This window comes from Pseudomonas sp. LBUM1674 (genome assembly GCF_059695635.1).
On sequence record NZ_CP166779.1, the window covers coordinates 5,849,308 to 5,905,861 of the forward strand.

57 protein-coding genes and 1 tRNA gene (2 of these 58 running past the window's edge) are annotated in these 56,554 nt (G+C 59.3%); 12 read left to right on the forward strand and 46 right to left on the reverse strand.

The annotated features are described in order from the left end of the window. On the forward strand, positions 1–1,766 hold the 3' portion of the coding sequence (locus ACA067_RS26805) for a membrane-targeted effector domain-containing toxin (RefSeq protein ID WP_497459254.1). Its footprint begins 1,204 nt before the window's first position; only the last 1,766 of its 2,970 coding nucleotides appear in the window; its start codon lies off the left edge, out of view; it ends in the stop codon at positions 1,764–1,766. Between the two features lie 39 nt (positions 1,767–1,805). Here the strand turns inward: ACA067_RS26805 and ACA067_RS26810 are convergent, their stop codons facing one another. The 6 genes from ACA067_RS26810 to ACA067_RS26835 all read right to left on the reverse strand — a co-directional run bounded on the left by ACA067_RS26810 (position 1,806) and on the right by ACA067_RS26835 (position 7,803). Continuing rightward, positions 1,806–2,324, reverse strand: a complete 519-nt coding sequence (locus ACA067_RS26810; protein WP_497459255.1) for a helix-turn-helix transcriptional regulator — start codon at positions 2,322–2,324, stop codon at positions 1,806–1,808. A gap of 4 nt (positions 2,325–2,328) precedes the next feature. Further along, positions 2,329–2,607, reverse strand: coding sequence for a hypothetical protein (locus tag ACA067_RS26815; RefSeq protein ID WP_497459256.1), 279 nt, complete (start codon positions 2,605–2,607; stop codon positions 2,329–2,331). 307 nt (positions 2,608–2,914) lie between these two features. Then, complete coding sequence (gene guaA / locus ACA067_RS26820; RefSeq protein WP_064679546.1) at positions 2,915–4,492, reverse strand: glutamine-hydrolyzing GMP synthase; 1,578 nt, start codon at positions 4,490–4,492, stop codon at positions 2,915–2,917. A 99-nt stretch (positions 4,493–4,591) separates the two neighbouring features. After that, positions 4,592–6,061: an IMP dehydrogenase gene (gene guaB / locus ACA067_RS26825; protein WP_497459257.1), complete on the reverse strand. Its 1,470-nt coding sequence runs from the start codon at positions 6,059–6,061 to the stop codon at positions 4,592–4,594. Positions 6,062–6,302: 241 nt separating this feature from the next. Further along, positions 6,303–6,851 (reverse strand): sugar ABC transporter ATPase, encoded by a 549-nt coding sequence (locus tag ACA067_RS26830; protein WP_497459258.1) that lies wholly within the window; start codon positions 6,849–6,851, stop codon positions 6,303–6,305. Positions 6,852–7,035: 184 nt separating this feature from the next. Beyond that, on the reverse strand, positions 7,036–7,803 hold the full coding sequence (locus ACA067_RS26835; protein ID WP_497459259.1) for a sulfite exporter TauE/SafE family protein: 768 nt from the start codon (positions 7,801–7,803) through the stop codon (positions 7,036–7,038). 100 nt (positions 7,804–7,903) lie between these two features. Between ACA067_RS26835 and ACA067_RS26840 the strand changes: the two genes are divergently transcribed. From ACA067_RS26840 to ACA067_RS26850, 3 genes are all read left to right on the forward strand, one after another. Next, positions 7,904–8,800 carry a LysR family transcriptional regulator gene (locus ACA067_RS26840; RefSeq protein ID WP_497459260.1) on the forward strand — a complete coding sequence of 299 codons (897 nt, stop codon included), beginning with the start codon at positions 7,904–7,906 and terminating at the stop codon, positions 8,798–8,800. A gap of 119 nt (positions 8,801–8,919) precedes the next feature. Next, entirely contained in the window at positions 8,920–10,299 is a 1,380-nt protein-coding gene (gene xseA / locus ACA067_RS26845) for an exodeoxyribonuclease VII large subunit (protein ID WP_497462852.1), read from the forward strand. 3 nt (positions 10,300–10,302) lie between these two features. Then, a complete protein-coding gene (locus ACA067_RS26850) occupies positions 10,303–11,124 on the forward strand; it encodes a peptidoglycan DD-metalloendopeptidase family protein (protein WP_497459261.1) in 822 nt (273 codons plus the stop codon). A gap of 152 nt (positions 11,125–11,276) precedes the next feature. Here the strand turns inward: ACA067_RS26850 and ACA067_RS26855 are convergent, their stop codons facing one another. Further along, on the reverse strand, positions 11,277–11,633 hold the full coding sequence (locus ACA067_RS26855; RefSeq protein WP_497459262.1) for a hypothetical protein: 357 nt from the start codon (positions 11,631–11,633) through the stop codon (positions 11,277–11,279). A gap of 395 nt (positions 11,634–12,028) precedes the next feature. On the opposite strand from ACA067_RS26855, the gene leuA reads away from it, so the two are divergent. After that, positions 12,029–13,708, forward strand: coding sequence for a 2-isopropylmalate synthase (gene leuA / locus ACA067_RS26860; protein WP_497459263.1), 1,680 nt, complete (start codon positions 12,029–12,031; stop codon positions 13,706–13,708). A gap of 220 nt (positions 13,709–13,928) precedes the next feature. Here the strand turns inward: leuA and ACA067_RS26865 are convergent, their stop codons facing one another. The 21 genes from ACA067_RS26865 to trmJ form a co-directional block, all read right to left on the reverse strand. Beyond that, a complete protein-coding gene (locus tag ACA067_RS26865) occupies positions 13,929–14,720 on the reverse strand; it encodes an amidohydrolase (protein WP_497459264.1) in 792 nt (263 codons plus the stop codon). Then, on the reverse strand, positions 14,708–15,856 hold the full coding sequence (locus ACA067_RS26870) for a pyridoxal phosphate-dependent aminotransferase (RefSeq protein WP_497459265.1): 1,149 nt from the start codon (positions 15,854–15,856) through the stop codon (positions 14,708–14,710). Before ACA067_RS26870 ends, ACA067_RS26865 begins: the two co-directional genes overlap by 13 nt. 234 nt (positions 15,857–16,090) lie before the next feature. After that, positions 16,091–17,560 carry a ribosome biogenesis GTPase Der gene (der, locus tag ACA067_RS26875; protein WP_046046039.1) on the reverse strand — a complete coding sequence of 490 codons (1,470 nt, stop codon included), beginning with the start codon at positions 17,558–17,560 and terminating at the stop codon, positions 16,091–16,093. 212 nt (positions 17,561–17,772) lie between these two features. Then, positions 17,773–18,924: an outer membrane protein assembly factor BamB gene (gene bamB / locus ACA067_RS26880; protein WP_497459266.1), complete on the reverse strand. Its 1,152-nt coding sequence runs from the start codon at positions 18,922–18,924 to the stop codon at positions 17,773–17,775. Continuing rightward, the gene (locus ACA067_RS26885) at positions 18,917–19,558 is read right to left on the reverse strand and encodes a tetratricopeptide repeat protein (RefSeq protein ID WP_497459267.1); all 642 of its coding nucleotides are present in this window, start codon (positions 19,556–19,558) and stop codon (positions 18,917–18,919) included. Before ACA067_RS26885 ends, bamB begins: the two co-directional genes overlap by 8 nt. A gap of 40 nt (positions 19,559–19,598) precedes the next feature. Continuing rightward, on the reverse strand, positions 19,599–20,888 hold the full coding sequence (gene hisS, locus ACA067_RS26890) for a histidine--tRNA ligase (RefSeq protein ID WP_497459268.1): 1,290 nt from the start codon (positions 20,886–20,888) through the stop codon (positions 19,599–19,601). A gap of 37 nt (positions 20,889–20,925) precedes the next feature. Further along, the gene (gene ispG, locus ACA067_RS26895) at positions 20,926–22,035 is read right to left on the reverse strand and encodes a flavodoxin-dependent (E)-4-hydroxy-3-methylbut-2-enyl-diphosphate synthase (protein ID WP_010457850.1); all 1,110 of its coding nucleotides are present in this window, start codon (positions 22,033–22,035) and stop codon (positions 20,926–20,928) included. 2 nt (positions 22,036–22,037) lie between these two features. Then, positions 22,038–23,036, reverse strand: coding sequence for a RodZ domain-containing protein (locus ACA067_RS26900; protein ID WP_497459269.1), 999 nt, complete (start codon positions 23,034–23,036; stop codon positions 22,038–22,040). After that, positions 23,036–23,794 carry a type IV pilus biogenesis/stability protein PilW gene (gene pilW, locus ACA067_RS26905; RefSeq protein WP_497459270.1) on the reverse strand — a complete coding sequence of 253 codons (759 nt, stop codon included), beginning with the start codon at positions 23,792–23,794 and terminating at the stop codon, positions 23,036–23,038. The genes ACA067_RS26900 and pilW overlap by 1 nt, the downstream gene beginning before the upstream one ends. A 12-nt stretch (positions 23,795–23,806) precedes the next feature. Continuing rightward, complete coding sequence (gene rlmN, locus ACA067_RS26910) at positions 23,807–24,955, reverse strand: dual-specificity RNA methyltransferase RlmN (RefSeq protein ID WP_074873948.1); 1,149 nt, start codon at positions 24,953–24,955, stop codon at positions 23,807–23,809. 28 nt (positions 24,956–24,983) lie between these two features. After that, the gene (gene ndk / locus ACA067_RS26915; RefSeq protein ID WP_007964426.1) at positions 24,984–25,409 is read right to left on the reverse strand and encodes a nucleoside-diphosphate kinase; all 426 of its coding nucleotides are present in this window, start codon (positions 25,407–25,409) and stop codon (positions 24,984–24,986) included. 92 nt (positions 25,410–25,501) lie between these two features. After that, positions 25,502–25,702, reverse strand: a complete 201-nt coding sequence (iscX, locus tag ACA067_RS26920; RefSeq protein ID WP_008070969.1) for a Fe-S cluster assembly protein IscX — start codon at positions 25,700–25,702, stop codon at positions 25,502–25,504. 15 nt (positions 25,703–25,717) lie between these two features. Next, entirely contained in the window at positions 25,718–26,059 is a 342-nt protein-coding gene (gene fdx, locus ACA067_RS26925) for an ISC system 2Fe-2S type ferredoxin (RefSeq protein WP_449644200.1), read from the reverse strand. A gap of 2 nt (positions 26,060–26,061) precedes the next feature. Further along, complete coding sequence (gene hscA / locus ACA067_RS26930) at positions 26,062–27,924, reverse strand: Fe-S protein assembly chaperone HscA (RefSeq protein WP_497459271.1); 1,863 nt, start codon at positions 27,922–27,924, stop codon at positions 26,062–26,064. Positions 27,925–27,975: 51 nt separating this feature from the next. Beyond that, complete coding sequence (gene hscB, locus ACA067_RS26935; RefSeq protein ID WP_150798970.1) at positions 27,976–28,497, reverse strand: co-chaperone HscB; 522 nt, start codon at positions 28,495–28,497, stop codon at positions 27,976–27,978. Positions 28,498–28,505: 8 nt separating this feature from the next. Next, a complete protein-coding gene (gene iscA / locus ACA067_RS26940) occupies positions 28,506–28,829 on the reverse strand; it encodes an iron-sulfur cluster assembly protein IscA (RefSeq protein ID WP_007903589.1) in 324 nt (107 codons plus the stop codon). A gap of 34 nt (positions 28,830–28,863) precedes the next feature. Then, on the reverse strand, positions 28,864–29,250 hold the full coding sequence (gene iscU / locus ACA067_RS26945) for a Fe-S cluster assembly scaffold IscU (RefSeq protein ID WP_028620148.1): 387 nt from the start codon (positions 29,248–29,250) through the stop codon (positions 28,864–28,866). A gap of 84 nt (positions 29,251–29,334) precedes the next feature. Then, a complete protein-coding gene (locus tag ACA067_RS26950) occupies positions 29,335–30,549 on the reverse strand; it encodes an IscS subfamily cysteine desulfurase (RefSeq protein ID WP_497459272.1) in 1,215 nt (404 codons plus the stop codon). Positions 30,550–30,599: 50 nt separating this feature from the next. Continuing rightward, positions 30,600–31,091 carry a Fe-S cluster assembly transcriptional regulator IscR gene (gene iscR / locus ACA067_RS26955; RefSeq protein WP_150748552.1) on the reverse strand — a complete coding sequence of 164 codons (492 nt, stop codon included), beginning with the start codon at positions 31,089–31,091 and terminating at the stop codon, positions 30,600–30,602. Between the two features lie 263 nt (positions 31,092–31,354). After that, positions 31,355–32,131 carry a serine O-acetyltransferase gene (cysE, locus tag ACA067_RS26960; RefSeq protein ID WP_497459273.1) on the reverse strand — a complete coding sequence of 259 codons (777 nt, stop codon included), beginning with the start codon at positions 32,129–32,131 and terminating at the stop codon, positions 31,355–31,357. A gap of 2 nt (positions 32,132–32,133) precedes the next feature. After that, positions 32,134–32,904, reverse strand: coding sequence for a tRNA (cytosine(32)/uridine(32)-2'-O)-methyltransferase TrmJ (gene trmJ / locus ACA067_RS26965; protein ID WP_497459274.1), 771 nt, complete (start codon positions 32,902–32,904; stop codon positions 32,134–32,136). A 145-nt stretch (positions 32,905–33,049) separates the two neighbouring features. On the opposite strand from trmJ, the gene suhB reads away from it, so the two are divergent. Then, a complete protein-coding gene (gene suhB, locus ACA067_RS26970) occupies positions 33,050–33,868 on the forward strand; it encodes a type III secretion system regulator SuhB (RefSeq protein ID WP_497459275.1) in 819 nt (272 codons plus the stop codon). 257 nt (positions 33,869–34,125) lie between these two features. Here the strand turns inward: suhB and ACA067_RS26975 are convergent, their stop codons facing one another. From ACA067_RS26975 to queA, 6 genes are all read right to left on the reverse strand, one after another. Then, positions 34,126–34,674 (reverse strand): glycine zipper 2TM domain-containing protein, encoded by a 549-nt coding sequence (locus ACA067_RS26975; RefSeq protein WP_187677955.1) that lies wholly within the window; start codon positions 34,672–34,674, stop codon positions 34,126–34,128. A 119-nt stretch (positions 34,675–34,793) separates the two neighbouring features. Next, positions 34,794–35,708: a protein translocase subunit SecF gene (gene secF, locus ACA067_RS26980; protein WP_497459276.1), complete on the reverse strand. Its 915-nt coding sequence runs from the start codon at positions 35,706–35,708 to the stop codon at positions 34,794–34,796. A gap of 9 nt (positions 35,709–35,717) precedes the next feature. Continuing rightward, a complete protein-coding gene (gene secD, locus ACA067_RS26985; RefSeq protein ID WP_497459277.1) occupies positions 35,718–37,586 on the reverse strand; it encodes a protein translocase subunit SecD in 1,869 nt (622 codons plus the stop codon). A 63-nt stretch (positions 37,587–37,649) separates the two neighbouring features. Further along, complete coding sequence (gene yajC / locus ACA067_RS26990; protein WP_008147715.1) at positions 37,650–37,985, reverse strand: preprotein translocase subunit YajC; 336 nt, start codon at positions 37,983–37,985, stop codon at positions 37,650–37,652. Between the two features lie 43 nt (positions 37,986–38,028). Further along, positions 38,029–39,144, reverse strand: a complete 1,116-nt coding sequence (gene tgt, locus ACA067_RS26995; RefSeq protein ID WP_497462853.1) for a tRNA guanosine(34) transglycosylase Tgt — start codon at positions 39,142–39,144, stop codon at positions 38,029–38,031. Between the two features lie 5 nt (positions 39,145–39,149). Next, the gene (gene queA / locus ACA067_RS27000) at positions 39,150–40,199 is read right to left on the reverse strand and encodes a tRNA preQ1(34) S-adenosylmethionine ribosyltransferase-isomerase QueA (RefSeq protein WP_497459278.1); all 1,050 of its coding nucleotides are present in this window, start codon (positions 40,197–40,199) and stop codon (positions 39,150–39,152) included. 108 nt (positions 40,200–40,307) lie between these two features. On the opposite strand from queA, the gene ACA067_RS27005 reads away from it, so the two are divergent. The 6 genes from ACA067_RS27005 to ACA067_RS27030 all read left to right on the forward strand — a co-directional run bounded on the left by ACA067_RS27005 (position 40,308) and on the right by ACA067_RS27030 (position 43,974). Continuing rightward, positions 40,308–40,392, forward strand: a tRNA-Leu gene (locus tag ACA067_RS27005). A 636-nt stretch (positions 40,393–41,028) separates the two neighbouring features. Next, entirely contained in the window at positions 41,029–41,388 is a 360-nt protein-coding gene (locus tag ACA067_RS27010) for a hypothetical protein (RefSeq protein ID WP_497459279.1), read from the forward strand. A 516-nt stretch (positions 41,389–41,904) separates the two neighbouring features. After that, positions 41,905–42,156, forward strand: coding sequence for a hypothetical protein (locus ACA067_RS27015; RefSeq protein WP_497459280.1), 252 nt, complete (start codon positions 41,905–41,907; stop codon positions 42,154–42,156). A gap of 12 nt (positions 42,157–42,168) precedes the next feature. Then, the gene (locus ACA067_RS27020; protein ID WP_497459281.1) at positions 42,169–42,465 is read left to right on the forward strand and encodes a hypothetical protein; all 297 of its coding nucleotides are present in this window, start codon (positions 42,169–42,171) and stop codon (positions 42,463–42,465) included. 74 nt (positions 42,466–42,539) lie between these two features. Continuing rightward, positions 42,540–42,773, forward strand: a complete 234-nt coding sequence (locus ACA067_RS27025) for a hypothetical protein (protein ID WP_497459282.1) — start codon at positions 42,540–42,542, stop codon at positions 42,771–42,773. 103 nt (positions 42,774–42,876) lie between these two features. Continuing rightward, entirely contained in the window at positions 42,877–43,974 is a 1,098-nt protein-coding gene (locus ACA067_RS27030) for a DUF5677 domain-containing protein (protein ID WP_497459283.1), read from the forward strand. Positions 43,975–44,017: 43 nt separating this feature from the next. Here ACA067_RS27030 and ACA067_RS27035 read toward each other — a convergent pair whose 3' ends face one another. The 12 genes in view from ACA067_RS27035 to ACA067_RS27090 are tightly spaced (at most 23 nt apart) and all read right to left on the reverse strand, a layout consistent with a single transcriptional unit that may run on beyond the window. Beyond that, positions 44,018–44,995, reverse strand: a complete 978-nt coding sequence (locus ACA067_RS27035; RefSeq protein WP_497459284.1) for a hypothetical protein — start codon at positions 44,993–44,995, stop codon at positions 44,018–44,020. Further along, a complete protein-coding gene (locus ACA067_RS27040) occupies positions 44,968–45,678 on the reverse strand; it encodes a hypothetical protein (RefSeq protein WP_497459285.1) in 711 nt (236 codons plus the stop codon). Before ACA067_RS27040 ends, ACA067_RS27035 begins: the two co-directional genes overlap by 28 nt. After that, a complete protein-coding gene (locus tag ACA067_RS27045) occupies positions 45,675–46,223 on the reverse strand; it encodes a baseplate complex protein (protein ID WP_497459286.1) in 549 nt (182 codons plus the stop codon). Before ACA067_RS27045 ends, ACA067_RS27040 begins: the two co-directional genes overlap by 4 nt. Then, positions 46,220–47,143: a hypothetical protein gene (locus tag ACA067_RS27050; protein WP_497459287.1), complete on the reverse strand. Its 924-nt coding sequence runs from the start codon at positions 47,141–47,143 to the stop codon at positions 46,220–46,222. The genes ACA067_RS27045 and ACA067_RS27050 overlap by 4 nt, the downstream gene beginning before the upstream one ends. Then, on the reverse strand, positions 47,140–47,850 hold the full coding sequence (locus ACA067_RS27055) for a DUF4376 domain-containing protein (RefSeq protein ID WP_497459288.1): 711 nt from the start codon (positions 47,848–47,850) through the stop codon (positions 47,140–47,142). The genes ACA067_RS27050 and ACA067_RS27055 overlap by 4 nt, the downstream gene beginning before the upstream one ends. 9 nt (positions 47,851–47,859) lie before the next feature. Continuing rightward, positions 47,860–49,449 carry a phage tail-collar fiber domain-containing protein gene (locus tag ACA067_RS27060; RefSeq protein ID WP_497459289.1) on the reverse strand — a complete coding sequence of 530 codons (1,590 nt, stop codon included), beginning with the start codon at positions 49,447–49,449 and terminating at the stop codon, positions 47,860–47,862. 23 nt (positions 49,450–49,472) lie between these two features. Then, complete coding sequence (locus ACA067_RS27065) at positions 49,473–52,304, reverse strand: phage tail protein (RefSeq protein ID WP_497459290.1); 2,832 nt, start codon at positions 52,302–52,304, stop codon at positions 49,473–49,475. Further along, positions 52,297–52,818: a hypothetical protein gene (locus ACA067_RS27070; RefSeq protein WP_497459291.1), complete on the reverse strand. Its 522-nt coding sequence runs from the start codon at positions 52,816–52,818 to the stop codon at positions 52,297–52,299. The genes ACA067_RS27065 and ACA067_RS27070 overlap by 8 nt, the downstream gene beginning before the upstream one ends. Beyond that, positions 52,815–53,438 carry a phage tail protein gene (locus ACA067_RS27075; protein ID WP_497459292.1) on the reverse strand — a complete coding sequence of 208 codons (624 nt, stop codon included), beginning with the start codon at positions 53,436–53,438 and terminating at the stop codon, positions 52,815–52,817. The genes ACA067_RS27070 and ACA067_RS27075 overlap by 4 nt, the downstream gene beginning before the upstream one ends. Next, positions 53,431–54,606 (reverse strand): baseplate J/gp47 family protein, encoded by a 1,176-nt coding sequence (locus tag ACA067_RS27080; RefSeq protein ID WP_497459293.1) that lies wholly within the window; start codon positions 54,604–54,606, stop codon positions 53,431–53,433. The genes ACA067_RS27075 and ACA067_RS27080 overlap by 8 nt, the downstream gene beginning before the upstream one ends. Then, complete coding sequence (locus tag ACA067_RS27085) at positions 54,603–54,920, reverse strand: DUF2590 family protein (protein WP_497459294.1); 318 nt, start codon at positions 54,918–54,920, stop codon at positions 54,603–54,605. The genes ACA067_RS27080 and ACA067_RS27085 overlap by 4 nt, the downstream gene beginning before the upstream one ends. Further along, a protein-coding gene (locus tag ACA067_RS27090; protein WP_497459295.1) for a phage tail tape measure protein crosses the window boundary here: on the reverse strand, positions 54,917–56,554 show its 3' portion. The gene runs 324 nt beyond the window's last position; the window shows 1,638 of its 1,962 coding nt (coding positions 325–1,962); its start codon lies beyond the right edge, outside the window; the stop codon is at positions 54,917–54,919. The genes ACA067_RS27085 and ACA067_RS27090 overlap by 4 nt, the downstream gene beginning before the upstream one ends.

The window sequence follows — 56,554 nt, forward strand, 5'->3', positions numbered from 1 at the left end:
ACCAGGCAATCAACGGCAGCACCAAAGCGCAACGTAAGGCCGGAGTCGTGGGAGCCATCAGCAGCGGCATAGAAACCCTGTTCAACTTGCCATTCCTGCGTGGCGCGTCAGAACTCGCTGAAGCCGCTGAAGCCAGCGAAACCTTTACCCTCGAAGAAGACATCGGCGAACCTGTGCTCGAAGAGCCTTCCAGCGTTCCACCGATTGCACAATTCACCCCCGGCCCTGCCTACGCAAAGGAAGGCGTCGATCTGCTTTCAGAGTTCGAAACCAATGAAGTGCTGGACGGCTTATCGCCCGTCGCGACCGAGGGCAAATTTCAAGGCATTTACCAGCCCTCCATCGGTGGCAACTATGTGCTGATCAACGACAGTTACTACCAGGTGCGATACGTCAACGAGTTGAAAACCTGGGTCATCATCGACCCGGCGAACCCTTACTCCTTCTATCGCAACCTGCCGATCCGCCCGGACGAGGCTGGCGACTGGCAGCCCATCAACCGACCCGGTCTGTTTGGCGGCGGCAAGTTCGACGGCCTGTGGCCATGGGGCCGCGCCCGTGACCCGCTGCCTGATATGGACAGCCCGCCAACTGCCTACGACATGCCCCAGGCGTTGCGCGAAGACCTCAAAGACATCGCCGGGGGAACCGCTGTCAAGTACGATCTCAAAGACTACATGAGCAGCCTGCCCGAGCCTGACGGCACCAACCCCGTCGCCGACTTCAAGGCCATGAGGCACACCCTGTATCGGGACGCCACCACTCTTTTCGAATCACCCTCTTTGCCCGCCAGGCCAGAAATCCCTTCTCTTCCAACCAGCCTGCCCCCCAAGGACATCATCAAGAAATTGCTGGATGCCGCACCGGGCCTGGTGGTGGGCGAGAGTCACTCCAGTGTGGCGAGCAAACAGTTTCTGATTGAAAACATGCAGGTGCTGAGCAAGCAAAAAGTCAAAACCCTGTACATGGAGCACTTGCTGACTGACTTTCATCAAACCGACCTGGACGTATTCAACCGGACCGGCAAGTTGTCCGAGAACCTCGAAAACTACCTGAAAAACCTCGACCGGGGGCACCAGACCGACGTCAGCGGCCAGTTCAACTTTCTGGAACTGGTCAAGGCTGCGCGCAAAAGCCATATCCGCATCCAGGCCATTGACTGCATGGCCAGTTACCGGAGCAGCGGGATGGAAAATGTGAGCCTCAATTTCCGCCAAAAAATGATGAATTACTTCGCACATGAAGTGATCACTGCCGATCAGTCCCTCCGCGGTGCCCACCGCTGGGTGGCGCTTGTGGGTGACAGCCATGCGGCAACCTGGGAAGGCGTACCCGGTGTCAGCGAACTGGAAGGGGGAATCAGCTTGCGCATCGAGAGCACCCCGGCAGGTACGGCGAGAGGCATCGAGGTCGATCCGGGGCGCATTCCAACAGATGAATTCGGCAGACCCCTTCCCTCTGTCAAAAGCGATTTGCGCCTGCAGCTGGACACATCGCCGAGCGTGGCGCTGGCCGAGACACTCGAAGACGCTTTGCGTAATCCGGGTGATAGCACGGTGATGAATGTGGATGGCAAAGCCACGCTCATACATCGCAGCAGCGATGGATCAATCGTTCGCACGCCGATCCAGCGCGACCAGGGTTCGTTTTACATCGTTCGAAGCAACTGGCCCACCATCAGCGGCCGACGCTACGCCAGCATCGCGGAGTTCGCGGCGGCATTGCGGCACGTGGGGCTGCGATCGGTGCAGGTGGCGGGATCCTGATACGCAAAGGCCCCGTGAACTCGCGTTCAACGGGGCCTGTCAAACCAGTGCCTGCCACTCGGCGCCCAGGGCGACGACCCGGCGCGATTCCTTGACGAGATTGACGCTTTGCGCGATACGGGCGACCTCGATTACCGGTTGTTCGAGGTTGTAGCCGCCCTTGGCATCCAGCCAGCTCAGTACCTCAGCCAGGTGCCAGACCGATGTCTTGCCTTCATGCACGGCCAACGGGAAGCTGCTGCCATGGGTAAGCATCAGTTTGCGCATGTTCTGCCGCGAAACGCCGACGATGTCGGCAATGTCCGTCAGACCGACGAAGTCCGGTGCTACCTCCACCAGACGAGCATCAGGGATGATGCGCTTGACGTCCATCAGCGCACTCAACAATGCCGCATCGGCAGTCTCGGCCTCGCGGGTGAACTCCAATGCCAGCCGGCCGGGCAGTCCGACTCCGACCAACGCATCATCGCATCCTTCGGCGTATAGGCGCTCGACCAAAACGTCAGGATCGCTATCGCCCTGCGCCAGCTGATACTTGAGGGTGAATATGTAGTCCATTGAATTACTCCTTGAGTCGAGGTCCCGGCTTCCCGTCACTCACCTGCTGCGTCGTACAGTTATCGACCACTCGCCGCAGTGCCCTCGCGTGGTTGAAAGGATTCCTCGGCGTGCTGCACACACTGGTGATACAGAATTCGCCACAGCGACAGAGGTCATGCCTGAAAGGGCAGTAGATCTTTCCCCTGGCGTGACTACCGCCGACTTCTATCCGCCAGCCTCGCTCTTCGGCGTGACGCAGGGCCATTTCGATTTCTTTCTTTGGGTGAGATGCACGAGCCATCCGTAGCCTCCAGTCTCCTCAGGATTCCAACAGTTGTCAACTGACAACCATCAGGAGAATTTTACCAACACCACTTAACTGCGAAGACAGCCGAGGCAGGTCTGGAAAATTATCTCGAAGAGAGTACAGATGAGGCTGAGAATGCGGCCGGCTCATGTCTTTCCGGGTATTGCCAAGGTTGTTTCTCCTGACACATAACCCGTTCTATCCCGTGCGTTTTTGCCTGACCGGAAAAAACAAAACCCCGGCCTGAGCCGGGGTTTGATTTATCGGTTAACGCCCTGTTTAGCGGAGCGTCAGCGCGGGATCACTCCCACTCGATCGTCGCTGGCGGCTTGCTCGACACGTCGTAGGTGACGCGAGAGATGCCTTCGATTTCGTTGATGATCCGGCCGCTGACGGTTTCCAGCAGTTCGTAAGGCAGGTGTGCCCAACGCGCGGTCATGAAGTCGATGGTTTCCACGGCACGCAGGGCCACGACCCAGGCGTAGCGACGGCCATCACCGACCACGCCAACCGATTTCACCGGCTGGAACACCACGAATGCCTGGCTGACCTTGTGGTACCAGTCGGCCTTGCGCAGTTCTTCGATGAAAATGTGGTCGGCGCGACGCAGCAGGTCGGCGTATTCCTTCTTCACTTCACCGAGGATCCGCACACCCAGGCCCGGGCCCGGGAACGGGTGACGGTAGACCATGTCGTACGGCAGGCCGAGTTCCAGGCCCAGACGACGGACTTCGTCCTTGAACAGCTCGCGCAGGGGTTCAACCAGCTTGAGGTTCATTTCTTCCGGCAGGCCACCCACGTTGTGGTGCGACTTGATCACGTGGGCCTTGCCGCTCTTGGCGCCAGCCGACTCGATCACGTCCGGGTAGATGGTGCCTTGGGCGAGGTACTTGATGTTGTCCAGTTTGTTGGACTGGGCATCGAATACGTCGATGAAGGTACGGCCGATGATTTTGCGTTTCTTCTCTGGGTCGCTTTCGCCAGCCAGGTTGTTCAGGAACTGATCTTCAGCGTTGGCGCGGATCACCTTGACGCCCATGTTCTCGGCGAACATGGCCATCACTTGCTCGCCTTCGTGCAGACGCAGCAGGCCATTGTCGACGAAGACGCAGGTCAGCTGGTCGCCGATGGCTTTGTGCAGCAGCGCGGCAACCACCGAGGAGTCAACGCCGCCGGACAGGCCGAGCAAGACGTTGTCGGTACCCACCTGGGCGCGAATATTGGCGATCGCGTCTTCAGCAATCTTCGACGGCGTCCACAGGGCTTCACAGCCGCAGATGTCGAGGATGAAACGCGAGAGGATGCGACCGCCCTGCTTGGTATGGGTCACTTCCGGGTGGAACTGCACGCCGTAGTAGCCGCGGGCATCGTTGAACATGCCGGCAATCGGGCAGCTCGGGGTGCTGGCCAGGATGTGGAAGTCTTCCGGCATCTTGGTGACCTTGTCACCGTGGCTCATCCACACGTCGAGGCCGAACAGGCCGTCGGCGTCGATATGGTCTTCAATACCGTCGAGCAGGCGGCTTTTGCCGACCACGTCGACACGGGCGTAACCGAACTCACGCAGTTCGGAACCTTCAACCTTGCCACCCAGCTGTTCGGCCATGGTCTGCATGCCGTAGCAGATACCGAAGACCGGTACGCCCAGGTCAAACACCGCTTGCGGGCAGCGCGGGCTGTCGGCGACGTGCACGGACTCGGGGCCGCCGGCGAGAATGACGCCTTTTGGAGCGAATTCGCGAATCGCTTCGTCATCCATGTCGAACGGATGCAGTTCGCAGTACACGCCGATTTCACGCACGCGGCGGGCGATCAGCTGGGTGTACTGGGAACCGAAGTCGAGGATCAGGATGCGGTGGGCGTGAATGTCGAGGGCCATGATTCAGTCTCGTCTTAATAATTCAGAAACAGTCGTGATTCAGAAACAACTCGGGGCTGAATAGAACAGCCCCGGTTGCTTAACGATTTGCTTGAAGCCTCAACCTACGCGGTAGTTTGGCGCTTCTTTGGTGATCTGTACGTCGTGGACGTGGGACTCGGCCATGCCGGCACCGGTGATCCGCACGAACTCGGGCTTGGTGCGCATTTCTTCAATGTCGGCGCTACCGGTGTAGCCCATCGAGGATCGCAGGCCGCCCATCAGTTGATGGATGATGGCGCTCAGGGTGCCCTTGTACGGAACACGCCCTTCGATGCCTTCCGGAACCAGCTTCTCTGCGCCTGCCGAGGAGTCCTGGAAGTAACGGTCGGAGGAACCCTGGGCCTGGGACATGGCGCCCAGCGAACCCATGCCACGATAAGCCTTGTACGAACGACCCTGGAACAGTTCGATCTCGCCTGGCGCTTCTTCAGTACCGGCGAACATCGAGCCCATCATCACGCAGGAGGCGCCGGCCACGATGGCCTTGGACAGGTCACCGGAGAAACGGATGCCGCCGTCGGCGATCAACGGCACACCAGTGCCTTCAAGGGCAGCGGCAACATTGGCGATGGCGCTGATTTGCGGCACGCCGACACCGGCGACGATACGGGTGGTGCAGATCGAGCCCGGGCCGATACCGACCTTGACTGCATCAGCGCCAGCTTCGGCCAGGGCCTTGGCGGCAGCGCCGGTGGCGATGTTGCCTCCGATGACCTGCACTTCAGGGAAGTTCTGTTTGACCCAGCGCACGCGGTCGATCACGCCTTTGGAGTGGCCGTGAGCAGTGTCGACTACGACTACGTCAACACCAGCGTGGACCAGGGCAGCTACGCGGTCACCGGTGTCTTTACCGGTACCGACTGCCGCGCCAACGCGCAGACGACCTTGATCGTCCTTGCTGGCCAGCGGGTAGGCCTTGGCTTTTTCGATGTCGTTGACGGTCATCATGCCTTTGAGGGCAAATTTGTCGTCGACGATCAGCACGCGTTCGATGCGGTGCTTGTGCAGCAACTCGCGAACGTCGTTCTTGTCGGCGCCTTCCTTGACCGTGACCAGGCGCTCTTTAGGCGTCATCACTTCACGGACAGTGGCTTCCAGACGGTTTTCGAAACGCACGTCACGGGAAGTGACGATGCCGACCAGGTCGCCATTGTGCAACACCGGAACGCCGGAGATGTTGTGCTGGCGGGTCAGTTCGAACAGCTCACGCACCGTGGCGTCAGCCTCGATGGTGATCGGGTCCTTGACCACGCCGGCTTCATAACGCTTGACCTTGCGCACTTCGGCAGCTTGCTGCTCGATGGTCATGTTCTTGTGGATGATGCCGATGCCACCTTCCTGAGCCATGGCAATTGCCAGACGGGCTTCGGTAACGGTGTCCATTGCGGCAGAAACCAGAGGAATATTCAGCTCGATGCCACGGGTAAGGCGGGTCTTGAGACTGACTTCGTTAGGAAGCACCTCGGAATAACCGGGCACTAGGAGAATGTCGTCGAATGTCAGAGCTTCTTGGCTGATACGCAGCATCGCGGGGGCTCCCGAGCGGGAAAATGGAAGCGCGCCATTATAGTCAGACACCCCCTCGGGTTCAATGTAAAACTCTGTCTATTATTGGCATTACTGATATACGGGGATTGCTGCAGGGATTCGCAGGGTCCGCGGCTTTTGTAGGAGCTGCCGAAGGCTGCGATCTTTTGATCTTGATTCTCGAGGCAATCAGGATCGCTGAAGATCAAAAGATCGCAGCCTTCGGCAGCTCCTACGGGTATCAGAGTTCGACTTTCACCAGGCTGACAGGCTGGTCGAGCCAATCGGCAAACTCATCGATAAAACTCTGCTTGAACCCGGCCTCGGCCCAGTTGTTGAAAATGAAGCCCAGATTGGAGAAGCCGCACTCCTGCAGAAACAGAAACCCGTTGATGTCATCTTCATGCCCGCACTCGGGGCAGGTGAAGTTATCGGTGCGCCCCGGCATCCAGTCTTCCAGGCTTTCGAACAACGCTTCGCCGACTTCCTTGCGGCACTCGGCGCAGCCGGCTTCTTCGAGAAATCCCTTGGCTGGCGTATAGATGCAGCGTTTGGTGATGATCTCCAGGCCATTGATCGGTTCACCGAATGGCAGGGCTTGCGGATGCAGGACCACGGCGCGGGCGCCGTCGGCAATGGCGTGGGCCATGCGGTTGCCCGTACGGCCACAGGTGGTCAGTTCTTCCTTGATGATGTTCTTGCGCACCAGCCAACGCACAACCGCCCGGGCCCGGGGTTCGTGTACCGGCAGCGTGGAGATTTTCGGGACGATGATGCTTTGAGAGTTCATGGTGCAAGCCTACTGCGTCAAATGATGTTTCTGCGGTGTTCGTACTGACGCTATCGCGGGCAAGCCTGCTCCCACAGTGACCGGGGTGAGCATGGTTTTCATGTACACCATCAATCCTTGTGGGAGGGGGCTTGCCCGCGATAGCGTCAGGACGGCCGGCAGCTTAATCCCTGACGAAATCCGGTCAAGTACTCAAATACCGCCCGATCAAGGCAACCCCGCTGGCCAGCACCAACCACGTCACCAGCCGCACGAACGCCTCCCGGGACAGTTTCATGGTCAACCGTCGACCGATCCACAGCCCCAATGCCATGGCCGGCAATAAACACAGCGCCAATACCAACAAGGGTAGCTCGGCATACACACCCGCGACAGCAAACAGGCTCAACCGCACAACGGTGCTGCAACTGATCAACGCACTCTGCGTGGCCCGGGCCGCGTCCTTGGGCAACCGGCTGTTCAAATAGATCGCATACAAAAAGCCGCCACTACCAAACAATGCCCCGAACATCCCGCCCACCGTGCCCATCGGCACGGCCCAGGCGGCGGACAGTTGCGTCGGACGGGTTTTGACCCACAGGCTGTAAATCGCATAGACGCTGATAAACAGCCCCATCAACAGCAGCAACACATCGGAATGCAGGTTCAGCAGAAAAATCACCCCCAAGGTGCAGCCCACCGCCATACAGGGCAACAAGCGCAGCAACTCGGGCCTGGCCACATCCCGCCGCGAGGGCAGCAGATTGCCAAACGCCGCGACGAAATCCAGCAGCACCAGCAGCGGCACGATTTTCGACAACGGCATGAACAGAATCAGTATCGGCCCTGCTACCAATGCAGTGCCAAACCCGGCGATGCCGAACACGATATAGGCCAGGGCAATGCCCAGTCCGATCACCAGCCAATCTGTCGTGCCGAAGGGCCATTGGTGCAACAGCTCGAACACATTCATTTACAGGGTTTCCTTGAATATCTGTGATGACTTTAGCCAGCGCCAAGTGTTGCGACTAATATCTTCGAGGCCGCCCACCCATCTCGAAAAGGCATACCTCGTGCTTTCAACCCGCCAATTGCGTTACTTCGTGGAAATCGCCGAGTGCGGCAGTTTCAGCGCTGCGGCCGAACGATTATTTATCGCGCAGTCAGCCCTGAGCCGGCAGATCAAGGACATGGAAACCCGCCTGCAAACGCCGCTGTTCGAACGTACAGCGCGTCAGCCCCGACTGACAGCCGCCGGCGAAGCCTTATTGCCCCGCGCCAGAAACCTGTTGAATGAACTGACCAAGGCCAGCGAGATGGCGACTCAGGTCGGTAACGGTCAGATTGGCACCTTGCGCCTGAGCCACTCGAGCACCGTACCGATGAGCGGACGGCTGTTACAGAGCATCAGCACTTATCTGGACCAGCACGAGGGTGTGTCGATGGATATCGTCAAACTGTCCTCCGAAGCGCAGCTTGAAGAACTGATCGAAGGTCGACTGGAGGTCGGCGTGTTGCGCTTGCCGGTATTGCGTCAGCGTGAAGGGGTGCAGGTGGTTCCTTTATATAGCGAGCAGTTGTTGCTGGCGGTTCCACCGAATCACCGCCTGGCTGTGGATAAGTTCACTCAAGGCATCGACCTGGCGCAGTTGAAGGATGAAGCGTTTATCTCCATTCCTCATCCTCAACGCGGTGGGCTCAGCTATCTATCTGCCGAGTTGTGCATGCGCCAGGGTTTCTTTCCGAAAGCGGCTCGGGTGGTGTCGCGCAAAACCACGCAACTGCAATTGATCCAGGCCGGGTTCGGCATCGCCCTGCTGCCAGCGTCGATGCAGGACATCGCCCCGCCCGACGTTCATTTCCTGCCGCTGGCCGATCCTGATTGCCACAGCACCGTCGCCCTCGCCTACCGGCAACACCCGACTGCGCTGGTCCAACAATTCATTCAACACTTCACTCGATCCCTGTAGGAGCTGCCGCAGGCTGCGATCTTTTGATCTTGAAAAATCAAAGTCAAAAGATCGCAGCCTGCGGCAGCTCCTACAGGGGATCGTGCATTGCGCAGGAGATTGCCTTTATCATGCGCCCCATGATTAAAGATCCCTTTGCAAGACTCGGCCTTGACCGGGAAGTCCTGACTGTCAGCCAGCTCAACGGCCGCGCGCGGGTGTTGCTCGAAGACGTGTTCAGCAATATCTGGGTCGAAGGCGAAATCTCCAACCTCGCCCGTCCGGCTTCCGGCCACGTGTATTTCACCCTCAAGGACAGCGGCGCCCAGGTCCGTTGCGCACTGTTCCGGCAGAACGCGGCGCGGGTGCGCCAGGCGTTGAAGGATGGCCTGGCGGTCAAGGTGCGCGGCAAGGTCTCGCTGTTCGAGGGCCGCGGCGACTATCAGCTGATCCTCGATACCGTGGAGCCGGCCGGCGACGGTGCCCTGCGCCTGGCCTTCGATGCGCTGAAGGAAAAGCTCAGCGCCGAAGGCCTGTTCAGTGCCGAGCGCAAAGTGCCGCTGCCGGCGCATCCGCAACGCATCGGCATCATCAGTTCACCCACCGGCGCGGTGATCCGCGACATCATCAGCGTGTTCCGCCGCCGTGCACCGCAGGTGCAGTTGACGCTGATTCCTACTGCCGTGCAGGGGCGCGAAGCCACCGCGCAAATTGTCCGCGCGCTGAAGCTGGCGGACGCCCGGGGCTTCGACGCGCTGATCCTGGCCCGTGGCGGCGGTTCGCTGGAAGACCTCTGGTGTTTCAACGAAGAAGCCGTTGCCCGGGCTGTGGACGCTTGTGTGACGCCGATTGTCAGCGCCGTCGGCCATGAAACCGACGTGTCGATCAGCGACTTTGTGGCCGACGTTCGTGCCCCGACGCCTTCCGCCGCTGCCGAACTGCTCGCGCCGGACTCCAGCGACCTGGTGCGTCGGGTCGAGAGCCTGCATCGACGGCTGGTGATGCGTATTCGTGACCGTTTGATGCGCGATCGACTGCGCCTGGAAGGCATGTCCCGCCGCCTGCGTCATCCCGGCGAACGCCTGCGTCAGCAGGCGCAACGCCTGGATGACCTGGACATGCGCATGCGCCGCGCGTTCGAACGCAGTCTCAATACCCGTCGCGAACGTTTGATTCGCCTGGAAACCCGCCTGGCCGGGCAACATCCCGGTCGACAGCTGGCGATGCTCCGTCAGCGCATCGACAGCTTCGCCGAGCGCCTGCCCCGGGCCATGCGCGAAGGCCTCAAGAACCGCCGCCTGCAACTGCAAAGCCAGATGCAGACGCTGCATGTGGTCAGCCCCCTGGCGACCCTCAGCCGTGGCTACAGCATTCTGCTGGACGAACGCGGCAACGCGATCCGCAACGCCGCGCAAACCCATACCGGCCAGCGCCTGAAAGCCAGACTGGGCGAAGGCGAGTTGCAAGTGCGGGTCGAAGACAATCACCTGACGCCTGTCACCCTCTCTTTACTGGATTGATCCATGCCGCGTTTTCTTGCATCTCTGCTGTTGCTCTGCCTGACCTTCAACGCCCACGCCGACAGTTACATCACCCGCCTGCTGAACAAACCGGTGCCGGGGGGCGTGGCGGTAGTCGACCTGGGCGCCTCTGCCCAGGCGCCGAAAGCCAGTTATCAGGGCAAACCGGTGCTGGTGGTCAAGGAACAGAACAACTGGCTGGCCATTGTCGGGGTGCCGTTGACGGTTAAACCGGGCACGCAGCAAGTCAGCAGCGGTGGTCGCAATCTGAGTTTCACCGTTGGTAGCAAGAATTATCCGGAACAGCGCATCACCCTGAAGAACAAGCAGCAGGTCAATCCGGACCCGGAAAATCTCAAGCGCATCGAGGGCGAGTTGGCCGAGCAGATCCAGGCCTACCGCAGTTTCAGTCCGAATACGCCGAGCAACCTGTTACTGGACAAACCGGTCAACGGACCGTTGTCGAGCAAGTTTGGCGTGCGCCGCTTCTTTAATGGTGAGGAGCGTAATCCCCATGCGGGCCTGGACTTCGCGGTGCCGGCGGGCACGCCGATCAAGACTCCGGCGGCGGGCAAGGTGATTCTGGTCGGCAACTATTTCTTTAATGGCAACACGGTGTTTGTCGATCACGGGCAGGGTTTTATCAGCATGTTCTGCCACATGTCGAAGATTGATGTGAAGGTTGGGCAGCAGCTGGCCCGTAGTGGGGTGGTCGGGAAAGTCGGAGCCACCGGGCGGGCGACCGGGCCGCATATGCATTGGAATGTCAGCCTGAATGATGCGCGGGTGGATCCGGCGATCTTTATAGGTGCGTTTCAACCCTGAATATTGAGTGAAGCGACTGGCCCCATCGTCGGAACGCCGCCCGGAGCAAGCTCGCTCCCACATTTGATCTTCTGTGAACATAAATTTTGTGAACGCCAGAGATCAACTGTGGGAGCGAGCTTGCTCGCGATGGGGGCATCACAGGCGACCGCTTACTCTGCCTCCAGGTCCTCAATCCCATGAATTTCCCTGTGCGCCAGACACTCTTTGATCCAGGCCCGGGTTTCCTCCGAGAAGCCCGCCAGTTCTTCAGATGTGATCAACTCATGGGTACACAGCCCCAGCAAGTGACCAGGCGCCTCATTACGTGAGTGCGTGAAAACGTCAAACGCCCAATACAACTCCTGCTGACCGGCCTTCAACCTCTCCTCACTGGCTTCAATACGCTCATAAGGCGCCAGGCTTTTATCCAGCACCGTACGCTCGACCTCGTCCATGATCCGGATACACATCCGCTCATGGGCCACCGGACGTAATGCGCTATATAGCTTCCAATCCGATTCGTTCATTGTCGACTCCCGCTTCCCAAGTCGCCTGGTTCAGGCTTTAAGCATAGCTGCGCCGACCGAGACCAAGGCTACAACTTTCAATTGCGCATCGCTCGAACCTCGCGCAAACATAAAAACAATCAGCGCCAATCACCGCAATAAAATCTCGATAAACCCGCCGTTACGAGTATTCCTCTCAATTTTTTTCGACCGCTTGCCATCCTTTCTTCTCGCGGTTAGGGTTGAAGACATGAAAACCTCTCACACCCTCATTCAGCGTCGCCAGCACCGCAGCCTGTGCCTCGTCAGTGCACGACTGCCGGGCTGAATCGCGGTGCCTCGCCCCACGCTCTCCCAAGAACATTTTGATCCACCGGCAGGCCGCCTCTTTTCGGCCCACACAATAAGGATTTCCCATGAGCATGCTCAAAGACCCGTCCTCGAAATACCGCGCGTTCCCGACCATCGACATCCCGGACCGCACCTGGCCGTCGAAGACCATCACCGCCGCGCCGATCTGGTGCAGTTCCGACCTGCGTGACGGTAACCAGTCGCTGATCGAGCCAATGGACGCGACCAAGAAGCTGCGTTTCTGGAAAACCCTGGTGTCGGTGGGCGTGAAAGAAATCGAAGCCTCGTTCCCGGCGGCTTCGCAAACCGACTTCGACTTCGTACGGACCCTGATCGAAGGCGGCCACATCCCGGACGACACCACCATCCAGGTGCTGACCCAGGGCCGTGAAGACTTGATCGAGCGCACCTTCGAATCCCTGCGCGGGACGAAGAAAGCCATCGTTCACCTGTACAACGCGACCTCCCCTTCCTTCCGCCGCATCGTCTTCAACCAGGACAAGGACGGGATCAAGGAAATCGCGGTGAGCGCGGCCAAGCTGTTCGTCAAATACGCCGCCCAGCAGCCAGACACCGAATGGACCTTCGAGTACTCGCCGGAAACCTTCAGCGCGACCGAACTGGAGTTCGCCAAGGAAGTCTGCGACGCGGTGATCGAGGTCTGGAACCCGACGCCCGAGCACAAGATGATCCTCAACCTGCCGGCCACCGTCGAATGCGCCACCCCGAACATCTATGCCGACCAGATCGAATGGTTTGGCCGCCACATTAACCGTCGTGACAGCGTGATCATCAGCCTGCACACCCACAACGACCGTGGCACCGGCGTGGCCGCCACCGAGCTGGGTCTGATGGCCGGCGCCGACCGTGTCGAAGGCTGCCTGTTCGGCAACGGCGAGCGCACCGGCAACGTCGACCTGGTGACCGTGGCCTTGAACCTCTACACCCAGGGCGTCCACCCTGAGTTGGACTTTTCGGATATCGACGGCGTGCGCAAAGTTGTCGAAGAATGCAACCAGATCCAAGTGCACCCACGTCACCCGTATGTCGGCGACCTGGTTCACACCGCGTTCTCCGGCTCGCACCAGGATGCGATCCGCAAGGGCTTTGCCCAGCAGAAACCGGACGCCCTGTGGGAAGTGCCCTACTTGCCGATCGACCCGGCCGACATCGGCCGCAGCTACGAGGCGGTGATCCGCGTCAACAGCCAGTCAGGCAAGGGCGGTATCGCTTACCTGCTGGAACAGGAATACGGCATCAGCCTGCCACGCCGCATGCAGATCGAGTTCAGCCAGGTCGTGCAGCGTGAAACCGACCGTCTGGGCCTGGAAATGACCGCCAAGCAGATTCACTCGCTGTTGATCAGCGAATACCTGCAAGCCAACACCCCATACGCGCTGGTCAGCCATCGCCTGCAGGAAGAAAATGGCCACAGCGCCGTCGAAGTGGAAGTCGCCAGCAAAGGCCAGGGCGAAACCAACCTGCACTGGCGCGGCAAGGGCAACGGTGCCCTGGAAGCGCTGGTGGCCGGCCTGCCGATCCCGGTGGAGATCATGGACTACAACGAACACGCCATCGGCGCGGGCACCAATGCCAAGGCCGCGGCCTACATTGAACTGCGGGTGAATGGTGAGCGTGCGGTGCATGGTGTGGGGATTGATGAAAACATCACCACTGCCAGCTTCAAGGCGCTGTTCAGTGCGCTGAACCGCTCGTTGAGCCAGCCGGAAGCGAAAGCGGCTTAAGCCTTCGCTGAAAATGCAAAAGGCCCTTTGGTGAAAACCTTGGGGCCTTTTTGTTTGCCTGAAAATGATGCAGTGGCTGTCATGGCCTCATCGTCGGAACGCCGCCCGGAGCAAGCTCGCTCCCACAGTAGATCTTGGGTGTACACAAAATCTGTGTTCACACCAATCAACTGTGGGAGCGAGCTTGCTCGCGAAGGGGCCGGCTCAGGCAGCAAATATTTCAGGTGAATTCGAAGGTATCGGCATCCAGATTCGCCGGAAACCGCGTGCGATAAGCCTGAAGGTCCGCAGCATTGAGAACCACCTGAAACACCCCATCCGCCTCCCCCGCACTCAGCAACGTCTCACCCTGGAAATCCAGCACCTGACTGTCTCCGGTATACGCAAAGCCCTTACCGTCAGTCCCGATGCGATTCACCGCCGCCACATAGCACAGGTTTTCGATCGCCCGTGCCGGCAGCAACCGGTTCCAGTGCTGACGCCGCGCACCCGGCCAGTTGGCGGTGTACAGCAACAGGTCGGTGTCCTGGGCATCACGGCTCCACACCGGGAAACGCAGGTCGTAACATATCAGCGGCCGCACCCGCCAACCCTTGAGCTCGAACTGCACCTGGCGCTCGCCCGGGGTGAAGTGATTGTGCTCGCCTGCCATGCGAAACAGGTGGCGCTTGTCGTAATGCAACACCTCCCCATCCGGCCGCGCCCACAACAGGCGATTGCGATGGCTGCCGTCGGCGGCCTGAACGATGAGGCTGCCGGTAATCACCGCGTCGAATTTCGCCGCCTGGACGCGCAACCATTTGCTGGTCGGACCGTTCTCTGGCTCGGCCAATGTTTCCGACTCCATGGAGAAACCGGTGGTGAACATCTCCGGCAGGATGATCAGGTCAGCACCGCGAGCCTGTTCCAGCAATTGCGCGAAATGCTCCAGGTTGGCCTGGCGGTCGTGCCAGGCCAGGGTGGTCTGGATCAATGCGATGTTCAGATTGGGCAGTGCACTCAGATCACGCATAATTTTTCCGCTGCTTCACGCAGGGTCTCCTCGCGTTTGGCGAAGCACAGGCGCACCAGGCGCTGGCCGACCGGCGGCGTTTGGTAAAACACCGAGATCGGGATGCTCGCCACGCCATGCTCGCGGGTCATCCACAGCGCCATCTCGACGTCATTGAGGTCCGGGCGGATCTGCGAATAATCGACCAGCTGGAAGTATGTGCCGGCCACTCGGGAGAAGCTGAAGCGCGATGGCGTCAGCAGATCGCAGAACAGATCCCGCTTGGCCTGATAGAAGGCCGGCAGTTCTTGCACATGTTCCGGGTGTTCGGCCATGTAATCGGCCAAGGCGTACTGCAACGGCGTCACGCCGCAGAAACTGACGTACTGGTGCACCTTGCGCAGCTCGGCGGTGAGGGCCGGTGGTGCGACCACATAACCGGTTTTCCAGCCGGTGACGTGATAGGTCTTGCCGAAGGAACTGACCACGAATGCACGCTGATACAACTCCTCGTGGGCCAGCACGCTGGCGTGCGCCACGCCGTCGAACACCAGGTGTTCATAGACTTCGTCGCTGACCACATAGATGTCACGGTCGCGGATCAAGGTCGCCAGCTGATCCAGCTCGGCATGGCTGATCAGTGCACCGCTGGGGTTGTGCGGGGTATTGAGGATGATCATCCGCGTGCGCGGAGTCAGCGCTTCAGCAAGTGCCTGGAAGTCGATGGCGAAATCATCCAGGCCCAGTTGCACATGCACGCAACGACCACCGGCCAGCGCCACCGAAGGCTCATAGCTGTCGTAGGCTGGATCGAACACGATCACTTCGTCGCCGCTGTGGATAACCGCCTGAATGGCACAGAAAATCGCCTGGGTCGCGCCGGGAGTGACCGTCACTTCATCGTCGGCATCGACGTCGACGCCATAGCTGCGGGCGATCTTCGCCGCAATCTGCTGACGCAACACCGGCAGGCCGGTCATGGGCGAATACTGGTTGTGGCCACTGGCGATATGCCGAGCGACCGCATCGCGCAGGGCCTGCGGGCCATCGAAATCGGGGAAACCCTGGGACAGGTTCAGCGCCCCGGTTTGTGCCGCGAGCTGAGACATCTGCGTGAAGATAGTGATGCCGACATTCGGCAGCTTGCTGGTGATCATCGGTGAGTCCCTGCTCTACACCCGGCTCTACGACGGCGCGGGAGAGCCCGAGGATAGCCCATCCGGCGCCCATAAAAAAAGGGCGCCTGCTGGCGCCCTTCTCTATATCGATCGTTCCCGCGCTCTGCGTGGGAATGCATCCCGTGACGCTCCGCGTCACAGGCGAGGTGGACGCGGAGCGTCCATGGCGGCATTCCCACGCAGAGCGTGGGAACGATCATCGGCAGCGGTGAATCAGCGCTTGTCGCGGCGCTTTTTGTCGGCCTTTTTGTGGTGCGACATCATGCGGCGCTTCTTGTTGACCTGACGGTCAGTGAGTGAGTTCTTGTTACCTTCGTACGGGTTCTCGCCACCCTTGAACTCGATGCGGATCGGCGTACCGACCAGCTTCAAGACACGACGGTAAGTGTTTTCCAGGTAACGGACGTACGACTTCGGCACCTTCTCGATCTGGTTACCGTGAATCACGATGATCGGCGGGTTCGCGCCACCCAAGTGGGCATAACGCAGCTTGATCCGGCGGTTGTTGACCATCGGTGGCGCGTGCTCACCCACCGCATCTTCCAGAATCGTGGTCAGGCGGTTGGTTGGCCAGCGGGTGACCGCAGACTTGAACGAGTTCTGTACGGAGGCGTAGAGGTTGCCCACGCCCGTGCCGTGCAGAGCCGAGATGAAGTGAATGTCGGCGTAGTCAACGAAGAACAGTCGACGTTGCAGCTCGACCTTCACGAAGTCGCGCTCGCTCGGCGTCATGCCGTCCCACTTGTTGATCGCGATCACCAGCGCACGACCCGACTCAATGGCGAAGCCCAGCAGGTTGAGGTCGTGATCCACCACGCCTTCGCGGGCGTCCATCACAAAGATCACCACGTTGGCGTCTTTGATCGCCTGCAGGGTCTTGACCACGGAGAATTTTTCGACTTCTTCATGGATCTTGCCGCGCTTGCGCACACCGGCGGTGTCGATCAGCGTGTACTTCTCGTCGTTACGCTCGAACGGGATGTAGATACTGTCGCGGGTGGTGCCGGGCTCGTCATAGACGATTACCCGGTCTTCACCGAGCATGCGGTTGACCAGGGTCGACTTGCCGACGTTCGGACGGCCGATGATCGCGATCTTGATCCCGTCTTTTTCGCTAGGGCCAGGAATGCGCTTGGCTTCCTCGCCTTCGGCAACGATCTCTTCCTCGCCTTCTTCCAGCTCGTCATCGTCTTTCGGGAAGTCGCTGAGGGCGATTTCCAGCATCTGGGTGATGCCACGACCATGAGCACCGGCGATCGGGATCGCGTGGCCCATGCCCAACGGAGCGAACTCGGCGCGGGCCATTTCAGGGTCGATGTTGTCGACCTTGTTGGCAACCACGTAAGAACGCTTGTTTCGTTTGCGCAAATGCTCGGCGATCATCTGGTCGGCGGCGGTGAAACCGGCCTTGGCATCTACCAGGAATAGAACGACATCCGCTTCTTCAATGGCCAGCAGCGACTGCTCGGCCATTTTTTCGTCCATACCGTGCTCGTCACCGGAGATACCGCCGGTGTCGACCAGAATGTAGGAACGCCCTTGCCACTTGGCCTCACCGTATTGGCGATCACGGGTCAGACCGGACAAGTCGCCGACGATGGCGTCGCGAGTCCTGGTCAGGCGGTTGAACAAGGTGGACTTGCCGACGTTCGGTCGGCCCACCAGGGCGATTACGGGAACCATGCGGCTCTCCACTTCGTTATTTCAGAAAATACAAAAGCCGCTGCGAGGCAGCGGCTGGTGCTCGGGGCATCACTGTGGGAGCGGGCTTGCTCGCGAAAAACCATAACAGCACCGCGTATATTCAGGCTGAACGCGTCATCGTTGACGCCCTTCGCGAGCAAGCCCGCTCCCACAAGTGAAGCAGCCTGGGGTGTTAACCCCAAGCATAGTTGTTACTTAATGGTCAGGGCTTCCAGTTTGCCACTGTTGCCATATACATAAATCGTATCACCCACCACCAGCGGACGAGCGCGCAGGCCGTCGCTGTCGATGCGTTCGCGGCCGACGAAACGACCGTCCACCTGACTCAGCAGGTGCAGGTAACCTTCCAGGTCACCGACTGCCACATAGCTGGAGTACACCTCTGGCGCCGACAGTTGACGGCGAGCCAGCGAATCGTTGCTCCACAAGGCTGTGGTGGAACGTTCGTCGACGCCTTCAACCGTGCCCGAAGACAGGCTCACATAGACGCTGCCAAACCCCTGGGCGACACCGGCATAGCTGGAAGCATCACGCTGCCAGAGTTGACGACCGCTATCCAGGTCCAGTGCCGCAACGCGACCCTGGTAACTGGCGACATACAGCGTACTGCCGGACAACAGCAGGCCACCGTCGATATCGACCACACGCTCCAGTTCCGAACGACCTTGTGGGATCGCTACACGCTGTTCCCACACCGGCACACCGTTGGAAATGTCCAGAGCGACCACTTTACCAGTCGACAGGCCAGCCACCGCGAGGCGGTTGGTGACGATCGGCGCACTGGTGCCGCGCAGGGTCAGGACCGCTGGCGTGCTGTCATACAACCAGCGTTGGGTACCGGTAGCGGCATCCAGACCGATCAGACGGTCGTCCTGAGTCTGGACCACCACCACGTCACCGTTGTTGGCCGGCGGCGCGAGCACTTCACTGGACACGCGTGCGCGCCATTTCTCTTCGCCGCTGCTGGCGTCCAGGGCAACGATTTCACCCTTGAGCGTGCCGATCGTGAGCAACCCGTAAGCCACGCCAACGGCGCCGGAAACAGGCAGATCCAGATCTTTCTCCCATTTGACGTCGCCATTGCTGCGATCCAGCGCCATCACCTCTCCGGTGACGTCGGCAGCATAGATAGTATCGCCATCGATCGCCGGAACCAGCATGTTGTAGGTTTCGCCCTGACCGTCACCGATCGAACGACTCCACTGCTTTTGCAGAACCACTTCTTCCTTGAAGTCAGTCAACTCGGCCGGCGGCAGTTCTTTCTTGCTGTTGCTGCTGCAACCCGCGGCCAGTACGGCCAGAGCCAGCAATGCTGCATGTTTCCAACGAATCACGTCACGCATCCCCTTTGGCCAGGTCGTCCAGCTTGATTTGTAGGCCGCCGACTGCCGCTTCATCCGACAGTGCCGCCTTGGCTTTCTGATACGCCGCGTTCGCTTCGTCGGTACGACCCAACTGCACCAGCAGGTCGCCCTTGAGTTCCTCGCGAGTGGCCAGGAAAGCGGTATCGGCATCGCCTTCGAGCAGTTTCAGGGCTTCATCGGCCTTGTCCTGCGCGGCCAGTACCTGCGCCAGGCGCTGACGGGCGATTTCGCCCAGCGCCGGGTTGGCCGGTTTGGCGACGATGGCTTTGAGCTCGCTGGCCGCGTCGTCCAGCTTGCCGCTGTCGACCGCGACTTTCGCCACGAACAGGCTGCCGTACTGCGCGTAGGCGGAGCCGCCGAATTCGCTGTTGAGCTTGCCGGCCAGGTCCGAAACACGGGCGGCATCAGGCTTGCCGCTTGGCGTCAGCGTGGTTTCCAGCAACTGCTGATAGAGAATCGAGGCGCCTTGCGACTGATTGCTCTGATATTTCTGCCAGGCCTGCCAGCCGAACACGATGACCAGCGCCAACAGGCCGCCAGTGACCAGGGGCTTGCCGTTGCGTGTCCACCAGTCCTTCAAATCCGCCAGCTGTTCGTCTTCGGTACTCGACACCCCAATACTCCTTAATCGCTAAATCGGCTGTTTGACAGCTTCAACCCTGCACGATGCAGGTGGCCAGGTGTGCGGCAAGCGCATCCCAGGCAACGCTTTGTTGTTCGCCCTGGCCACGCAGGGGTTTGAAACCTACCACTTGCTGGGCCATCTCATCGTCACCGAGGATCAGCGCGTACAGCGCACCGCTCTTGTCGGCTTTCTTGAACTGGCTTTTGAAGCTGCCGGCGCCGGCATTGACTTGCAGGCGCAGGTTGGGCAATTGGTCACGCACCCGCTCGGCCAGGGCCAGACCGGCCAATTCGGCTGCTTCGCCGAAAGCGCAGAGGTAGACGTCGACCTGACGGGAAATCTCTTCCGGGATCTGCTCCAGGGTTTCCAGCATCAGCACCAGGCGCTCGATGCCCATGGCGAAACCGACGCCCGGGGTCGGCTTGCCACCCATCTGCTCGACCAGGCCGTCGTAACGACCACCGGCACACACGGTGCCCTGGGCGCCCAGCTTGTCGGTGACCCATTCGAAAACGGTCTTGCTGTAGTAATCGAGCCCGCGAACCAGCTTCGGGTTGATCACGTAAGGAATGCCGACCGCATCCAGGCGGGCCTTGAGGCCCTCGAAGTGCAGGCGGGATTCGTCGTCGAGGTAGTCGGCCATTTTCGGCGCATCGACCAGGATCGCCTGGGTATCGGCGTTCTTGGTGTCCAGGACCCGCAACGGGTTGGTCTTCAAGCGGCGCTGGCTGTCTTCGTCCAGCTTGTCCAGGTGCGTGGACAGAAACGCGACCAGCGCTTCGCGATAGCGCCCGCGGGATTCGCTGGTGCCCAGGCTGTTGAGTTCGAGCTTGACCGCATCACGGATACCCAGCTCGCCCCACAGGCGCCAGGTCAGCACGATCAGCTCGGCGTCGATGTCCGGACCGTCGAGGTTGAACACCTCCAGGCCGATCTGGTGGAACTGGCGATAACGCCCCTTCTGCGGACGTTCGTGGCGGAACATCGGGCCGATGTACCAGAGTTTCTGCACCTGGCCACCGCCGGTAATGCCATGTTCCAGCACCGCACGCACACAGGCCGCCGTGCCTTCGGGGCGCAGGGTCAGGGAGTCGCCGTTGCGGTCGTCGAAGGTGTACATCTCTTTTTCGACGATGTCGGTCACTTCGCCGATGGAGCGCTTGAACAGCTCCGTGAACTCGACGATCGGCATGCGGATCTGCTTGTAACCGTAGTTATCCAGCAGACGCGAGACGGTGCCCTCGAAATGACGCCACAGGGGAGTCTGTTCGGGCAGGATATCGTTCATGCCACGTATGGCTTGCAAAGACTTGCTCACTTTAAATCCTTAAATTCGTTCGGCTCTTCAGTCAGGCTCAGCCACGCGCAATGACGGCAGCGTCGGCTTCGACCTTTTCGGCCGCTTTCTGGCGGATCAAGCGTTCAAGCTCATCCACCAGATTGTCATTCGTCAGTTTCTGCGACGGCTTGCCGTCGATGTAAATCAGGTTGGGCGTGCCGCCGGTCAAGCCGATATGGGCTTCCTTGGCTTCACCTGGCCCGTTGACCACGCAGCCGATGACCGCGACATCCAGCGGCACCAGCAGGTCTTCGAGGCGCCCTTCCAGCTCGTTCATGGTCTTGACCACATCGAAGTTCTGCCGCGAGCAGCTCGGGCAGGCGATGAAGTTGATGCCACGGGAACGCAGGTGCAGGGATTTGAGAATGTCGTAGCCGACTTTCACTTCCTCGACCGGGTCGGCCGCCAACGAGATGCGGATAGTATCGCCAATCCCTTCGGCGAGCAGCATACCGAGGCCCACGGCGGATTTCACCGTGCCTGAACGCAAACCACCGGCTTCGGTGATCCCCAGGTGCAGCGGCTGGACGATTTCCTTGGCCAGCAAGCGGTAGGCAGCAACGGCCATGAACACGTCGGACGCCTTCACGCTGACCTTGAAGTCCTGGAAGTTCAGGCGCTCGAGGTGCTCGACGTGGCGCAAGGCGGACTCGACCAGCGCGGCCGGGGTCGGCTCGCCGTATTTCTTTTGCAGGTCTTTTTCCAGGGAACCGGCGTTGACGCCGATACGGATCGGAATCCCGCGATCACGGGCGGCATCGACCACGGCGCGCACACGGTCTTCGCGACCGATGTTGCCCGGGTTGATCCGCAGGCAGTCAACGCCCAGCTCGGCTACGCGCAACGCGATCTTGTAGTCGAAGTGGATGTCGGCCACCAAGGGTACTTTGACCAGCTGCTTGATCTTGCCGAACGCTTCGGCGGCGTCCATATCCGGTACGGAAATCCGCACGATATCGACACCCGCGGCTTCCAGGCGATTGATCTGGGCCACGGTGGCGGCCACGTCATTGGTGTCGCTGTTGGTCATGCTCTGTACAGCAATGGGCGCATCGCCGCCCACAGGCACGTTACCGACCCAGATCTTGCGGGATTCGCGACGTTTGATTGGAGATTCGCCGTGCATGACTATTGACCCAACTTCAGGCGAGCAGTCTCGCCACTGGTGAACGGAGCGACATCAACCACCTGCCCGTTGTAGCTGACCTGTGCGCCACGGGCATAGCCCAGACGCACGGAGAACGGCGGTTTGCCACTGACGGAAACGTTTTCGCCTTTGCGCTTGAGACCACTCAACAGCACCTTGCCGGTACCGTCGGTGACTTGCGCCCAGCAATCGGCAGTGAATCGCAGTTGAACCTGGCCTTGGCCGGCAACCGCAGACGCCGCGGCTGGCGCCGGAACGGTCGGCGCCACCGGAGCAGTCACCACGGGTGCCGGTACCGCGGGAACAGCCGGCGCGGGCGCTGCCGGAGTGCTGACAACCGGCGCGCTGCTGATCGCCGGTGCAGCGGGCATGGTTGTTTCAGCTTCGGTCGAGTCGTCAGCCGAGGTCTCGGCCAGCGGCAAGGCGAGCGCGGTGGCGCCTTCGGCCTGGCCTTGCGCGACGGCCTGGTCTTCCGGCTCGTCCAGCGGATGGATCTGGGTCGTACCATCGGCGCCTTCGACTTCAACGTGTTCCGGGCTCAGGCTGATCGGGTCCTTGGAGCGCGACGAAGTCTGATCCTGCCACCAGATAAAACCGCCACCAATCACCGCGACCAGCAACAGCAGGCTGACAATCCGCAAAATGGTATGGGAAACCCGAACCGGCTCTTCGATACGACCCAGGCTATGGACGCTGCTGCCTTGGGAGTCGGTGCCGGTTGACACGTCGAACTGCTGCACCAGCACGGATTGATCCATGCCCAGCAATTTGGCGTAGGCGCGGATATAACCGCGGGCAAAGGTATGCCCCGGCAGCTTGTCGAAAGCGCCGGCTTCCAGATTGCTCAGGGAATTGACGGTGAGGTTGAGCTTGAGGGCCACTTCGGCCAGCGACCAGCCATTGCTTTCGCGAGCCTGGCGCAAAGTCTCACCGGGATTAACGCGATTCGCTGCTACAACTTCGGGATGCGCCGCTTTCATCATTGCTCCGACAGGTATTGCTGATATTCCGGCGTACCGGGATAGAGTCGTTTTAGTTGCAGGCCAAAACTGGCAGCCTTGTCGCGATCTTCAAACACTTTTGCCAGCCGGACGCCGAGCAATAGGCTACGTGCATTTTGCTCGGTGAGCTGGCTGAAACGGTCGTAATAGTCACGCGCGGGCACATAATGCCTGTCTTCGTAAGACAACTCAGCCATTTCCAGCAAGGCACGTGGCTGTTGACGATTCAAGCGCAGGGCTTTTTCCAGTTGTTGCTGGGCCAGGTCACGCTGGCCAAGCCTGGAAGCGGTCATGCCCAGGTTCTCGAATACTCGCGAACGCTCAGGATACAGGGTATCGGCGGCGGCCTGCTCGAAGCGCTCGTAAGCCTCTTTGTAACGTTTCTGTTCGAAAAGAAAACTGCCGTAGTTATTGAGGATTCGCGCATCGTCGGAACGGAAAGACAGCGCCTTGCGAAAATGCTGGTCGGCCAGTTCCGGCTCCATTTCGGCCTGGAACACCAGACCCAGCGCCGCATTGGCGTCGGGATCCGAGCTATCGAGCTCCAACGCCTTCTTCAACGGCACCTTGGCGCGTTCGGTCATGCCCTGTTGCAGGTAGCCGAGCCCCAATTGCACATAGGCGACCCGCGCTTCATCACGGCCCTTGCTGGTCTTCATCGGGTTGAAATCGCCCGACAGGACACAACCAGTACACAGACTGGCCAGCAGCAACAGCAGCGCTAAGCGCAGGGACATAGAGATCCTCTCTTAATTATTGTTCGCAGCGTTCTGTGCAATATCGTTTTCGGCACTCAACTCGCGCACGGCGATATAACGTTCGCTACGACGGGTGCGATCCAGCACCTGCCCTACCAATTGGCCACACGCGGCATCGATGTCTTCACCGCGGGTGGTGCGTACGGTGACATTGAAGCCGGCATGGTGAAGCTGATCCTGGAAACGACGAATCGCGTTGTTGCTCGGACGCTCGTAACCGGAATGCGGGAACGGGTTGAACGGAATCAGGTTGATCTTGCACGGGATGTTCTTGAGCAACTCGATCATTTCGACCGCGTGCTCGACCTTGTCGTTGATGTCCTTGAGCAAGGTGTACTCAATGGTCAGCACGCGCTTCTCGCCCAGGGACGACATGTAGCGCTGGCACGACTCGAGCAGCATCTTAAGCGGATACTTCTTGTTGATCGGTACCAATTGGTTACGCAATGCGTCGTTCGGTGCGTGCAGGGACAACGCCAGGGAGACGTCGATGTGCTTGGACAGCTCATCGATCATCGGCACCACGCCCGAAGTGGACAGGGTCACGCGGCGCTTGGAGATGCCATAGCCCAGGTCATCCATCATCAGGTGCATGGCGGCCACGACGTTGTCGAAGTTCAGCAGCGGCTCACCCATGCCCATCATCACCACGTTGGTGATGGCACGGTCGGCGGTCGCCGGGATGCTGCCGAACGATTTATTGGCAATCCACACCTGGCCAATGACTTCGGCGGCGGTGAGGTTGCTGTTGAAACCTTGCTTGCCGGTGGAGCAGAAACTGCAATCCAGGGCACAGCCTGCCTGGGACGAAACGCACAGAGTGCCGCGTTTGCCCTGGGGAATGTACACGGTCTCGACGCAGCTGCCGGACGCCACACGCACCACCCACTTACGGGTGCCATCGGTGGAGATATCCTCGCTGACCACTTCGGGGCCGCGGACTTCAGCAATGGCTTTGAGCTTATCGCGCAAAGCCTTGCTGACGTTCGTCATGGCGTCGAAATCATCGACGCCAAGGTGGTGAATCCATTTCATTACCTGACCGGCACGGAAACGCTTCTCCCCGATCGAGTCGAAGAATTTTTCCATTTCCTGTTGAGTCAGACCCAGCAGGTTGGTTTTTACAGTCGATGTAGTCATGGATTCACCTTCACTCTTAAGCCAATGCTTAGCGAGTGGTTACTTCAGTAGCTGCGAAGAAGTACGAGATTTCGCGGGCAGCAGCGGCTTCGGAGTCCGAACCGTGTACAGCGTTGGCGTCGATGGATTCAGCGAAGTCAGCACGGATGGTGCCGGCAGCTGCTTCTTTAGGGTTGGTAGCGCCCATCAGCTCACGGTTCAGAGCGATGGCGTTTTCGCCTTCCAGAACCTGAACGACAACCGGACCGGAGATCATGAAAGCAACCAGGTCGCCGAAGAAACCGCGTTCTTTGTGCTCAGCGTAGAAGCCTTCGGCTTCGGCTTTGGACAGTTGCTTCAGTTTCGAAGCTACAACGCGCAGGCCTGCTTTTTCGAAACGAGTGGTGATCTCGCCGATAACGTTTTTAGCAACAGCGTCAGGCTTGATGATGGAGAAAGTACGTTGAACAGCCATGGTGTAACTCCAGAAACGGTAATTTGTGAAAAATTAAACCCGCGAATTATACGCGGGTTCTTGGGTATTGCCTAACTGCGTACGGTGCAGAGTTAATCTGCTTCTTCGATCCAGGCGGCCTGAATGGCTTCAAGCACCTTCTCGCCACCGCGGGTCGGATCATCGCTGAACTCCGGCAATGCCAGCACCCATTGGTGCAGATCGACGAAGTTCACGTAGCGCGGGTCCACTTCCGGCTTGGATTCAGCCAGCTGGATCGCGATTTCCAGCACATCAACCCATTTCAGACTCATGTCGGTTCCCTTGAATCAGTGCGGCGCTTCGGCTGCATGGTTGACCGAGTATTTCGGAATTTCGACGGTCAGGTCTTCAGTCCCGACGATCGCCTGACAGCCTAGACGCGATTGCGCTTCCAGACCCCAGGCCCGATCAAGAAAGTCTTCTTCCAGCTCATCCGCCTCATCCAGCGAGTCGAAACCTTCGCGGATGATGCAGTGGCAGGTGGTGCAGGCGCAGACGCCGCCACAAGCGCTTTCCATCTCGATATGGTGTTCATGAGCCAATTCGAGGATGGACGTACCGGTCTCAGCCTCCACGACCATGCCGTCCGGGCAAAACCTTTCGTGTGGCAGAAAAATGACCTGCGGCATCGTTATTCCTCAATCTCATTCAGGTTGCGCCCCGCCAGCGCGGCTTTCACCGTCGAGTCCAGGCGGCGGGCAGCAAAGGCGTCGGTCACTTGCGACAGACGTTTGGTCTGTTGCTCGATGGCGTAACCATCGGTGCCTTTCATCAATTCGGTCAGTTCCTGCATCTGCAATTCGATGACCATGCGCTCTTCGGCGTCGAGCAAACGCTCGCCATCGACATCGAGGGCGCCCTGCACCGCTTCGATCAGGCGTTGGGCATCGACCTGCTGCTCACGCAACACTCGAGCGACCTTGTCGTCGTTGGCGTGCTGGAACGAGTCCTTGAGCATCTTGGCAATTTCGCCGTCGGTCAGGCCGTAGGACGGCTTGACCTGGATGCTGGCCTCGACACCCGAACCCAGCTCACGGGCAGCCACGCTGAGCAGACCGTCGGCATCGACCTGGAAGGTCACGCGAATCTTCGCCGCACCGGCCACCATCGCCGGAATACCGCGCAATTCGAAGCGTGCCAGGGAGCGGCAGTCGCTGATCAGCTCGCGCTCGCCCTGCAACACATGGATCGCCATGGCCGACTGGCCGTCTTTATAAGTGGTGAAGTCCTGGGCGCGGGCAACGGGGATGGTGGTGTTGCGCGGAATCACCTTCTCCATCAGGCCACCCATGGTTTCCAGCCCCAGGGACAACGGAATCACGTCAAGCAGCAGCAGTTCGTCACCGTCACGCTTGTTGCCGGCCAGGGTATCGGCCTGGATCGCGGCACCAATGGCCACCACTTGATCCGGATCGATTTCGGTCAGCGGTTCGCGACCGAAGGCTTCAGCGACAGCCTCGCGAACGCGAGGCACGCGGGTCGAGCCGCCGACCATGACCACCGCATGCACTTCATCCAGCTCGATGCCGGAATCGCGCACGGCGCGGCGGCAGGCTTTCAGGCTGCGAGCCACCATCGGCTCGATCAGCGTATTGAAGGCTTCACGGGTCAGCTCGGCTTGCCAGTCGCCATAAGCGACTTCAACGGTCGCGGCGTTGGTCAGGGCTTCTTTGGCCGCACAGGCGGTTTGCAACAGATTGCGTTGCACACCCGGATCCAGGTCATCCGACAGGCCCGCGCCCTCGATGATCCAGCGAGCGATCGCGTGGTCGAAGTCATCGCCGCCCAGGGCGCTGTCGCCACCGGTAGCCAGCACTTCGAAGACACCGCCGGTCAGGCGCAGAATCGAAATATCGAAGGTACCGCCGCCCAGGTCATAAATCGCCACCAGACCTTCGGCGTGCTGGTCCAGACCATAAGCCACAGCGGCAGCAGTCGGCTCATTGAGCAGACGCAGCACATTCAGTCCGGCCAGCTTGGCCGCATCCTTGGTGGCTTGACGCTGGGCATCGTCGAAATAGGCCGGAACGGTGATCACCGCCCCCACCAGTTCGCCGCCCAACGCAGCCTCGGCGCGCTGACGCAGCACCTTGAGGATATCGGCGGAGACTTCGACCGGGCTTTTCGGGCCTTGCACAGTGTCGATGAACGGCATGTGCGACTCACCGCCGACAAAGCGGTACGGCAATTGGTCACCCAGCTGCTTGACGTCGGACAGACCACGACCCATCAAGCGCTTGACCGACAGCACGGTGTTCAAGGGATCGGTGGCGGCGGCCAGCCTGGCTGACTCGCCGACTTCGACGCGGTCGGCGTGGTAGCGCACGGCAGACGGCAGGATGACCCGCCCTTCTGCGTCGGCCAGAGGCTCGGAAAGACCACTGCGCAATGCAGCGACCAGCGAATTGGTAGTGCCCAAGTCGATCCCCACAGCCAGACGACGCTGGTGCGGTTGAGGACTTTGGCCGGGTTCGGCGATCTGCAGTAGGGCCATCGTTATCAGGACTTATCTGTATATCAGGCGTGCGACCGGAGCGGCACTGGGTTAATCGTCGAGGCGCTCTTCTAACTGGCGCACTTCGTAGGTGAGCTTGTCGAGGAACTGCATGCGCCGCATCAGGCGTTCGGCCTGTTCACGTTGCGCTGCATCATTCCAACAGGCTGCGAAACTTTGGTTCAGTTCATCCTGAGCGGTTTTCAGGCGACGCTTGAACGCTGCAATCCCGGCCATGTCGGCACTGTCCTGCAGGTCTTCGAGCTCTTCACGCAGCTCCATTTGCTGCAAAAGGAACGCCGGATCATGCACCGTGACCTCCAGCGGCAGCTCGCGACCACCCATGGCGAGCAGGTAACGCGCGCGCTTGGGGGGACTCTTGAGCGTCTGGTAGGCCTCGTTGAGGCTCGCGGATTGCTCTAGCGCCAGCCGTTGCTCACGCTCGGAAGCGTCGGCAAAGCGGTCCGGATGAACACCGCGCGCCAACTCACGGTAGCGCGTGGCCAGCTGATCGAGGTCCAGATTGAAACTCGGTTGCAGCTCAAATAAAGCGAAATGACAAGGAGTACCCACTAGAAGCCTCAGATATTGAAGCTTTCGCCGCAGCCACATTCACCGCGCACGTTGGGGTTGTTGAACTTGAAGCCTTCGTTCAACCCTTCCTTGACGAAATCGAGCTCGGTGCCGTCCAGGTAGGCCAGGCTTTTCGGGTCGATGATCACTTTCTCGCCGTGACTTTCGAACACCTGGTCCTCTGCGACCACCTCGTCGACGAACTCCAGCACGTAGGCAAGGCCGGAACAGCCTGTGGTGCGAACACCCAGACGAATCCCTTCACCTTTGCCGCGCCCATTGAGGGAGCGTCGCACGTGTTGAGCTGCCGCTTCTGTCATGCTGATAGCCATCGGTGACTCCTTACTCGTCGCCAAAACTTGAAAGTCAGATCAAGCCTTTCTTCTGCTTGTAGTCGCGAACGGCCGCTTTGATAGCGTCTTCAGCAAGTACGGAGCAGTGAATTTTCACCGGCGGCAAGGCCAGTTCTTCGGCCAGCTGAGTGTTCTTGATGGTCTCTGCTTCATCCAGAGTCTTGCCTTTCATCCACTCGGTCGCCAGGGAGCTGGAGGCGATCGCCGAACCGCAACCGTAGGTCTTGAACTTGGCGTCTTCGATGATGCCAGCTTCGTTGACCTTGATTTGCAGACGCATCACGTCGCCGCACGCCGGGGCGCCGACCATGCCGGTGCCGACATCAGGGTCTTCCGCGTCCATCTTGCCGACGTTGCGCGGGTTTTCGTAGTGGTCGATGACCTTTTCGCTGTAAGCCATGATTCTTAATCCTCACTCATCAGAGAGTCGCTCTTGAGGCCCTGCGCCCGAAGGTTGGCAGGGCTGTTTTGCGGCGACTTGAAATCAGTGTGCCGCCCACTCGATTTTCGAAATGTCGACACCGTCTTTGTACATGTCCCACAGCGGCGACAAGGTGCGCAGCTTGGTAACGGCCTCGCAGACTTTCTGCGCGGCGTAGTCGATTTCTTCTTCGGTGGTGAAACGACCGAAGGTGAAGCGAATCGAGCTGTGTGCCAGTTCGTCGTTGCGGCCCAGGGCGCGCAGTACGTACGAAGGCTCAAGGGAAGCCGAGGTGCAGGCCGAACCGGACGAAACCGCCAGGTCCTTGAGCGCCATGATCAGCGATTCGCCTTCGACGTAGTTGAAGCTCAGGTTCAGGTTGTGCGGTACGCGGGCGGTCATGCTGCCGTTGATGTACAGCTCTTCCAGGCCTTCGACCTGTTTGAAGAAGCGGTCGCTCAGGGCTTTGATCCGCACGTTCTCGGCAGCCATGTCTTCCTTGGCCACACGGAAGGCTTCACCCATGCCGACGATCTGATGGGTCGCCAGGGTGCCGGAACGCATGCCACGTTCGTGACCGCCGCCGTGCATGGTCGCTTCGATGCGAACACGCGGCTTGCGGCTGACGTAGAGTGCGCCGATGCCTTTGGGACCGTAGGTCTTGTGGGCAGAGAACGACATCATGTCGACTTTCAGTTTCGACAGGTCGATCTCGACCTTGCCGGTGGACTGGGCCGCGTCGACGTGGAACAGGATGCCCCTGGAGCGGGTCAGTTCGCCGATGGCGGCGATGTCGTTGACGGTGCCGATTTCGTTGTTCACGTGCATGACCGAAACCAGGATGGTGTCGTCACGCAGGGCCGCTTCAACCATCTCAGGCGTGACCAGGCCATCAGTGCGAGGCTCGATGTAAGTCACTTCGAAACCTTCACGCTCCAGTTGGCGCATGGTGTCCAGGACAGCCTTGTGCTCGATCTTGGTGGTGATCAGGTGCTTGCCTTTGGTGGCATAGAAATGTGCCGCGCCCTTGATTGCCAGGTTGTCGGATTCGGTGGCACCGGAGGTCCAGACGATTTCACGCGGGTCGGCGTTGACCAGGTCAGCGACCTGGCGACGAGCGTTTTCGACGGACTCTTCAGCTTTCCAGCCGAACACGTGGGAACGGGACGCCGGGTTACCGAAGTTTCCGTCGACCAGCAGGCATTCACTCATCTTTTGCGCGACACGCGGATCAACCGGGGTGGTCGCAGAGTAATCAAGGTAAATCGGCAATTTCATGGACTATCTCCTAAATCAGGCTGGCTGGCGTACCGCTAGCTCTTTGGCTGTCATTCGACGGCGGACGCTTCAATCTTGTCCAGGCGTGGCGCCTTGCTGTTGCAACGGCGCTGATCCTGACGCTGGGCTACTTCTTGTACCTCACGGCGAGTGACAAGGTCAGCCAAGCTGATACCGCTCAGAAATTCGTGAATCTGCAGGCTCAGATCGCACCACAAATGGTGGGTCAGGCAGGTGTCGCCGTGATGGCAATCGCCCTGGCCCTGGCACTTGGTGGCATCGACCGATTCGTTCACCGCATCGATCACCTGGGCGACCTGGATGCCCTGCATGTCGCGCGACAGCTGGTAGCCGCCGCCCGGACCGCGGACACTGGACACCAGGTTGCTGCGACGCAGCTTGGCGAACAGCTGTTCGAGGTAGGACAGGGAGATGCCTTGGCGCTCGGAGATATCGGCCAGGGACACCGGCCCGTGCTGCGCGTGTAACGCCAGGTCGAGCATGGCGGTCACGGCGTATCGGCCTTTTGTAGTCAGTCGCATGGACAATTACCACGGAGTTCGGAATGGGGCGAGTATGCAATTCCCGAGTATTTAAGTCAACTATAAGACCTAGTACTTTAGTCAGGATTACCCGCAAAAGAGCGGCCGCATCATAGCAAAGGCTGGCGGCGTACAGCCAGTATTACCGAGTTATCGTTCATCGCGGGCAAGCCCGCTCCCACAGGGATCTGCGTTTGCCTTCGATGGCGGGCTTGGCGCAATTCATGTGGGAGCGGGCTTGCCCGCGATGAAGCCGACTCGGTTTAACTGGCCTGACTCTGATCCTTGTCCTTCACACACGCAAAATCTTCCTCGCGCAGTTCAGGCAGGTCCTTGGCGCAGTAATTACTGCCCAGGTCCTTCAGCGCGCCGCACATACCCTCCAGACGGCCATCGACTGCCTGCAGGTGATCGAGCAACTGATTGATGGCACGCGCCACCGGGTCAGGCATGTCTTCGCCAACGCCGTAGGCATCGAAGCCGATCTTTTCAGCCATGGCCTTGCGCTTGGCGTCTGTCTCTTCATCGGATTTGACGATGATCCGCCCTGGAATGCCGACCACTGTCGCGCCCGCCGGCACAGCCTTGGTCACCACCGCGTTGGAGCCGACCTTGGCGCCAGCACCGACAGTGAATGGACCGAGCACCTTGGCACCCGCACCGACCACCACACCATCTTCCAGGGTCGGGTGACGCTTGCCTTTATTCCAGCTGGTACCGCCGAGCGTCACACCCTGATAAAGGGTGACGTCATCGCCGATCTCGGCCGTTTCACCGATGACAATGCCCATGCCATGGTCAATAAAGAAACGACGACCCACCTTGGCCCCCGGATGAATCTCGATCCCGGTCAACCAGCGACCGAAGTTCGACACCAGCCGCGCCAGCCATTTGAGCTCTGCGCGCCACAAGGCCGCCGACAGCCGATGGATCCAGATGGCGTGCATGCCCGGGTAGCAGGTCAAGACTTCAAATGCGTTACGCGCCGCCGGGTCACGATGGAAAACACTCTGGATATCTTCACGCAAACGCTCGAACATCATTAATCCTTCCGCTTTAGAAGCTCGCCACGGGCCGCTTTCTGGGTTTCCGTGAGGATGCCACGCAATATATTCATTTCCGCCCGGCTGACCGAGCTTCGACCGTACAACCGGCGCAGGCGCGCCATCAAGTGCCGTGGTTTTTCCGGATCGAGGAATTCAATGGCCACCAGGGTGTGTTCCAGGTGCTCATAGAACCGCTCCAGCTCATCCATGGTCGCCAGCTCACCACTCTTGGTGGACGCCACTTCATCCTTCTCGACCTTGCTCGGCTGACCTTGGGCCGCCAACCAGGACATGCGCACTTCATAGCTCAGCACCTGCACCGCTGCCCCAAGGTTCAGCGAACTGAACTCGGGGTCTGATGGGATGTGCACGTGATAATGACATCGCTGCAGCTCGTCATTGGTCAGGCCGGAATCTTCACGACCGAACACCAGGGCAATTTCGGCGCCTTGCGCCGCCTCCTCGACCACCCTCACCCCGCATTCGCGCGGATCGAGCAACGGCCAGGGAATGCGCCGGTCACGGGCGCTGGTGCCGAGCACCAGATTGCAGCCAACCAGGGCATCTTCCAGGGTGGCGACGACTTGCGCGTTTTCAAGGATATCCCCGGCACCGGATGCACGCGCATCCGCTTCGTGGTGCGGGAACAACCGCGGTTCGACCAGTACCAGCCGCGACAGGCCCATGTTCTTCATGGCACGCGCAGCACCGCCGATATTCCCGGGGTGGCTGGTATTGACCAGGACGACACGAATGTTTTGCAGCAAGGGAGGCACTCTCGAACACATCAAAGGGGAGCAAATCTTACAGTTCCTCCTACCGTTAAGCTATGAAAGCGCACACTGTCCTTCACCTGTAGAAACTTTCTGATAGAATGCCCGGCTTTCTTTAACAACCTTAGGTGACACATCCATGCAGCCCATGCTGAATATCGCGCTGCGCGCCGCCCGCAGCGCCAGTGAATTGATCTTCCGCTCCATCGAGCGCCTGGATACCATCAAGGTCGACGAAAAAGACGCCAAGGATTACGTGTCCGAGGTGGATCGCGCCGCCGAACAGAAAATCATCGACGCGCTGCGCAAGGCCTACCCGAATCACTCGATCAGGGGTGAAGAAACCGGTATGCACGCCGGTAGCGGGATCGAAGGCGAAGAATACCTGTGGATCATCGATCCGCTGGACGGCACCACCAACTTCCTGCGCGGCATTCCTCACTTCGCGGTCAGCATCGCCTGCAAATACCGCGGTCGCCTGGAACACGCAGTGGTCCTGGACCCGGTTCGCCAGGAAGAATTCACCGCCAGCCGTGGTCGTGGCGCCCAACTGAACGGTCGTCGCCTGCGCGTCAGCGGTCGCACCAGCCTGGACGGCGCCCTGCTGGGTACCGGCTTCCCGTTCCGCGATGACCAGATGGACAACCTCGACAACTACCTGGGCATGTTCCGCGCCCTGGTCGGCCAGACCGCCGGCATCCGCCGCGCCGGCTCGGCGAGCCTGGACCTGGCCTATGTGGCTGCCGGCCGTTTCGACGCCTTCTGGGAGTCGGGCCTGTCCGAGTGGGACATGGCGGCAGGCGCCCTGCTGATCCAGGAAGCAGGCGGCTTGGTGAGCGACTTCACCGGCGGTCACGACTTCCTCGATAAAGGCCATATCGTTGCCGGTAACACCAAGTGCTTCAAGGCAGTGCTGACGGCCATCCAGCCGCACCTGCCGGCTTCGCTGAAGCGCTAAGCGAGCCGCCACAAAAAAGCACCCTTCGGGGTGCTTTTTTTATGCCTGGAATTCCATTCTTCAAATCACCACATAACCCTGTGGGAGCGGGCTTGCCCGCGAAAGCGGAGTGTCAGCCACCTAATATGGCGCGGGTGACGCCGCCTTCGCGGGCAAGCCCGCTCCCACAGGGTCTTGATGTGACTTCAAACCCGCATTCCAGGCACAAAAAAAAGCACCCCGCAGGGTGCTTCTTTTTCAATCTGAAGTTCAGCTATTTACTGAGCCGGCTCATTCTGCGACAGCACCAGCTTGCCTTCCTTGTCGACCGGAATCTGATTACCCGGATCGCGATCCATCCGCACTTTACCTTCCTTGCCATCCAGCGAATAACGCACGTCGTATCCTACAACCTTGTCACTTATGTCATTCACCGTGTTACAGCGGGTCTGGGTCGTGGTGTAGGTATCGCGATTCTGCATACCTTCCTGCACCTTGTTACCCGCATAACCACCGCCGACCGCACCGGCCACCGTGGCAATCTTCTTGCCCGTACCGCCGCCGACCTGGTTACCGAGCAAACCACCCGCAACGGCACCGATGGCGGTACCGAGAATCTGGTGTTGATCTTTGACCGGCGCCTGCCGGGTCACTGCTACGTCCTTGCACACTTCACGTGGCGTCTTGATTTGTGTCTTGACCGGTTCAACGGCTAGAACTTGCGCATACTCAGGGCCGCTTTTAACCAGGCTGTAGGTGGCAACAGCACCCCCGGCAGTCACACCGACAGCACCCAATACCGCACCAACCAGCAACGACTTGTTCACATGAACCTCCTGACCATCACATGCGGGACACGCCCGCGCTTCTCCCAGCCTTGGAGCATAAAAAAAGGCGCGAGTTCAACTCGCGCCTTTTTGGATGACACCGCTGGAGGAATGTTCCTTCAAGGACGGTCGTCGACTTCCTTGTCAGTCACCACAGGAGGAATCAGGTCTTCGGTACTGAGGTTCAGCCAGATCAACACCACGTTGGCGATGTAGATCGACGAATAGGTACCCGCCATCACACCGACGAACAGCGCGATGGAGAAGCCCCACAGGTTGTCGCCGCCGAAGATCAACAGCGCGCCGATCGCCAGCAAGGTGGAGATCGAAGTCGCCATGGTCCGCAGCAGGGTTTGGGTGGTCGAGATGTTGATGTTCTCGATCAGCGAAGCCTTGCGCAGCACACGGAAGTTCTCGCGAACCCGGTCGAATACCACAATGGTGTCGTTCAGCGAGTAACCGATGATCGCCAGCACCGCCGCCAGCACCGTCAGGTCGAAGGTGATCTGGAAGAACGAGAGGATCCCCAGGGTCACCACCACGTCGTGGATCAGCGAAACGATGGCGCCGACCGCGAACTTCCACTGAAAGCGGAACGCCAGGTAGATCATGATGCCGCCCAGCGCCATCAGCATGCCCAGGCCGCCCTGGTCGCGCAGCTCTTCACCGACCTGCGGACCGACGAACTCGACGCGCTTGACCACGGCCGGGTTGTCGCCGCCGGCCTTCTGCAAGGCTTCAGCCACCTGGTGACCCAGTTGCGGGTCTTCGCCAGGCATGCGCACCAGCAGATCGGTGGTCGCGCCAAAGCTTTGCACGATGGCGTCGCTGTAACCCGACGCCGTCAGCTGCTCACGCACCTTGGTGACGTCGGCCGGACGCTCGTAGGTCAGCTCGATGAGCGTACCGCCGGTAAAGTCCAGCCCGTAGTTCAGGCCCTTGCTGAACCAGCTGAACAACGCCAGAACCGTAAGGAGCAATGTGACGCCGAACGCAACGTTGCGAACGCCCATGAAGTTGATTGTACGTAACATGGCAGCCCCTTAAATCCACAACTTCTTGAAGTCACGACCACCGAAGATCAGGTTGACCATCGCGCGGGTCACCATGATGGCCGTGAACATCGAGGTAAAGATCCCGAGGGACATGGTCACTGCGAAGCCCTTCACCGGGCCGGTGCCCATGGCAAAGAGAATCCCGCCGACCAGCAACGTGGTCAGGTTGGAGTCGAGAATCGCGGTGAAAGCCCGGCCGAAGCCTTCGTTGATTGCCCGTTGCACGGTCATGCCCGCCGCGATCTCTTCACGTATCCGCGAGAAGATCAGCACGTTGGCATCGACCGCCATACCCATGGTCAAGACGATACCGGCAATACCCGGCAGGGTCAGCGTGGCACCCAGCAGCGACATCAAGGCCAGCAACAGCACCATGTTCACCGCCAGCGCGACGGTGGCGATGATGCCGAAGAAGCGGTAGATGGCAATGATGAACAGCGAGACGAACAGCATGCCCCACAGCGATGCATCGACACCCTTGACGATGTTGTCGGCACCCAGGCTCGGACCAATGGTGCGCTCTTCAGCGAAGTACATCGGCGCCGCCAGACCACCGGCACGCAGCAGCAGTGCCAGCTCGGACGACTCACCCTGGCCGTTCAGGCCGGTGATGCGGAATTGAGCACCCAGCGGCGACTGGATGGTCGCCAGGCTGATGATCTTCTTCTCTTCCTTGAAGGTTTGAACCGGTACGTCTTTCTCGACGCCGTTGACCACTTGCTTGACGTAAGTGGTGACCGGGCGCTGCTCGATGAAGATCACCGCCATGCTGCGACCGACGCTGCTGCGAGTCGCACGACTCATCAGCTCACCACCGTGGCCATCCAGACGGATGTTCACTTCCGGCGAGCCACGCTCGTCGAAGCCAGCCTTCGCGTCGGTGACCTGGTCACCGGTGATGATCAGGCCACGCTCGATCTGTGCCGACGGACGATTGCCTTCACGGAACTCGAAGGATTCGGAAGTGGCTTTCGAAGCACCCGGCTCGGCGGCCAGGCGGAACTCGAGGTTGGCCGTCTTGCCGAGGATACGCTTGGCTTCAGCAGTGTCCTGCACGCCCGGCAGCTCAACCACGATGCGGTTGGCGCCCTGGCGCTGAACGATCGGTTCGGCCACACCCAGCTCGTTGACGCGGTTACGTACCGTGGTCAAGTTCTGCTTGATGGAGTATTCGCGGATTTCCGCCAGCTTGGCCGGGGTCATCGCCAGACGCAGCACCGGCTGGCCATTGAGGTCGGCCGGAACAATGTCGAAATCGTTGAAGTTCTTGCGAATCAGGGTACGGGCTTGCTCGCGGGCTGCTTCATCGGTGAAGCCCAGCTGAATGGCACCCTCGACTTGCGGCAGGCTGCGATAGCGCAGCTTCTCTTTACGCAACAGGCTCTTGACGTCGCCTTCGTAGACTTTCAGGCGCGCGTCGAGGGCTTTGTCCATGTCCACTTCCAGCAGGAAGTGCACACCACCGGACAAGTCCAGACCCAGCTTCATCGGGTGCGCGCCCAAGCTGCGCAGCCATTGCGGGGTGGTTTGCGCCAGGTTCAGTGCAACGACGTAGTCATCACCCAATGCCTTGCGCACAACGTCCTTGGCCGGCAGCTGGTCTTCAGCCTTGGTCAGGCGCAGCAGACCGCCCTTGCCGCTCTCTGCCAGCGTGGCCGCCTTGACGTTGATCCCGGATTCCTTGAGCGCTGCGCTCACGCGATCCAGATCAGCCTGAGTGACCTGCAGCGAAGTGCTTGCACCGCTGATCTGAATGGCCGGGTCATCAGGATATAAATTGGGAGCGGAATACACCAGACCGACCGCCAGCACCGCCAGGATCAGAATGTATTTCCACAGAGGGTATTTGTTCAGCATCACGCCGCCCGCTTATGACGCGGGGCGCCTTGCGCGCCCCGTCGATTGAGTAGAAGTTGAAACTTAGATCGCTTTGAGCGTGCCTTTTGGCAGCGTGGCGGCGATGGCGCCCTTCTGGAACTTCATTTCGATGGTGTCGGACACTTCCAGAACCACGAAATCGTCGGCCACTTTGGTGATCTTGCCGGCGATACCACCGGTGGTCACCACTTCGTCGCCTTTTTGCAGGCTGCTCAGCAGGTTTTTCTGCTCTTTGGCGCGCTTGGCCTGTGGACGCCAGATCATCAGGTAGAAGATGACCAGGAAACCGACCAGGAAAATCCACTCAAAGCCGCCGCCCATCGGGCCTGCAGCAGGTGCAGCAGCATCAGCCATGGCGTTAGAGATAAAAAAGCTCATTTAGCACTCCAGTTGCAAATGTTGAATCTTGGGGTCAGAAAACTCAGTCCAAAGGCGGAACGGGAAGTCCGCGTTTGGCGTAGAAGGCATCGACAAAGGCGGCCAATGTACCCTGTTGAATAGCCTCGCGCAAACCAGCCATAAGCACCTGGTAATGGCGCAAATTGTGGATGGTATTCAACATGCTACCCAGCATTTCGCCGCACTTGTCCAGATGGTGCAGGTAAGCACGGGAGAAGTTCTGGCAGGTGTAGCAATCGCAGGTTGGATCCAGCGGCGAATCATCATGGCGATGGAACGCGTTACGGATCTTCAGCACGCCTGTATCAACGAACAGATGCCCATTGCGGGCATTACGGGTTGGCATCACGCAATCGAACATGTCCACACCGCGGCGCACACCCTCCACGAGATCTTCCGGTTTGCCAACGCCCATAAGGTAACGAGGTTTGTCAGCCGGCATCTGGCCCGGCAGGTAATCCAGCACCTTGATCATCTCGTGCTTCGGCTCGCCCACCGACAGCCCGCCGATGGCCAGGCCATCGAAGCCGATCTTGTCGAGGCCTTCCAGGGAGCGCATGCGCAAATCCTGGTGCATGCCGCCCTGCACGATGCCGAACAGCGCCGCCGTATTGTCGCCATGGGCTTCTTTCGAACGCTTGGCCCAGCGCAACGACAGCTCCATCGACACGCGAGCGACATCTTCGTCAGCCGGGTACGGGGTGCATTCGTCGAAAATCATCACGATGTCCGAGCCCAGATCGCGCTGGACCTGCATCGACTCTTCCGGGCCCATGAACACTTTGGCGCCATCGACCGGAGAGGCGAAGGTCACGCCCTCCTCCTTGATCTTACGCATCGCGCCGAGGCTGAACACCTGGAAACCGCCGGAGTCGGTCAGGATCGGGCCTTTCCACTGCATGAAATCGTGCAGGTCGCCGTGCTTCTTGATCACTTCAGTGCCAGGACGCAGCCACAAGTGGAAGGTATTGCCCAGAATGATTTCGGCACCGGTCGCGGTGATATCCCGCGGCAGCATGCCCTTCACGGTGCCATAGGTACCGACCGGCATGAAGGCCGGGGTCTCGACGGTACCGCGCGGGAAGGTCAAACGACCGCGACGAGCCTTGCCGTCGGTGGCCAGTAGTTCAAACGACATACGACTCATTCTGTTTCCTCTGGGCCGCGTGGCGCGGGATTACGGGTGATAAACATCGCATCACCGTAGCTGAAAAAGCGGTAACCATGCTCGACAGCGGCTTTGTAAGCGGCCATGGCTTCGGGATAACCGGCGAACGCCGAAACCAGCATCAACAGCGTGGATTCGGGCAAATGGAAGTTGGTGACCAGGGCATCGACCACATGAAACGGCCGGCCCGGGTAGATAAAAATGTCGGTATCGCCACTGAACGGCTTGAGCACGCCATCGCGCGCGGCGCTTTCCAGGGAACGCACGCTGGTGGTCCCCACGGCCACTACCCGGCCACCACGAGCGCGACAGGCGGCAACCGCATCCACCACGTCCTGGCCGACTTCCAGCCATTCAGTGTGCATGTGGTGGTCTTCGATATTCTCGACGCGCACCGGCTGGAACGTGCCCGCACCCACGTGCAAGGTCACGAACGCCGTCTCGACGCCCTTGGCGGCAATCGCCTCCATCAGCGGCTGATCGAAATGCAGCCCCGCCGTCGGCGCCGCCACCGCGCCCAGGCGCTCGGCGTACACCGTCTGATAACGCTCGCGGTCCGAGCCTTCATCCGGGCGGTCTATATAAGGCGGCAGCGGCATGTGCCCGACGCGATCCAGCAGCGGCAACACCTCTTCGGCAAACCCCAACTCGAACAACGCATCATGACGCGCCAGCATCTCGGCCTCGCCACCGCCGTCGATCAGGATCTTCGACCCGGGCTTGGGCGACTTGCTGGAACGCACATGCGCCAGTACGCGATGGCTGTCCAGCACCCGCTCCACCAGGATTTCCAGCTTGCCGCCGGAAGCCTTCTGGCCAAACAGCCGCGCCGGAATCACCCGGGTATTGTTGAACACCATCAAATCGCCCGGGCGCAAATGCTCGAGCAAATCAGTGAATTGACGGTGTGCCAGGGCGCCGCTGACCCCATCCAGGGTCAACAGGCGACTGTTGCGACGCTCAGCCAAAGGGTGGCGGGCGATCAGCGAATCAGGGAGCTCGAAGGTAAAGTCAGCAACGCGCATGATGGGGTTCGTCTAGCAGGGCCGCAAAGTCTAGCGGAAACCTCAAAAATTTTCCATGAAACCTGATTGACCAACGGTAATCTCATCTCTATACTTCGCCGCCATTGAGCCCTGATGGCGGAATTGGTAGACGCGGCGGATTCAAAATCCGTTTTCGCAAGAAGTGGGAGTTCGAGTCTCCCTCGGGGCACCAAGACAATGAAGAAAGGCCTTGATTATCAAGGCCTTTTTTTATGGGTGGCGTAAAAATGGCGTAACCGCATTTTTTTACGCCACCTAACCACCCTCCCCTGTTTTGCGTCGCGGACAGGTTCCTGCAGCAACTGCCGGATGACCTGGCCAGCGGGTGAGAGGCATGCGTGAGAGGCCCGATTTCTCAAGTCCGCAATGAGTGTCCGCGCCTCAGACACACACACCCTATGCGATGGGAAAAAGTTTTCCGGTCCTACCCTCAAAAACATGTAAGAAGTGTAAGTGAGAGTTCTATTCTCTCTTAAACCCTTATAAATCAAGGGATTAAGGATTCTCAAAACTGTAAGTGAGATGTCAGACGGCTGTTTTTGGCATACAGTTTTCGACTGTAAGTGAGATTTATCTCAACCCATTGATTTATAAGGATTTTTTTCTTAGCCCCTACTTCACTTACAGTTTCCTACACTCCTACTGTAAGTGACTATCTCCAGCAAACACGGGGCTCTCAGCCGCTTTCTGACACTCCTGACACCACTTACACGTCTGGAGGGGGTTACCGAGAAAAGGTTTTTTTCTGGAGCCTGGGCGGTATCCTCCAAGCCCCCCTTTTTCAGTAGATCGACCAGGAGAAACCCCAATGCAACCCCTCATGCCCCGCGCACCGATACCCATCATCGAGGTCATCAAAAACGGGAAGCTGTGGGAGGTGCATTGGGATTACAAAGAAGGCCGTGCGAGCGGGATTTTATTTCGGCGCCGACACTACCTGCGTGGCTACATTGACGGCGCGATGGATATGATCGGGATCAAACCGGACCAGGTGTCATGCGCGAGCGGTTTTACCGGTTCAGTCAAACGCCTGAGCGAAGCCAAGGCTGAACAGCTCCGGGTCATGCTGCATGAACTACTCGTTCCCCTGGTAGAGGCGGAACACAAGCGCCAAGAGAAGTTTGAAAAACTGCCTCATATCCGTATGGCGGCTGCATTGGAGGAGTGAAACCCTTTGAAATGCTGTAATCAGCCTGCAACCCTTCCCCCACATGGGCCGTAGGGGAATTTGCATCTCCCCCGAATGCAGGCTGCCACTCTAAAAAAAGATCGTGCGCGTTCTTGAAAACACACCGAAACCCAAGTTTTCCAATTTTTCCCCCAGTAAAACCGGGGCTTTCAGCGTTATACCTTCCTTGACCGTCAACAGCGCCACTTTGCAACCGCGCTTCATTTCCTTTCAAAACTTTGCACTCTGTGCAATTGCCGATTCACTGCAGGGCTCCACGGCCCGCCTGGGCTGCAGGTTCGTTTTCACTACATAGGGATTTGCACAAAAAAAGGACACAAGGCCCGTCGGCGGGAGGGGGATAAGTGCTTTTTCAAGAGTTTTTTTCTTCACCCTCCTGTTTTTCGCCAACGCCATCACCTGACTGCACTAACCAGCACTTCATCGGCCCGCTATAGCTTGACGTCGCTCCACCTATATACTGTTCATACATACAGCACTCATCAGGAACCCACGATGAGCGAAGAACATAGTGGAAGGTCAGTCGACCAAGCCTCCGCGATCGCGCTGTGGCAAGCACTGCTGCGTGATGAGGCCGCTTTGCTAGAGCACCCGGGATCTCATCACAAAGCCCTGCTGACACAGGCTTACGCCTTGCACCGGAATCAGGTGATCGACCGTGACGATCTTAGCGATCTCCTGGAGCAAGCCGATGGCGCTCTGGCCTATGCTGTCGAAGCCCTTTTTGATCGTCAGTTTGGCGAATAGGCGGGCTAGCGAATGCATATGTTGATTACCCCAATGAGATGCCGAGGCGTGGCACTGACTCCCCAGGAACGGCGACGCTATCCAGCGATAAAGGGAAATGTGATGGTGAACTCAGAGAGCAATGCCGAGCTGGGCCGGAGTGCCAATGTGGCCCGTATTGACGTGGGCATGCCTCTCGACCCAGATCCTTTACCACGATTGCTGGACGCAACGCTGGCAGGTATGGCGGTCACCGGTTTTGTGTTGAGTGGGATCGAATACATCGACGGGTGCGCCTACGCGCAATCGTGGTGGTGCCGACAGGGATAGCAATTCGCCCCGCACAGGTGGTGCTATCTTCGATGCATGAACCCTATGCGTGTACCACCGATGAGGATAGAACGATGGCTGAGAAAGGGATTTTGGAAATCAAATTCAAAGAGCACGGAAAACCGTTGGTGATTGCCGTGGAAGTCCCACTACCCGCAGACGAGACAACAGTGTTGTTGTACATTTTGAGCGCTTACGAGGGAAAGCGAATGGGCGTTGATGTCGATTGGACGGCGAAGGGAACTGATAGGCTTTGGCCACAAATTGCAGCGCTGGGTATTACCGATGTGACCTGGAGCCACAAATGAGAAGCTGGGTTTTCGAAGGGCCGATTTGGCGCGAAGCTGGCATCTAGGGCAAGGCTCGAAGAGCCATATACTAACAATTTCGAGCTATGCAAAGGAACATACAATGGATGCAAATAAGAACAGCGGAGATTCCAACACAGCACTACTTCGTCATCTGACTGATGCATTAGATTTGAGTGCCGAAGACATTGACAAAATAACAGAGCACTTTAAAACCAATCCAGAAGAACTGCACAAATATTTCTCACTACATTTTTTTCAAATGCTTGATGCAGGAAAAAATGAACTCTTATCCGAAACCTACGAATCACTTAGCAAGTTTAGAGAACGCCTATTCCAAACTTGGGAAGCACCATTAAAAAGACTCGACACCCTTTTATATATGTGCATGGAAATCGTAGACGAATTAAGGCGAGAAGATACCGGTACGACAAGCACAACCACTGACAAATTTAATATCGCAACTCGCTTGCATGCACGCTGTGTGCAAGTTGGGCATGAAATATCCCATCTGTTACACGGAGGATATGCGGATGGTGCATTTGCTCGGTGGAGAACGCTACACGAGACATCAGTAACTACCATATTCATTTGCGAAGGCGATGAAGATTTGGCATCAAGGTTCACAGACTTTCAACATGCCTCCCGCATATCCGCTGCCACTCGATTCAATAATAACAACGAGCTTGGGTTTAAAGCCTTCTCCAGTGAGCACTTAGCTCAAATGGCGGCAGAACAAAAGGAGACGATTGACAAATATGAACCATGCTTTAAAAATAAATTTGGCTGGGCCCTTAAAGCGCTTGGCAGAGCAATGACCCCTAAATCAGAAGCATATTTCATCGACATAGAAAAATTCGTCGGGATGAGCTTCTTGAGAAATCACTTTAGCTTTGCCAACCAATACGTACACGCCGGCATTGACAGTATTGGCTTTAAGCTAGGTACTTCAATGTCAAATAAAGATCTTTTATTGACCGGGCCATCCAATGAGGGTTTTTTAGAGCCAATACAATGCACAAGCTTGTCATTGATCTACGCAACGATTGCTTTGATAACGGCTTTCCCTAATGAAGAGTCGGCTATAAGAATATCGGTATTCAGGTTATGGCACGAAATCTTGAAGCAAGAAGTCGTAGATGCGGCCACTGCCCTGCAGGTTAAAGGCGATGCATTGCGCAAGCCAAGTATCGAGAAATAAAATTCCAAATTAATAGATATCAATTCATCGGTTACTATGAAGGCTAAGCAGTTACTGAATTTAATTTGATCGAAAGGCTTGAAGCAATTTGAGCTTTAGCTACAAACGCTGCAGCGTCTGCCGGACTCGGAGCCGGGCCAGGTACGTGCGTGTGTGCAGCCAGTTGTGTGTTCATAGCTTGGACAAGATCAATCACGTTGCACAGTACCTGGAAGATATTCACGCTTTCTGACCCAATGTGGTTTTTTGGTGCGACCAGGTGCTGGCTGAGCCCCGCCACGCTTTTACGCAAGCCTTGGATCTTCTCCTGCATATCGCCACCCACCGTGGCGTTGTGCTTCTGCCCCACCACTACGTTCAGATCCCGGCCAGTGGCCTGATGCAGATCATCCACGGCCGCCAAGCTCGCGGATCCACCAGACAGCAGCTTGAGCGCGCCCAGCGCCTCGATCTTTTTGATACCACCGACTGACTCGGTCGAATGATCGTCCACCGTCCTGATGTGATTCTGGAAGCTCTCGGTGTTTTCCAAGGCTTCGACTTCGCGCTCGATCGCCTTGTCCAAGATCTTGCCGTCAGTCTGCCGCAGCCAGTTGCCGTCAGCATCGACTCGCTGCTGACAGGATTCGCTGTGCTGCCAGACCTGGTCGCCCTTCGGGACTTTCGGCAGGCTAAGCCCATGCGGCAAGATCGTCTGGATGTACGGCTTGTGCGGTAAGCCATAGGCAAAGCAGACCACCACGGTGGTGCCTTCCTCGGGAAAGGCGAAAAAGCCCATTTCATCACCCCCCATGGGCATGGGCAGCGGCACACCGGCCAACGGTGGCAATGCAGGATCCGGCTCGCCGTCTGGCCCCAGAACCTCAATGTCCACGGCGAATCGCGGACGGAAATCGTCGCAGAGCCCCGCGCCTGCGGGGGCATCGGCCACGCCGACGACACGGGCAAAGCGCGGCAGGTGGTAACCACCCGTAAGTTCGGGGAATTGCCGCTCTACGCTACGGCGGATTGCGTCTTCCATCGGATCACCATTTGATTGCCGGTGAGGGACACATGAGTGATCCGCTCGCCTTGGTTGATAGTTGCACCAGGTCGCAATCCAGGCAGCGCTGCGATCATCGCGCTCTGGTTGCCCTGGTAATCGTCGAAAAGCTCGATCGGCAGCTGCAGCGGCGATCGGCTGCCGAAAAAGCTATCGGTCCAGCTGCCCGCGAACACCTCGCCATCGCCTTGCTGCTGCCAGACAAAGTCGGGAATGCCGTACACCTTCGCTAGGCTATCCATCGCCTGATACCCGGCAGCAAGGCTGTAGAAAAAAGGAGCTTTCACCTTGGCATAGGTCTTATCCGGAACCCGAAAGCCCAGCCCGGTCTTGGCGCTGATCTCGCCCAGGACAGTGGGCAAATCTGCATGGCGCAGGTTCAACGGCAACGGGTTGGCCAGGATTGCGGCAAGCTCACGGCAGAACAGCACCTGTTCGACCTGGTTGGCCGAGGTACAGCGCTCCACGTAGCCAATGAAGTGACGCTGCAGAACGCTATCGTTGTAGCCAACATCCAGCGTTACCAAGCCTTTCACCGGCCCCGGCGCTTGAATGGTGAACATCGCACGCCCGGGGCTTTTGATTTCCAGGCGAACGTCATCCTTCACCAGGACATAAGGGATCCCACCGATCGTCAGCACCTTGTGCAGCTTCATGCTCATAAGCTGCCCCCCAGATAAGCATCCAGTTTTTTCAGGGTGGCTTCAAAGCCGGTCAGGGCCACAGGTTGATCGGTGGAATCGGCGCCCCCAGCCCCAGCGGTCGCCACGGCCTGCCCGGGGGCAGACTGTTGGGCCACGGCTTTGCCGGCGCGGCGTGTCTCGACTCGCTCGGGGTTCGATAGCTTCTCGGCCAACGTAAATTGAATCCGCCAGGCGCAAAGCGCGTCGTCTTCCCGGGCGCTGACGCCGTCCGTAAATTGCACCTGACGAATGCCAAACGCTGCAGCGGTGTCGTTGACGATCCGGTATGTCTTGAGCTGCCCGCCTGACTCGGTGGCTTCGGCCAGGCGCATTAGGTTGCGCAGCTGTGAATCATCACGAAAACGGATCATCAGGGAGACGGTGAGCGTCTTGGGCTTGAACCCTTTGTGTGCGGTGTCGCTATTGCTGGTTTGCCCTGAAAGGTCATCGCTTTCAATGCGCAGGTTGGCCGTTACTTTTTGATTGGTGCCGCGCACCCTTTCACCGTCGAGCAACAAGGTCATAGGCCCACCATTTCGCGAACGAAGCTCAGCCCTTTGAGCGAGCCAACCAGCACCACGCCGGCAGACACGCCCCATTCATGCCCCGGGGCCTGGCCCTCGAGCATCTGCGAGCTCAGCTCATTGAGGTTACCCGGACCGATCTGCCGGCACAGGATGGTGGCGTCGGCTGGATTGTCGGCAAGAAGCGCCTGCAGCTCGGCCAGTTTCTGATCACGAGACTGCGCCTGCGTGGCCTTGCGTTGCGCCAGGGCAGCCAATTCGGCCATAGGCGAACTGTCTGCCGTGTAGCCTTCCAGGGCAGACAACTGGCCAGCCAACGCCCGCCCCGCTGCTTTGGTCACGGTGCAGCGCTGCAGAGGCATCTGTCCCCAACCTGGGCGCATGCCGGCAGACGGCAACACCCATTTTTCCGTCTCCAGATCGAACAACCGTTGAGCTCGGCGCTCAGCACGCTGCAGGTCGGGAATCGGTAACAGCGCATTGAAGCGCGACAAGGTTGCGGCGAACTGGTCGTAGCGCATGCCCAGGAACAAAATCACCAGGGCGTATTGCTCGCCGATGGGTCGCGCTGCGTCCTGGGTGTCTTTGAGTTTGGTGCTCAGGTGCCGCAACAGGTTGGGGGCTGAGAGGTACCGTTGATTGCCACTGCCCTGCCCCACACCGCTTTGAAACGGAGTGACCACCAGGCAAGCCGGCGCCTCACCCAAGGCGCCCGACAGCGCAGCGCGTCCGGCTGCGACTGCGCTCAGAGCCGCAGCCCCTACCGGCCCAGGGGAAGTGGTGGCCAGTCCGTCAAGCGCGGCCAGGCGCAATGCCGTGCTGCCCATTTCACCGTTTGCCAGGTCTTTGGCCGCGCCCAGCTCGCCCATCCAATGGGTGGAGTGCTCTGGCCAACGCATCGTTACAGGCGCCCAGCTCATACGTCGACGGCCTCCCAGCTCGCGGCCTCGAGCGCGCCCAGGTCGCTGGCCAGCAATGCCTGATCCAGCTGCTGCTTGATCACCAGCGCCTTCTGCAGGCGAGCCAGCCGGTGTGCATTGAAGGCATTGCTGACCAGGTGCAGCTGTTCGGCAGTGTGCTCGAGATAGGCTTTCACGTTGTCGGTGTCGCGGCACGCCAGCAGGCCGCCGGCACCGGACAGCAACTGGCTGTTGAGGTTGATCTGATCCACCAGGGCGCTGTCGTAAAAGTGGGTTTCGCCCAGGGCATCGCAGACAAAACCCGCGACAATCTCCTGCTCGCATGCGGCGTTGACCGCCCGTAACTGCTCGGCGTAGCGGATCTGCAGTTGTGCTGGCACATCGTCCACCCACTGGCCCTGGCTCCAGACCTGGTGATCACCCGGCACCACCAGGGTATAGCCCTCTGGCAGCGGACCTGGCTGATCCACCAGCAGCGGCTGCCCCGTTGTCTTGTGGTACACGGTTTCGCCCTGGTAGGACTCGATCAGTGCCCAAGCCTTGCCGTTCCAGCGCGCCGCTTTGTGGGCTGGAATCGTTGGAGGGGCGATTTCCACGCAGCCTCCTGGGATCAGCCAAACATCAGGCTCGAGGGGGCATGGATCGGCGAAGGTTTCACCGGTGTAGATGCCGTGGTGGTCAGTTTGATAGACGGTTTTGGAAGTCATAGGCAGCCCTCAATATTTGATGCAAGCGAGAAACGCGGTGTTGGTGGGCCGCGTCTCCGGGCCTCCTGCCGGGTTGATCGTGATGCCGTGGGTGTGGTCGCCGGCGTAGCCAATTCCGACGTTATGCGCGTGGTTACCGGCAGCATTGGTGGTGAAGCTCGAGCCGTCATTTGCGTTGCCAATCTCACCGGCATACCCGCTGTACGGGGAACTCGCGCCGGCACCGGTAACGGTGTGGGTATGTTGGCCTTGGGCGTCTGTCCAGGCGGAGTGGATGTGGCTTCCGCCGTTGCTGGAAGAACCTGTGTGGGCATGGCTCTGGATCGCCTCGCCCTGATGGCTGCCGATCACTCGCCCCGCGTCGATGCCCCGACCATCGTCCAAGAAACGAGGGAACCGGCCACGCGGGTCAGGCAGGTTGAAGGTAGTGACCCCATCACCGGCGCCATGGGTGGTGCCAATCTTGGCGAACAGCCGGGCAAAGGTGGTGCGGGAGACGGCGGCGCCGTTTGCCTTGAGCCAACCAGTCGGTGGTGCATTCATTGCGAACAGCCCAACGATGCCAACCTGGGCATCTTCTATCAGCTTTTTGAGCGATTGCAGCGCTTTGGTGGTGGCCAGGATCTCGCTGCTATTGGTGTCCGGATCGTCGCTTTTGGCGTTGGGCAGCTCCCCCAGCCCCACGTCGACTTTCGTGGTGCCCCGGGCGCGTAGATGTTCATAGTCGCCATTGCGCGCGGCCAGATAGTCAATCAAGGCGCCGTCGATTTCCTGCGCGGGTCGCAGGTCGGTGATGGTGTTGGAGTTCGGCAAGTCCGCGATGGCTACAAAGTAGTGACGAGCACCAACACTGTCGGTTTTGTCCACCAGGTTCGAACCAAAGACCACCTGCCACGTCGCGACCACGTCGCTCCCCTGGCGCTGTAAAGCAACCTCCAGCCAAGCCTTGGACGGCACGCTGGCCACGTTGACCACCGTGGGGTTGAGCAATGCAACGCGGATACCTTCGATGTACGCCACGCCGGGTTTGAGTTGGTAGCTGCTGCCGGTTTTCACCACTTGCAGCCCACCGCCAAAAAATCGCGCTCGGCCGTAGATGTCGCGATTGCTCAGGCGTTCGCGCTCATCGATGCCACCGAGGCGCACCGTGAAATCGTGTTGCCAAGTGCTGGCGTCAATCGTTACGCCCGTCATGGCCTGGGCGCCGCTGAAAGCCACCATGAAGTTGCGGGTCAGGTTGTTGCCAATCTGCAGCGGTGGCTGGTTCTTGCGCTTCTGCTGTACCGGCACATACGCGACGGCGAGCAGCACGTTTTCGGCGGTTTCCAAACCCACCCAGTTGAAATCCCAATCCCCCACATCCGATCCCAGCATGACGCTGTAAACCACCTGATTCGGGGTGACATAACCGGCACGCAGGACAGCCGCGGTATGGACGATCTGCGCCGCCGGTGGCCGCACTGAAGTGCGATCAACCGCACTGTTGGGATCGAGGCCGGGAACCAGGGCAAAGACAAAGCGCGTCACTTCCAGGGCTTTTTGTTCGCCATGCTTGCGTGCAATGAGATTTTCGCCAGCAATCGTGATGTTTGAAGACATGGGTTCTACCTGTTCAGTAATTCTTAAACGAGTGGCTGGCGGGAAAAGATGCTTGCACCTGGTCCCAACTCTTTGAGCAAGATGTACATGGAGAGGCCGCGCATGATTTCGCCGGCCCAGAAGCCGAAGAACATGCCGTTATCGGTGCCCAGGCGCACCGCCGGCGACCAGCAGCCGTTCATTGGCTGGCCTGGCACCGGAGTGACCACGTAGTTGTTTTGCAACTCGGTCACACAGGCTTCAATGAGTTGGTCGAGCTTTGGGTGCTGGCAGCCGGCCATGGCCGCCATGCAGGCGCCAGCGAGCCATAGCCCGGTCATATGTCCCGTGAAGTCGTCCGGCACCGGTTGCGGCACGCTGGTCATGGGGAAATCGGTCGGCAGCACGCCGTTGTGCTGGCTTTGAAAGTCGGCCAGCCATCCGATCCAGTTTTCTGCATAGGTCTGCAGCTTGGCGGGCACGGGCTGGCCCTGCTCCACCAGCTCTTGCCAGGCGCGGCAAGCGGCCTGGAACGCTCGCGGCTGATAACCTGACCAGGCGGTGCCGTCGCCCCAGTGATACATGGTGAAGGTGTCGGGCGCGCCGTACTTGTAGTTGTCCCAACGGTTCCAGATATAGGCGCTCGCACCCGGACCCAGCTGGCCAAAACGGGTGTAGTACCACTGCTGCGAGTCGTACAGAAAGTCGATCATGTTGCCCAAGTGCCGCGAATATTTGACGGGCTCCAGGCAGTAGATAAACGGGTACTGATAGCCGGGGTACGGCATGCCATGCCACGCGCCGATTTGCGCCGAGCCCTCTTCATAAATATTCGAGAAAGGGATAAGGCCTGGGGTATAGGCCAGAGAATCATCGCGGTAGCCCCTCACGGTGCAATCACCCAGCAAGGCCAGGAACGGGTTACCACCACTGACCGTCAGGCGGTACTTCAGGGTGTAGCCGTCGTCCTCGGCGAAGGTTGGCGGCAGATCGTTCACGCAGTAATACTCAAACGTCAGATTGGTGTCCGATGAGTCCATCAGAACGCTGAACTCCTCGATCTCCGAATAGACCGGCGAAGTCGGATCAGGCCGGCCCGCTGCGCCCGGTTGATAGCCCGACAGCGTGGCGTCTTCCGGTCGGATCTGCAGAGTGACGAATGCCCCCTGAGTCGGCGGCAGCATCCACCACCAACGCCAGCCGTTGTCGTCCGCGAATCGCAGGTTGAAATAGCCGTCGGCCCGGTAGGTGATGCTGTGCATCGGCGCTTTTTCGCTGGCCAACAGGTAATGGCCGATCGAGTACCAGCCTTCATCGTTCGGGAAAAATGATTTCACCACCGTGCCGGCGCGCCCTGCGAAAACGGCCGGTTCGTAGTTCTCGACCGAAACAATATCGTCCGAGCTCGACACCGACCGCAGGTCGGCCAAGATGTACTCGCTGCCGTTATCCTTCGTCATGCGAGTGAACTGCGACAACGGAATGTCGTGCGTTACCACGGCGTTGGAGGCCGACTTGGGCAGCGCACAGGCGTACTGAATGCCGCTGCCCTCGGACTTGTCTTGTGAAATGGTGACTTCGACCTTTGCTGCTAAAGGCCCGTTGGCATTGTCAACACCGCCGTAGCAGGTGCGTACCACCGAATCCTGGGTGATGCGGAACCACACCGACTGCTGCTCAAGCGACACATTCCCGGCCTCGCTGCAGCTGGCCGTGATAAACCCGCTGGCATCGCGCCCGTAGACGACCTGCGCGGTGTCGGGATAGACGAAGTCATAGGAAATGCCATCGGTAAACGGCGTGGACGCCTCGACTGATTGGCGAAAGAATTTATCCACGGAGTCGATTTGTGTGTATTCGTGGTTAGTGAACAGGCACGAATCCAGCGCCTTTTTGTAAGGCGTCTCACCGGTGATTTTCCACATCAGATAACAAGCGTCGGCGAACCACTCCTCACCGTCGGCTGCGTTGCCCATCTGGTTGACGCTACCCAGCAACGGGACATGCAACGGCCGGTTGTGCTGCACCGCATTACGCGGGATCAGGTAGCCACCGTGCTCCACGGGCTGGCGGGTGGCGTAATTGAACTTGTACGAGCCATTGAGTGTGGTGCTTTTGAGCTGGACAGAGCCGCGCACTTCCACCGGATGCCCTTCCGACAGCACGTCGCCATCCCAGTTAATCTTTTGCCCGGTGTGGGCAATGATCCAATCCACGTCGTACTGCGCACCGCCATTGTCCCAATCGACGGAGCCGTCTGCCTTCAAGCCTTGAACCGAGGCGTTGATCGCCTCCCAGGCCAGCACACCGTCAAAGGCAAAGGTGGCTTTATCCAGGTATTCGCCCCAATGCGGCGCGCCGTGCGGAATCAGCGTGAAACCATTGGTGAAGGTGAAGGGAACGCCTTTAAAGCCGCTGTGAGTAGGCGATACGGGGTCAATAGGCCAGTTGGCAAGCACCGGCTCTTTCGAGTTCACGATCCAGTTGGCGATCCAGCGCGACGGCGTGTCAGGGATCGCCTGACCGGCGTAAAAATGCCTGACATAAGCGTCCCAATGCCAGCGAGCGGCCTCCAGGTATTCGGGCTTTTGTGTCGCCAAATAGGCATAGGCATAGCCGATGATGTGCAGCGACTGTCCTTCAGTCGTGCCGTCACCGTTGGGCTGATACTCCATCTGCGAATGGGCAATGAAATGCCGGTTGTTGGCCAATACGCCTTGAGTGTTTTGCACGTAGTGCTGCACCGTGGCGTCGGTGGTGTCACCGGTGTTTTTCACCAGGAAGCGATGGTGACCCTCGATCATGGACATGGCGTTAGCCACCCCGGGGATTCTGCCGCTGATCAAGCGCCGGCTGCTCAGGGCGGTGTTAAACATTGAACCAGCCCCCATCCACCATGCCGCGCCACTTGCTGGTCACTGGGTCCGACACCAACGTGATCATGTCGAACGCACCTGGTGCGTAAGCCAGCACCGGCGGGCGGTTGAACTGCCAAAGGACGTTACCCGGCCAGGTGACTTTGTTCGCCCCGGTGCCTTGGCGCAGAGTCAGGGTAATGGCCGACTGAAAGCCCGCCGGCACGTGTTCATTAAGCAAGCTCAGGACGCACACCGGGGCGCTCAACGTGATGTCGAACGCCGAGACCCGGCGAGTGGTTTCGATGTCCAGAGCCAACGCCGCGCCGGCGGCGGCAACGGTATTGACGATGGGCAGCAACACACCACCCATGGCCTCGAACACGACTTCAGCCAGGCCCGACAGCGTTGGGATGTCGCCCGCGTCGGTGGGAACCCGATCAGTCTTGGCACCATGGTGGAACAGGTGCCAGGCCGCCCCTAGGGCTTGTAGCTTGGCAATTTCGGCGGCTTGCAGCTCGGTCAGATCGCTCATAGGGTTCCCAGGAATTCAGCTAGTTCTACGTGGGTGAAGTAATACGCCAGCGCCACGGAACGGTTCAGTTCATCGATATCGGTCAGGTCTTGCGGCAGGATCGAGGCGCCAAAGGTCTGCTGGTCGTCGTTGAACTCGAGGCACTGCAGCTCCAACGACAGTGGCGAGATGCTGACGAACTCATAACGGCGGCAGGTGCGCCCGTACTGTTGAGCCAGCACGCGCAACAGCTCCGGGTTTTTGCTCAGCTGGGATTCGGTCAAATGCAGCTCGATCACGTCCCAGTCGCGCCCTTCTACGCGCTCTTTGATCTCGACGTAGCCCACACCCAGGCGCTCAAAAATGCGTTTGAGCCCAGACGTTGAACCGCCGTCGACCGCGTTGATAAAGGCGTACTTGACCCGGATTCGGTACAGGTCTTCCTGCTCACCGCGAAAACGAGTGATGTCCCGTTGCCAAGCGAGCATGTCGAGCACGCTCAGGTGGCAGGTTTCGGCGTCCAGCTGCAGCAGCGGCCAGCGCAACCAATCCGCGACCTTTTCCCACCACACCTGGGCGGCCGCTTTGAGCTTGGCCAGCTCGGGGCCATCGAGCCAAAACGGCAGGCTGAGCTTAAGCATTCAGCGCAACCTCAACGCCCAACAGGCGCGGGATGGTCAGCTGTGAAACGATGTCGACGTTGGCGAAGTCGAGGGAATCGATGCCCGGGAACTGCTGGTGCAATTCTTCGCCCAGGCGGCTAAAGGAAAAGCGTGATTGTGGATAAGTCGGCGTTGGCTGGTAGTCGCTGTCAGTGCTCTCGCGAAACGCCGCCCGCACGAACAGCTCGATGTCCGCTTTAAGCGCGGGGTAGCGCTCGGCCCCGACTTCGGCTTTTGGCCAGACGTTCAACACCACGGTGTGCAGGGTCGGGGGCATCTCCAGAACCAACAGGTCATCACCGTGGCCATGGTTGCCCTGGTCGCGAATGTAGGTGTTGATTTCAGCCAGGTAGGTGTCCGCCGGCGAATTGGCCTCGAACAGCAGATAGGCGTTGGCACTGCCTGGTCCTCGAGGCGCGTTATGCTCGAAATAGATGCCATCGGCTTGTACGCCTGGAAAAGACGAAATCATGGCGCGATACACGGCGTCGGTGTGCCACTGATTGACTGCAGAGAACTGGTTGCGCACCCGCAGGCGCAGCTCATCGTCCGGCTCGACGTCGGCACCGGGTTGGGTCAGCCAACCGTCGGCGTTCACCGCCATGATCACGCCCGGTACCGGCTCAGGCAGGATCGAGAAGTAACCCGGGGCCAGGTTGAAACCGCTGCCTGACTCTTTCGCCTGGGCAGGCACCAGCATCTGGGTTTGACCGTCGGCAAAGGTCGCTTTAACCGTGGTCAGCAACACATAGACGTTGCCGTTAATGGCGATCGATTGCACACGGGTTCCGGCAGGCACCTCTAAAACGCCTGCACTGGTGCTCCTGGTGAACAGCAGCAGCCCTTCGGCCTTTGTCGAGGGCTTGCGAGTGACGTCGACCGCCCAGGCCAGCATGTCCAGCCATTGGCCAGTGGCCGTTTTCACGAAGAAGTTCGGCAACACGGTGCCGGCAATGAACTCAATCAACCACATGACCGGCTTGGTTACCAGGGCGGTGATCACCCGCCAGAACGGCGACCAGGCGCTGGTGTTGCTCAGCTTGCTGCCTTGGGCAGCCACCTCACTCTCCCAGGCTTGTCGCAGCTTGGCTTCGGTGGTCGGGATGCCGGCGTCGCTGAGCGCCTGTTTAAAATCGACGTCACTCACAAAACTACCTCGATAGGTCCAAATGCAACGGTTTTGGCGGTAACCAGGTACTGGCCTGAGCCTTGTTTGATGATCCGGGCCGTACCGGGAACCAGGCGGGCGTCTGCCTCCACCAGCAGCTCCAGTTGCTGAATACCGTCGGCTTGCTGAAAGCGATCGCGCTCGGCCACCAAAGACACCAGCAGGCCGCTTTCGCGGATCATGTGGCCGATGTCCTGGGCGATGCTGGCCCGATCGTCAATCAGCAGGGGCTGGCTCGAAGGGTCCAGCGTGAGGTCGTTGCCGGTGATCAGCAGATCGATGTAGAGGCTCATCCACCCACCGCCATGCTCATCAGGTTTTCCAGCTCAAGCGGGTTCATAGGCTTGCTGTTGTGGATCTCGATTTTCTCGACATGGGTGCCCCTGTTCTGAGTTTGAGTGGTGTTCTGGATGGTCTTGAGCAGACCGCCCTGAGCTACAGCCGTCGGCCGGTTCGGCGACAGGCTGCCCACACCGCTACTCATCGACTCCTTGGCCGCCATGGCGCGGTCACCGCCGTCAGGCAGCGAATCGGCCAGGCTGCCCATGCGCGCGTCAATGCTCACGCCGGGGATCTTGTTCAGCATCTCGACCAGGCCATTGATCGCGTTCTGAAAAATTGAGGCGATACCGTCCCACGCGGCCTTGGCCATGCTGGACCAGCCCCCCATGCTGCCAAACCAGTCCGATACGGCCTGCAGCTGGTCGACCACCCACTGGAACGCCTCGGTGTTCATCAGCGCGGTGGTCCAATCGTCCCAGTAGTAAATGGCGGCGGCCACGGCAGCGACCAGGGCGACAACGCCCAGGACAATCAACAGGATCGGGTTGGCCATCAGCGCGCCGTTGGTGAGCCAGATCGCCGCCTGCCACAGCAGCATTGCGCCGCGCACCAGACCCATCCAGGCGACCATCGCAATCAGCCCCACGGTGAACGCGGCGATCATGACCACGTGATAGAGGAACATCGCGATACTTTTGAAACCGGTCCAGGTCAGCACCTTCCAGATGGTGAGCATGGAGAGCCAGACCATCTTGCTGGCCCCCACGGTGAAGGTCAGCAAGGCCATGCCCGCGATCAGCCCCAGCACCGTCAGGACGGTTATACCGACCACCCGCGTGATATTCGGGAACAGTTGCGACCAGCGCAGCAGCGTGCCGGCGATCCCGGTCAGGCGCTCCATCAGTGGCGCAAGCATTGGAATCAACGCCTGGCCGAAGACGATGCGCAGCGCCTGCACCGCCGCGCCAAACTGCTGCCACGGGTCCACCATGGCCTTGGCCATGCGTTCGGCGTTCTCCAAGCCGCGGACTTTCCCCAGCTGGTCGATACCATTGCGCAGTCGGTCAGTGTCCTTGGCCAGGGCGCCGATCACCTGCGCGCCCTCCCCGCCAAACGCCTCCATCAGCTTAGTGCCGGCGGAAGCGCTGGTCAGGTCGCCATACTTGCCTTCCAACTTGGCCAGGATGTCCAGCATCGGCAGGACCTTGCCCTGTTGGTCGGTGAACTTCATGCCCAGCTTTTCCGACGCTGCACCGATGTTCTCGAAGAACGCCTTGTAACGGCCGCCGGCATCGCCGCCTTCCATGGTGCTGCTGAGCGAGCCGATCACCGCCATCTGCTCGGCCAGATCCACGCCAGCGGTGGTGGCGATCGCGCCGACTTCCTTGAAGGCGTCCTTCAACTGCGCGCCATCGGTGCGGAACAGCTGCACCGCCAGCGCGGTCTGTCCACCCAGCTTCTCCACCCAGGTGTTCTTGCCCATGGCATCGGCCTGGGTTTTCTGCAGGTTGTAAAGGGTGCCGACGTAGTCGCTCATGGTGTCGGCGTCGGATTTGGTGGCCTTGGCCAACAGGTTGCTGGTGTTGGTGAACACCGCCAGCTGGTTGCCGGCCAGGCCCTTGATCGCGCCATCGATCTTGTACGC

Coding starts and splice junctions, on each gene's coding strand:
- guaA (WP_064679546.1), bottom strand. CDS start 4,492: ATGGCCCTCGACATTCACGCCCACCGCATCCTGATCCTCGACTTCGGT.
- ACA067_RS27045 (WP_497459286.1), bottom strand. CDS start 46,223: ATGACCTTGTTGCTCGACGGTGAAAGGGTGCGCGGCACCAATCAAAAA.
- ACA067_RS26870 (WP_497459265.1), bottom strand. CDS start 15,856: ATGATCACCAGCAAGCTGCCGAATGTCGGCATCACTATCTTCACGCAG.
- secD (WP_497459277.1), bottom strand. CDS start 37,586: ATGCTGAACAAATACCCTCTGTGGAAATACATTCTGATCCTGGCGGTG.
- iscA (WP_007903589.1), bottom strand. CDS start 28,829: ATGGCTATCAGCATGACAGAAGCGGCAGCTCAACACGTGCGACGCTCC.
- cysE (WP_497459273.1), bottom strand. CDS start 32,131: ATGTTCGAGCGTTTGCGTGAAGATATCCAGAGTGTTTTCCATCGTGAC.
- ACA067_RS27030 (WP_497459283.1), top strand. CDS start 42,877: ATGGATGCAAATAAGAACAGCGGAGATTCCAACACAGCACTACTTCGT.
- ACA067_RS26830 (WP_497459258.1), bottom strand. CDS start 6,851: ATGAACTCTCAAAGCATCATCGTCCCGAAAATCTCCACGCTGCCGGTA.
- ACA067_RS27050 (WP_497459287.1), bottom strand. CDS start 47,143: ATGAGCTGGGCGCCTGTAACGATGCGTTGGCCAGAGCACTCCACCCAT.
- ACA067_RS26835 (WP_497459259.1), bottom strand. CDS start 7,803: ATGAATGTGTTCGAGCTGTTGCACCAATGGCCCTTCGGCACGACAGAT.
- ACA067_RS26850 (WP_497459261.1), top strand. CDS start 10,303: ATGCCGCGTTTTCTTGCATCTCTGCTGTTGCTCTGCCTGACCTTCAAC.
- fdx (WP_449644200.1), bottom strand. CDS start 26,059: ATGCCGCAGGTCATTTTTCTGCCACACGAAAGGTTTTGCCCGGACGGC.
- ACA067_RS27070 (WP_497459291.1), bottom strand. CDS start 52,818: ATGAGCGATCTGACCGAGCTGCAAGCCGCCGAAATTGCCAAGCTACAA.
- leuA (WP_497459263.1), top strand. CDS start 12,029: ATGAGCATGCTCAAAGACCCGTCCTCGAAATACCGCGCGTTCCCGACC.
- rlmN (WP_074873948.1), bottom strand. CDS start 24,955: ATGACTACATCGACTGTAAAAACCAACCTGCTGGGTCTGACTCAACAG.
- ndk (WP_007964426.1), bottom strand. CDS start 25,409: ATGGCTGTTCAACGTACTTTCTCCATCATCAAGCCTGACGCTGTTGCT.
- ACA067_RS27020 (WP_497459281.1), top strand. CDS start 42,169: ATGCATATGTTGATTACCCCAATGAGATGCCGAGGCGTGGCACTGACT.
- ACA067_RS27040 (WP_497459285.1), bottom strand. CDS start 45,678: ATGAGCATGAAGCTGCACAAGGTGCTGACGATCGGTGGGATCCCTTAT.
- iscR (WP_150748552.1), bottom strand. CDS start 31,091: ATGCGACTGACTACAAAAGGCCGATACGCCGTGACCGCCATGCTCGAC.
- ACA067_RS27075 (WP_497459292.1), bottom strand. CDS start 53,438: ATGCTTAAGCTCAGCCTGCCGTTTTGGCTCGATGGCCCCGAGCTGGCC.
- ACA067_RS26815 (WP_497459256.1), bottom strand. CDS start 2,607: ATGGCTCGTGCATCTCACCCAAAGAAAGAAATCGAAATGGCCCTGCGT.
- iscU (WP_028620148.1), bottom strand. CDS start 29,250: ATGGCTTACAGCGAAAAGGTCATCGACCACTACGAAAACCCGCGCAAC.
- yajC (WP_008147715.1), bottom strand. CDS start 37,985: ATGAGCTTTTTTATCTCTAACGCCATGGCTGATGCTGCTGCACCTGCT.
- pilW (WP_497459270.1), bottom strand. CDS start 23,794: ATGTCCCTGCGCTTAGCGCTGCTGTTGCTGCTGGCCAGTCTGTGTACT.
- ACA067_RS27055 (WP_497459288.1), bottom strand. CDS start 47,850: ATGACTTCCAAAACCGTCTATCAAACTGACCACCACGGCATCTACACC.
- ACA067_RS27085 (WP_497459294.1), bottom strand. CDS start 54,920: ATGAGCCTCTACATCGATCTGCTGATCACCGGCAACGACCTCACGCTG.
- ACA067_RS27060 (WP_497459289.1), bottom strand. CDS start 49,449: ATGTCTTCAAACATCACGATTGCTGGCGAAAATCTCATTGCACGCAAG.
- suhB (WP_497459275.1), top strand. CDS start 33,050: ATGCAGCCCATGCTGAATATCGCGCTGCGCGCCGCCCGCAGCGCCAGT.
- secF (WP_497459276.1), bottom strand. CDS start 35,708: ATGTTACGTACAATCAACTTCATGGGCGTTCGCAACGTTGCGTTCGGC.
- ispG (WP_010457850.1), bottom strand. CDS start 22,035: ATGCACGGCGAATCTCCAATCAAACGTCGCGAATCCCGCAAGATCTGG.
- iscX (WP_008070969.1), bottom strand. CDS start 25,702: ATGAGTCTGAAATGGGTTGATGTGCTGGAAATCGCGATCCAGCTGGCT.
- queA (WP_497459278.1), bottom strand. CDS start 40,199: ATGCGCGTTGCTGACTTTACCTTCGAGCTCCCTGATTCGCTGATCGCC.
- ACA067_RS26865 (WP_497459264.1), bottom strand. CDS start 14,720: ATGCGTGATCTGAGTGCACTGCCCAATCTGAACATCGCATTGATCCAG.
- ACA067_RS27010 (WP_497459279.1), top strand. CDS start 41,029: ATGCAACCCCTCATGCCCCGCGCACCGATACCCATCATCGAGGTCATC.
- ACA067_RS27035 (WP_497459284.1), bottom strand. CDS start 44,995: ATGGAAGACGCAATCCGCCGTAGCGTAGAGCGGCAATTCCCCGAACTT.
- ACA067_RS27065 (WP_497459290.1), bottom strand. CDS start 52,304: ATGTTTAACACCGCCCTGAGCAGCCGGCGCTTGATCAGCGGCAGAATC.
- guaB (WP_497459257.1), bottom strand. CDS start 6,061: ATGCTGCGTATCAGCCAAGAAGCTCTGACATTCGACGACATTCTCCTA.
- xseA (WP_497462852.1), top strand. CDS start 8,920: ATGATTAAAGATCCCTTTGCAAGACTCGGCCTTGACCGGGAAGTCCTG.
- ACA067_RS26855 (WP_497459262.1), bottom strand. CDS start 11,633: ATGAACGAATCGGATTGGAAGCTATATAGCGCATTACGTCCGGTGGCC.
- hscA (WP_497459271.1), bottom strand. CDS start 27,924: ATGGCCCTACTGCAGATCGCCGAACCCGGCCAAAGTCCTCAACCGCAC.
- ACA067_RS26900 (WP_497459269.1), bottom strand. CDS start 23,036: ATGAAAGCGGCGCATCCCGAAGTTGTAGCAGCGAATCGCGTTAATCCC.
- ACA067_RS26950 (WP_497459272.1), bottom strand. CDS start 30,549: ATGAAATTGCCGATTTACCTTGATTACTCTGCGACCACCCCGGTTGAT.
- tgt (WP_497462853.1), bottom strand. CDS start 39,144: ATGTCGTTTGAACTACTGGCCACCGACGGCAAGGCTCGTCGCGGTCGT.
- bamB (WP_497459266.1), bottom strand. CDS start 18,924: ATGCGTGACGTGATTCGTTGGAAACATGCAGCATTGCTGGCTCTGGCC.
- ACA067_RS26810 (WP_497459255.1), bottom strand. CDS start 2,324: ATGGACTACATATTCACCCTCAAGTATCAGCTGGCGCAGGGCGATAGC.
- der (WP_046046039.1), bottom strand. CDS start 17,560: ATGGTTCCCGTAATCGCCCTGGTGGGCCGACCGAACGTCGGCAAGTCC.
- ACA067_RS27015 (WP_497459280.1), top strand. CDS start 41,905: ATGAGCGAAGAACATAGTGGAAGGTCAGTCGACCAAGCCTCCGCGATC.
- ACA067_RS27025 (WP_497459282.1), top strand. CDS start 42,540: ATGGCTGAGAAAGGGATTTTGGAAATCAAATTCAAAGAGCACGGAAAA.